This window comes from Pseudomonas sp. PSB11 (assembly GCF_014596605.1).
Taxonomy (GTDB): Bacteria; Pseudomonadota; Gammaproteobacteria; order Pseudomonadales; family Pseudomonadaceae; genus Aquipseudomonas; species Aquipseudomonas umsongensis.
The window spans coordinates 1-43,213 of the sequence record NZ_NOIO01000040.1 but is presented as its reverse complement, the minus strand read 5'-3'; the positions used below and the strand labels follow the sequence as shown (position 1 = coordinate 43,213).

Annotated in this window: 30 protein-coding genes and 6 pseudogenes; 13 read left to right on the top strand and 23 right to left on the bottom strand. The window is 60.2% G+C overall.

Annotated features, from left to right (window positions below):
* Nucleotides 1-92: 92 nt before the first annotated feature.
* The 3 genes and pseudogenes from CGA21_RS28265 to CGA21_RS28255 all read right to left on the bottom strand — a co-directional run bounded on the left by CGA21_RS28265 (nt 93) and on the right by CGA21_RS28255 (nt 2,672).
* Nucleotides 93-1,421: a recombinase family protein gene (locus tag CGA21_RS28265; protein WP_223194291.1), complete on the bottom strand. Its 1,329-nt coding sequence runs from the start codon at nt 1,419-1,421 to the stop codon at nt 93-95.
* Between the two features lie 324 nt (nt 1,422-1,745).
* Nucleotides 1,746-2,345, bottom strand: a pseudogene (locus tag CGA21_RS28260) (reverse transcriptase domain-containing protein); the annotation flags it as partial.
* A gap of 174 nt (nt 2,346-2,519) precedes the next feature.
* Entirely contained in the window at nt 2,520-2,672 is a 153-nt protein-coding gene (locus CGA21_RS28255) for a transposase (RefSeq protein WP_188265548.1), read from the bottom strand.
* Between the two features lie 98 nt (nt 2,673-2,770).
* Between CGA21_RS28255 and CGA21_RS28250 the strand changes: the two are divergent.
* Nucleotides 2,771-2,881, top strand: a pseudogene (locus tag CGA21_RS28250) (transposase domain-containing protein); the annotation flags it as partial.
* A 76-nt stretch (nt 2,882-2,957) separates the two neighbouring features.
* On the opposite strand, the gene CGA21_RS28245 reads toward CGA21_RS28250, so the two are convergent.
* The gene (locus tag CGA21_RS28245; RefSeq protein ID WP_188265547.1) at nt 2,958-3,122 is read right to left on the bottom strand and encodes a hypothetical protein; all 165 of its coding nucleotides are present in this window, start codon (nt 3,120-3,122) and stop codon (nt 2,958-2,960) included.
* A gap of 599 nt (nt 3,123-3,721) precedes the next feature.
* Complete coding sequence (locus tag CGA21_RS28240; RefSeq protein WP_188265546.1) at nt 3,722-4,246, bottom strand: hypothetical protein; 525 nt, start codon at nt 4,244-4,246, stop codon at nt 3,722-3,724.
* A gap of 365 nt (nt 4,247-4,611) precedes the next feature.
* On the opposite strand from CGA21_RS28240, the pseudogene CGA21_RS28235 reads away from it, so the two are divergent.
* Both CGA21_RS28235 and CGA21_RS28230 read left to right on the top strand, forming a co-directional pair.
* A pseudogene (locus CGA21_RS28235) lies at nt 4,612-5,070 on the top strand (IS66 family transposase); the annotation flags it as partial.
* 764 nt (nt 5,071-5,834) lie between these two features.
* On the top strand, nt 5,835-6,128 hold the full coding sequence (locus tag CGA21_RS28230; RefSeq protein ID WP_188265545.1) for a hypothetical protein: 294 nt from the start codon (nt 5,835-5,837) through the stop codon (nt 6,126-6,128).
* Nucleotides 6,129-6,174: 46 nt separating this feature from the next.
* On the opposite strand, the gene CGA21_RS28225 is transcribed toward CGA21_RS28230, so the two are convergent.
* Nucleotides 6,175-7,638, bottom strand: a complete 1,464-nt coding sequence (locus tag CGA21_RS28225) for a glyceraldehyde-3-phosphate dehydrogenase (protein ID WP_110746535.1) — start codon at nt 7,636-7,638, stop codon at nt 6,175-6,177.
* A 362-nt stretch (nt 7,639-8,000) separates the two neighbouring features.
* Here CGA21_RS28225 and mfd point away from each other — a divergent pair, with 362 nt between their 5' ends.
* From mfd to CGA21_RS28210, 3 genes are read left to right on the top strand one after another with little or no spacing between them, the layout of a single operon-like run.
* Nucleotides 8,001-11,450, top strand: coding sequence for a transcription-repair coupling factor (gene mfd, locus CGA21_RS28220; RefSeq protein ID WP_110746533.1), 3,450 nt, complete (start codon nt 8,001-8,003; stop codon nt 11,448-11,450).
* Between the two features lie 10 nt (nt 11,451-11,460).
* Nucleotides 11,461-12,027, top strand: coding sequence for a CsiV family protein (locus tag CGA21_RS28215; protein WP_188265544.1), 567 nt, complete (start codon nt 11,461-11,463; stop codon nt 12,025-12,027).
* A gap of 11 nt (nt 12,028-12,038) precedes the next feature.
* On the top strand, nt 12,039-14,732 hold the full coding sequence (locus CGA21_RS28210; RefSeq protein ID WP_020798498.1) for a DEAD/DEAH box helicase: 2,694 nt from the start codon (nt 12,039-12,041) through the stop codon (nt 14,730-14,732).
* Nucleotides 14,733-14,759: 27 nt separating this feature from the next.
* Here CGA21_RS28210 and CGA21_RS28205 read toward each other — a convergent pair.
* The 3 genes and pseudogenes from CGA21_RS28205 to CGA21_RS28195 all read right to left on the bottom strand — a co-directional run.
* Nucleotides 14,760-15,490 (bottom strand): annotated as a pseudogene (locus tag CGA21_RS28205) (S-methyl-5'-thioinosine phosphorylase); the annotation flags it as partial.
* A 12-nt stretch (nt 15,491-15,502) separates the two neighbouring features.
* Nucleotides 15,503-16,513: a beta-N-acetylhexosaminidase gene (gene nagZ / locus CGA21_RS28200; RefSeq protein WP_020798500.1), complete on the bottom strand. Its 1,011-nt coding sequence runs from the start codon at nt 16,511-16,513 to the stop codon at nt 15,503-15,505.
* A gap of 158 nt (nt 16,514-16,671) precedes the next feature.
* Nucleotides 16,672-17,379, bottom strand: a complete 708-nt coding sequence (locus CGA21_RS28195) for a TetR/AcrR family transcriptional regulator (RefSeq protein WP_110746524.1) — start codon at nt 17,377-17,379, stop codon at nt 16,672-16,674.
* Between the two features lie 229 nt (nt 17,380-17,608).
* On the opposite strand from CGA21_RS28195, the gene lexA reads away from it, so the two are divergent.
* Complete coding sequence (gene lexA / locus CGA21_RS28190) at nt 17,609-18,217, top strand: transcriptional repressor LexA (RefSeq protein WP_188265543.1); 609 nt, start codon at nt 17,609-17,611, stop codon at nt 18,215-18,217.
* 10 nt (nt 18,218-18,227) lie between these two features.
* Nucleotides 18,228-18,701 (top strand): SOS-induced cell division inhibitor SulA, encoded by a 474-nt coding sequence (gene sulA / locus CGA21_RS28185; RefSeq protein ID WP_110746523.1) that lies wholly within the window; start codon nt 18,228-18,230, stop codon nt 18,699-18,701.
* Nucleotides 18,702-18,783: 82 nt separating this feature from the next.
* Here sulA and CGA21_RS28180 read toward each other — a convergent pair whose 3' ends face one another.
* From CGA21_RS28180 to CGA21_RS28150, 7 genes are all read right to left on the bottom strand, one after another.
* Complete coding sequence (locus CGA21_RS28180; protein WP_008064452.1) at nt 18,784-19,017, bottom strand: hypothetical protein; 234 nt, start codon at nt 19,015-19,017, stop codon at nt 18,784-18,786.
* Between the two features lie 143 nt (nt 19,018-19,160).
* Nucleotides 19,161-19,685 carry a DUF6586 family protein gene (locus CGA21_RS28175; RefSeq protein ID WP_110746521.1) on the bottom strand — a complete coding sequence of 175 codons (525 nt, stop codon included), beginning with the start codon at nt 19,683-19,685 and terminating at the stop codon, nt 19,161-19,163.
* A 480-nt stretch (nt 19,686-20,165) separates the two neighbouring features.
* Nucleotides 20,166-22,793: a type I DNA topoisomerase gene (gene topA, locus CGA21_RS28170; RefSeq protein WP_020800560.1), complete on the bottom strand. Its 2,628-nt coding sequence runs from the start codon at nt 22,791-22,793 to the stop codon at nt 20,166-20,168.
* A gap of 114 nt (nt 22,794-22,907) precedes the next feature.
* Complete coding sequence (locus tag CGA21_RS28165; RefSeq protein WP_020800559.1) at nt 22,908-23,144, bottom strand: DUF1653 domain-containing protein; 237 nt, start codon at nt 23,142-23,144, stop codon at nt 22,908-22,910.
* A gap of 98 nt (nt 23,145-23,242) precedes the next feature.
* On the bottom strand, nt 23,243-24,418 hold the full coding sequence (fadA, locus tag CGA21_RS28160; RefSeq protein WP_033045454.1) for an acetyl-CoA C-acyltransferase FadA: 1,176 nt from the start codon (nt 24,416-24,418) through the stop codon (nt 23,243-23,245).
* Between the two features lie 32 nt (nt 24,419-24,450).
* Nucleotides 24,451-26,598 (bottom strand): fatty acid oxidation complex subunit alpha FadB, encoded by a 2,148-nt coding sequence (gene fadB, locus CGA21_RS28155; RefSeq protein ID WP_033045453.1) that lies wholly within the window; start codon nt 26,596-26,598, stop codon nt 24,451-24,453.
* 613 nt (nt 26,599-27,211) lie between these two features.
* Complete coding sequence (locus CGA21_RS28150) at nt 27,212-27,649, bottom strand: hypothetical protein (protein WP_033039843.1); 438 nt, start codon at nt 27,647-27,649, stop codon at nt 27,212-27,214.
* Nucleotides 27,650-27,753: 104 nt separating this feature from the next.
* Between CGA21_RS28150 and CGA21_RS28145 the strand changes: the two genes are divergently transcribed.
* Nucleotides 27,754-28,194, top strand: a complete 441-nt coding sequence (locus CGA21_RS28145; protein WP_110746518.1) for a universal stress protein — start codon at nt 27,754-27,756, stop codon at nt 28,192-28,194.
* Between the two features lie 193 nt (nt 28,195-28,387).
* Here CGA21_RS28145 and CGA21_RS28140 read toward each other — a convergent pair whose 3' ends face one another.
* Nucleotides 28,388-30,307: an ATP-binding cassette domain-containing protein gene (locus CGA21_RS28140; protein WP_110746516.1), complete on the bottom strand. Its 1,920-nt coding sequence runs from the start codon at nt 30,305-30,307 to the stop codon at nt 28,388-28,390.
* A 212-nt stretch (nt 30,308-30,519) separates the two neighbouring features.
* On the opposite strand from CGA21_RS28140, the gene CGA21_RS28135 reads away from it, so the two are divergent.
* Entirely contained in the window at nt 30,520-32,448 is a 1,929-nt protein-coding gene (locus CGA21_RS28135; RefSeq protein WP_188265542.1) for a transglycosylase SLT domain-containing protein, read from the top strand.
* A 108-nt stretch (nt 32,449-32,556) separates the two neighbouring features.
* On the opposite strand, the pseudogene CGA21_RS28130 reads toward CGA21_RS28135, so the two are convergent.
* Both CGA21_RS28130 and CGA21_RS28125 read right to left on the bottom strand, forming a co-directional pair.
* A pseudogene (locus CGA21_RS28130) lies at nt 32,557-33,015 on the bottom strand (REP-associated tyrosine transposase).
* Nucleotides 33,016-33,147: 132 nt separating this feature from the next.
* Entirely contained in the window at nt 33,148-34,914 is a 1,767-nt protein-coding gene (locus CGA21_RS28125) for an ABC transporter transmembrane domain-containing protein (RefSeq protein WP_110746510.1), read from the bottom strand.
* 259 nt (nt 34,915-35,173) lie between these two features.
* On the opposite strand from CGA21_RS28125, the gene CGA21_RS28120 reads away from it, so the two are divergent.
* A complete protein-coding gene (locus CGA21_RS28120) occupies nt 35,174-35,353 on the top strand; it encodes a PA1571 family protein (RefSeq protein ID WP_083348543.1) in 180 nt (59 codons plus the stop codon).
* A 177-nt stretch (nt 35,354-35,530) separates the two neighbouring features.
* Here CGA21_RS28120 and pdxB read toward each other — a convergent pair whose 3' ends face one another.
* Nucleotides 35,531-36,673, bottom strand: coding sequence for a 4-phosphoerythronate dehydrogenase PdxB (pdxB, locus tag CGA21_RS28115; protein ID WP_188265541.1), 1,143 nt, complete (start codon nt 36,671-36,673; stop codon nt 35,531-35,533).
* A gap of 214 nt (nt 36,674-36,887) precedes the next feature.
* Between pdxB and CGA21_RS28110 the strand changes: the two genes are divergently transcribed.
* Nucleotides 36,888-38,291: an MATE family efflux transporter gene (locus CGA21_RS28110; RefSeq protein ID WP_188265540.1), complete on the top strand. Its 1,404-nt coding sequence runs from the start codon at nt 36,888-36,890 to the stop codon at nt 38,289-38,291.
* A gap of 136 nt (nt 38,292-38,427) precedes the next feature.
* Here CGA21_RS28110 and tusA read toward each other — a convergent pair whose 3' ends face one another.
* Both tusA and rlmM read right to left on the bottom strand, forming a co-directional pair.
* Nucleotides 38,428-38,679: a sulfurtransferase TusA gene (gene tusA, locus CGA21_RS28105; RefSeq protein ID WP_033042637.1), complete on the bottom strand. Its 252-nt coding sequence runs from the start codon at nt 38,677-38,679 to the stop codon at nt 38,428-38,430.
* A 169-nt stretch (nt 38,680-38,848) separates the two neighbouring features.
* The gene (rlmM, locus tag CGA21_RS28100) at nt 38,849-39,922 is read right to left on the bottom strand and encodes a 23S rRNA (cytidine(2498)-2'-O)-methyltransferase RlmM (protein ID WP_110746507.1); all 1,074 of its coding nucleotides are present in this window, start codon (nt 39,920-39,922) and stop codon (nt 38,849-38,851) included.
* Nucleotides 39,923-40,144: 222 nt separating this feature from the next.
* Here rlmM and acnA point away from each other — a divergent pair, with 222 nt between their 5' ends.
* Nucleotides 40,145-42,886: an aconitate hydratase AcnA gene (acnA, locus tag CGA21_RS28095; protein ID WP_188265539.1), complete on the top strand. Its 2,742-nt coding sequence runs from the start codon at nt 40,145-40,147 to the stop codon at nt 42,884-42,886.
* 232 nt (nt 42,887-43,118) lie between these two features.
* Here the strand turns inward: acnA and CGA21_RS30065 are convergent.
* Nucleotides 43,119-43,213: pseudogene (locus tag CGA21_RS30065) on the bottom strand (IS110 family transposase); the annotation flags it as partial.

The window sequence follows — 43,213 nt, the reverse complement described above, 5'->3', positions numbered from 1 at the left end:
CGTGTGTAACGGGTTGGCTCGGTTCGCTCAGGCGGCCATTGCAATGATGCATTGGAAGCGCGAATACCGCTGCGCTGAGCAAACCTAGAAAATTAACTGACTGTTGCACTTGCTCCTTGAGACCGCCCTTGCCTTTCTCGAATTGCAGTCGTTGGGCGGTCCAGTGCGGCAGTATCAGGGGCTGTTTTTTCTTTTTCTTCGAGGATTCCCAGCCGACGTTCATATTCATTCTTTAGTCTTCCAGGATGGGCGAGCAGCTCAATAACCTGCTGCCACACCAGTTCATCAAGACGATCCGTTCGTATTTGCTGATTATTACAGACGCGTTCGCCACCAAATCGGTAGGCATCGGTTCCAATGCAACGATAATAGGCATAGTTCCGACATTGGCCTTTGGCCGCTGCCTTGCTGACTTTTTTACCGTAATAGGCGTAGTGACAATGGCCGCAAACGGTCAAGCCCTGAAGCAGGTAAACTGCACCATGACCGCGCTGACGAGCCGATTTGCGATTTTCGGCAAGCTGTTCCTGAACCGACTGAAATAACCCTTCGCTGACGATTGCCGGTACGGATATCTCGACCCACTGACTTGGATCCGTACGTTCGGTTGAATTCCCCTTCCTGGGCACCTCCGCACTGTGGCGTTGTGCGCGTATCCGAGGTAAACAATCACGCGCCTGTGTTTTACCGAAAGCAGCTCGTCCCATGTACGCGGGATTTTGTAATAACCCCCACACGGTACTGCGATCCCAATACGGTTTACCTGAAGCGGTGACGGTGCCAGTAGCACCAAGACGCCGCACCACTTCGCCAATGCTCAGTCGCTCCATCCCAATCCATTGAAAGATGGCTCTGACCGTCGCCGCTTGCGCCAAGTCGATAACGTACTGTGCGGGTGCGCCATCAAGTTGCTTACGAATGTAGCGATAACCGTACGGCGCAGTCGACAGCACATTGATGCTGCCGCGTCTGGCTCCATGAAGCTTGCCGCGACGATGGCGCTCCATGATTTTGGCCCGTTCATACTCCGCAATCATGCCCTGCATCTGCAGCAGCAACGACTCCTCTGGCGTGACGCCAATGGCATGATTGAGGAACACAACCTCTACGCCGCACGCCGATAGTTCTTCCATCAGCAAGGCTTGGTGAGCATATTTTCGCGACAGCCGGTCTGGGGACAGGACGTAGAGACGATCGACCAATCCAAGTGCAGCGCGGTCTCTGAGCCGTTCCAATTGTGGGCGAATCAGCGTCGCGCCGCTGACGCCTGCATCGACAAAGTGCATGTCATCAGCAACCTGGGCTCCATCAGCCACGACCCGCTCTGTCAACGCGGCAATCTGGCTTTCAATCGTGCCGCGTTTAGCCGGTTGATCAGAGGATACCCTTGCATAGAACGCCACCATCACAGCCTGGCTCATTGCTCACCTCGCTTGGCAGCACGATGTTTTTTGACAGAGGGTTGAGATTGTGGCGATTCTGAAGAAACCCGCGTTTCTGTCGGTTTTAGCTGCTCATAGACCCTCTCGAGCTGTTCACAAGAGAATCGATTTGGCTCAAAAGCCAGACGAATACACCAGATCCGCGGTTTTCGGCTCATGACTGAAGTCTCCCGTCAGTGGGGGCGATGACCTCAATGACGAGAACAATCTCGACGTCGGGGCATCCCGCATACCTCGGAGCAAAACTCTCCCTGGCGATGCGCAGCCCCCATTTTATCCGAGAGTAGTTTGCTCTATTGTTGCCGGCGCTATCACTGCGCCTTGGGGCGTCCCCTTGGTCGCAGCTATCCTACGGCCATCCTCCATAACACCTGCCTGAAGCCATTTGCAGATAAGTCCGAGCATGCGCCGGTCTGCAATCCGGTGTCCCAGAAACATCAGCATCCATTCATGGTCGATCTCATCAAAGAACGACGTGATATCCGCATCCAGTATCCAGTTCACCTTCTGGCCCTTGAGCGCGACCGTCAACGCATCCAGCGCATCGTGCTGGCTACGTTCCGGCCTAAACCCATACGAGAATCCTAGAAAGTCTTCTTCATAGATCGCATTCAAAACGGTAACGACCGCCTGCTGTACGATCTTGTCCTCAAGAGAGGCAATGCCCAGCGGACGCTGCCTGCCGTCGGCTTTGGGAATATAGACCCGCCGCGACGGCGTTGCCCGATAGGCTCCACTGTGAAGCCTTGCGTGCAAATCGCTCACCCGCTGGAGAAGACCTTTCTCATATTCTCGCCACGACATGCCGTCCACGCCCACTGCGGCATCGCAGCGCAGGGCATAAAAGCTCTGCGCCAGTACCGGCACGCATGTCCATCGGCTCGGTGGCGAGCCAGATGGAATCGATGCGGATCATTGAGCGAGTCCACGGATGAATCGGGCGCACCCTTCAGGATCAGAGGTTGGCCACTTCACCGTGAGCATTTGTGGGCCAAGCGGTAATTCAATGATCGCCAGCGCTTCGGTCTTTCGTTTTGGTTCGACTTTCAAAGGAATGAAAGCTGGCAGCGCGACGGCCTAGTGGTCACGGTAAAGCGGGATCCACCGGCGAACGACATTGGCGTTGATGCCGTGCGTCATCGCAATAGCCGCCACAGAAACACCGGGTTGTTCGCACTCTTGGACGACTTGGATTTTGAAGGACTTCGGGTAAGACTTACGTTCACGCATGGCGATCCTGACGTTAAGGGAAATTGCGTCCGCTTAAAAATACGCGGACACAATCGCCCTTATCGGCTTGGCTCGGAAGGTGTGTTCGCCGGTCCCTTACCAATGGACATGATCCGTATGATTATTTGAAGGATGTTCTTACACGCCTACCAACGCAGCGGGCGAGTGAGATTACCGAGCTGTTACCGCACAGGTGGGTGCCCGTTTAATCACGCAAGGTGTGTTGGGCGGAAGCTTACGCTCAAAAAACCAGCCAGAAGGGCGGTCCTAGAGGGGTAACGAATTTTATTGCTTCGCAGTGGGAGCCAACGGTGCTTGTCCGGCGGATTCTTCTTCAACCCTGCGAAACTCAACTTTGATTGCCTTAGCTGCACCTATCAACGGTACAAAATAGAGCCGCGGGGCTTCTTTCGCAGCACGAAGAAACTCTGAAAAAAATGTCGTTTTCATTTAAGCAATTCCTTTGTACCTGAAACCGGAAATCTCATTTTATGTATAGCAACCCTAGCCAGAACCGGCAACTGAAACCCTCACGGGGCAATTCGTGAGGCGATAATAAACCGATGCGCAATACGCACCGGCTTCGGTTGGGGCCTGTGTAGCTTTACCGTCAAACCGGGTTAAGCAAGACTTCATCTACATTGCTCCATAGGACGCGTAGGGCACTGAAACCTATAGATCTCCCAGGGTAATTCGCGCGACCTTCCTGCTTATGCCTGTCGGATTTACGTCACAGCATTCCGTGCCAGTATCGGGCTTTGAAGATATTGGCCTTCTTACCCCGCTGTGCCGCCCAATCCGCTTCCTGTTCGTCAGGCCAGCATTTTGCCTCGGGCTTCCTTCAGATTCGCAGTCACCCACGACACCTTTGCCTCTGGCTAATACTTCCCCTTGCCGAGTGTATAGAGGACTTTCACCTCCAAGTCACCAGCGAGGCCACCACAGCCACGGTGGTTGCGCTTACGCGCAACGCGCCATGCCTGGCGCACCAACAAAAAAGCCTCAACACGATTAGGTGTTGAGGCTTCCGGATTAGCTGCCTTGGGTAATTACTCCACTGCCATTTCCCCGTCGAACTTCATTTCAACTCGGTCAAGCATTCCGTTGACCAAGGCCTCAAGTTCATCAAGTTCAGCACCTCGCTTGCTGACCGCAAGAGATACGCCATGCATCAGATACCGCAGGCGATCACGCATTTGCTTGCGCAGCTCAAAGAGCTTCGTAATCCGCTCGCATAAGACCAGCATGAGTTTGTAATTGGGCTCGAACTCACGGGATCGCTTGACTCTCTTGGTCAGACCCTGATGGCTGACGTTAGTAGAGGTCCATTTTCCCTTTCCTGCCCTGAGCTTTCTGTACACTCGGATGAAGGGTTTTGACTGACCCCGGTGAAGGTTGAAATCAATCGCGATTCTGCCGGACTGGAAGGGCTGCATGACGTAGAGCAATTCACCCAGGCGCATTAGCAGGTTGTCGATTCGAATCAGGTAGTCGACGGCGGTGTCGACCGACTCTTTGGCAAGCCTCCGAAGGTCCTCGAAATCGGCGATGCTGGGGGGGTTGTGTATAGCCATTTTTTTGAGCGTTACCGTGGGGGGGTTGTGTATAGCCCCACCAAGGGGTTGCGTTCGGGGCGGATTTTCTTTGGATTCTGACTCTATTGTCAATATTTGTTAAATATCCTAAGAAATCAACCAATGCACAGTATGAAGTACGCACTACTGATTTCCCACTGGGATGGTGAGCGGTGCACATAGCTTTCCCATATTAAGTATTTGGTGTGCGCGCCGTCGATATCCCCAAACCCAAAGGCGGAACAAGACAGCTGGGAATCCCCAGCGTCGTGGATCGCCTGATCCAACAGGCACAAGCGCCAGTTTGGTTTTGTGAAAACGCGCTTTCGTGGCCTGGCCAAAAACACCGCGCAACTGGTGACGCTATCGAGCGAGATTTAAAAGAAGTCGGCGATGAACATCGCCACGAAGGTCGACAGCAAAACAGTCTGCCGGTGTTGGCGCAGTTGCACGCCTGGCTGGAGAAAACCCAGCCTCAAGTAACCACGCAGAACGCGCTGGGTAAGGCAATCAGTTATCTGAGCAACAACTGGAACAAGTTGGTGCGCTACACCGAAGCCGGTTACTTGCCGATCGACAACAACGCCGCCGAGCGTGCGATCAGACCCGTCGTTATCGGTCGCAAGAATTGGCTGTTCAGCGACACACCCAAAGGCGCGATGGCCAGCGCTCAACTTTACAGTTTGGTCGAGACAGCTAAAGCCAACGGCCAAGAGCCCTATGCGTGGCGGCGCCACGCACTTGAGCGCCTGCCACAAGCCTCGAGCGTAGAAGACTTCGAGGCCTTGCTGCCGTGGAACTGCACGCCGCAAATTCCAAGATAGCCATAGACTCCCACCTTTTAAATGTGGGGTTTATGGAGCGCTTACGATCTAGGGGGCCACGGTTTTTTGCATATCCCGTAATAATACTCCTGGTCAATTAACATAATCCGAGCAAGGACGGTTTACGGAGATTTTTCCTGTTTCGGTTGACCCGGGTTCTCCGGCGTCGCCACCGCCCGGGGGTGTTGAAATGTGCCATCGTTAGTGACCGCTCCTAAAACCCGCTGAAACCACTGATTTCCGGGGGTTGCTTGCTTCCAGATGTGCCATCGTTAATTTCCGATGGTTCGGATCGCACTTTTTGGTAAGGTCAGCGATTGTTGCACCTTCGCTAGTAACGAACCATTTACGCCGTAAAAAGAGACTTCCGGCTCTGCCCGAAATTTGCGAAATGCGGCTCCGCAAGATTGCGTATCCAACCGAGTATTTCCTGGGTGGTGATCTCTCGTAGTGCGGGTACAAACATGCACTGAAGTATCGGCCAATAGCGGTTGCGTGCAGTTGGGGTGGGCCTTGATCGTCGATCCAGATTTTGAGCTGTAGCCCTAACGATGGCACAACTCACCAAAGCTCAACTCTCCTCAGCCTTGTAGCATTCTGCCACTGCCGCAATTTCTGGAAGTTGTGCCTGAATCCAATTGGAAGTAAATCGCTGAGCTTTAGCGGTTTGACCGCATTCTATTGAACTTGGAATTCTTGGCTAACCTCAGCTCACAACTTCCAGGGGGATACTCGGGCTGGGATTGGCTGGATGTTGAGCCGTCTTGCAGCGTATTGATGATCTCGTCGCCGTTGCTGAGTACGCTGCCGACCAGCGCCACATCACTGTTGCCTTACTCGGCGCCCGTGATGATCTGCGCCTTACCGCCATCGGCATACAGGACGTGGTCGCCTTCGCCTTGTATCCGGTTCATGCCCATCGACTCGCGGTTTCGATTCGCGCTTCCTCCCCACACTCGGTCACCCTCATGCAGTTGCGCTTCACTTCGTTCGCTGTGGCCAACTTACGGCGGGACTTTCACACACAAGATTGCGCCCATGCTGGGCGCACCAAATAAAAACGCCCCGACCAAGGTCGGGGCGTTTTTATTTGCAGCTAAAGGCTTAGCGCGGGAATGCTGGCGGGTTTACACCGGCCATGTCTTCCATCACGCGAACCACCTGGCAGCTGTAACCGAATTCGTTATCGTACCAGACGTACAGTACAACGCGGTTATCCTGGGTGATGGTCGCTTCAGCGTCCACGACGCCTGCGTGGCGCGAGCCAACGAAGTCGGTGGAAACCACTTCCTGCGAATTGACGTAGTCGATCTGCTTGTGCAGGTCCGAGTGCATGGCCATCTGGCGCAGGTACTCGTTGATCTCTTCGCGGGTGGTGGCCTTTTCCAGGTTCAGGTTCAGGATGGCCATCGACACGTTTGGCGTAGGAACGCGAATCGCGTTGCCGGTCAGCTTGCCCTTGAGCACTGGCAGTGCCTTGGCGGCTGCGGTGGCGGCACCGGTCTCGGTGATTACCATGTTCAGCGGCGCGGCGCGGCCACGACGACTGCCCTTGTGGAAGTTGTCGATCAGGTTCTGGTCGTTGGTGAACGAGTGAACGGTTTCGACGTGGCCGTTGACGATGCCGAACTTGTCATTCACAGCCTTCAGCACCGGCACGATGGCGTTGGTGGTGCAGGAAGCGGCCGAGATGATCTTGTCGTCAGGGCTGATGTCGCCATGGTTGATGCCGTGCACGATGTTCTTCAGCGCGCCCTTGCCAGGTGCGGTGAGGATCACGCGGGCAGCGCCCGGGCAGGCCAGGTGCTGGCCCAGGCCGTCGGCGTCACGCCATACACCGGTGTTGTCGACGATCAGTGCGTTCTCGATGCCGTACTGGGTGTAGTCGACTTCGGTCGGGCTCTTGGCGTAGATAACCTGGATCAGGTTGCCGTTGGCGGTGATGGTGTTGTTGGCTTCATCAATGGTGATGGTGCCATCGAACGGGCCATGAACCGAGTCGCGACGCAGCAGGCTGGCACGCTTGACCAGGTCGTTCTCGGCGCCTTTGCGCACGACGATGGCGCGCAGGCGCAGGCCGTCGCCGCCACCGGTTTTTTCGATCAGGATGCGCGCCAGCAGACGGCCGATACGACCGAAGCCGTACAGGACAACGTCGGTGCCTTTGCGGGCGGAAGCGTTCTGCTGGCCAACCACGTCGGCCAGTTCTTCACGCACGAACTGCTCGGCAGAACGGCCATTGCCTTCAGCCTTGAACTTGGCTGCCAGCTTGCCCAGGTCTACCGAAGCGGCGCCGAGCTTGAGCTCGCTCATCGCCTTGAGCAGCGGGAATGTTTCGTGGACGGACAGCTCGGTATCGTCGGTTTGACGGTGACGAGCAAAGCGGTGAGCTTTGAGAATCGCAATGACTGAACGATTGATCAGGCTGCGGCCATAGATCGAGCTCACCACATTGTTATTGCGGTAAAGCTGACCGATAAGCGGAATCATCGCTTCTGCGAGTGCTTCACGGTCGATCCATTCACCAAGACACTGGTCGGGCTTCTGAGTCACGGGAACCTTCCACATGTAGGGGCAGAAAAAAGGGGCTACATTATGCCGCCGCGCGCCTCGTGTAGCAATGCGCGCTTGTCGCACCGCCAGTAACAAAATCCCTTTCAAAAAAATCGCGCACCGCTGAAACCCAATGAAACCGGGGCCTCCAGCTTCGTCAATTTTTTGGGGACAGCGCAACCTTGTCCGTAACCATCCGTAACACCGGTTGGTTTTGCCACTACATAATCGCTATTTCCCAGTAAAAAACACCGCGATTTTGTCTTTACCACTACATTTCTCCTTACCCGCGTAATAGACACATCTGCGACTGACAGCCGGCACCCGGGACCGCTACAATTACCGACTTTGTCGCAACGCTTGGAGCTCAACCTTCCGTGCCCGTTCTGCGTCTACCGCTTCTCCCTGCCGCGGCAGGTAAACAGCACTGGGGCAACCTGCCCGGTGCCGCCCTGAGCCTGGCCATCGCCGAGGCCGCCAGCGCTGCCAAGCGCTTTACCCTGCTGCTCACAGCCGACAGCCAAAGTGCCGAACGACTGGAACAGGAGCTGGGTTTCTTCGCCCCGGATTTGCCCGTGCTGCATTTCCCCGACTGGGAAACCCTGCCCTACGACCTGTTCTCGCCGCACCAGGACATCATTTCCCAGCGCATTTCGGCGCTTTATCGATTGCCGGAACTGAGTCATGGCGTGCTGGTGGTGCCGATCACCACTGCGCTGCACCGCCTGGCGCCGACCAAATTCCTGCTCGGCAGCAGCCTGGTCCTGGACGTCGGCCAGAAGCTCGATGTCGAGCAAATGCGCACCCGCCTCGAGGCCACTGGCTATCGCTACGTCGATACCGTGTACGAACATGGCGAATTCACCGTGCGCGGCTCCTTGATCGATCTGTTCCCGATGGGCAGCAAGCTGCCTTACCGGATCGACCTGTTCGACGACGAAATCGAAACCCTGCGCACCTTCGACCCGGAAAACCAGCGCTCCATCGACAAGGTCGATTCGGTCAAGCTGCTGCCGGCCAAGGAATTCCCGCTGGAGAAAGAAGCCGTCACCCGCTTCAAGGCACGGTTTCGCGAGCGCTTCGATGTCGACTTCCGGCGCTGCCCGATCTTCCAGGACCTGAACAGCGGGATTACCCCCGCCGGCATCGAGTACTACCTGCCGCTGTTCTTCGAAGAAACCTCGACGTTGTTCGATTACCTGCCTCAGGACACACAAGTGTTCTCCTTGCCAGGCATCGAGCAGGCCGCGGAAAATTTCTGGAACGACGTGCGCAACCGTTATGAAGAGCGGCGCGTCGATCCTTCGCGTCCTTTATTACCGCCTGCCGAGTTGTTCCTGCCAGTAGAAGACTGCTTCGCCCGCCTGAAAAACTGGCCGCGAGTGGTCGCCAGCCAACAGGATGTGGAGTCCGGCGCTGGCCGCGAGCGCTTCCCCGCAAGGGAATTGCCGAACCTGGCCATCGAAGCCAAGGCCACCCAGCCGCTGGCGGCGCTCTCGGGTTTCCTCGACGAGTTCCCTGGGCGCGTGCTGTTCACTGCCGAATCCGCGGGCCGTCGCGAAGTGCTGCTCGAACTGCTGGAACGCCTGAAGCTGCGGCCGAAGACCGTCGACAGCTGGCCGGACTTTGTCGCCAGCAAGGAGCGCCTGGCGATCACCATCGCGCCACTGGACGAAGGCCTGCTGCTGGATGATCCGGCCCTGGCGCTGGTCGCCGAAAGCCCGTTGTTCGGCCAGCGCGTGATGCAGCGCCGGCGCCGTGAGAAGCGCGCCGACGCCAACAACGACGCGGTCATCAAGAACCTCACCGAGCTGCGCGAAGGCGCGCCGGTGGTGCACATCGATCACGGTGTCGGTCGCTACCTGGGGCTGACAATCCTGGAAATAGACAACCAGGCCGCCGAATTCCTCACCCTTGAATACGCGGAAAACGCCAAGCTTTATGTGCCGGTGGCCAACCTGCACCTGATCGCCCGCTACACCGGCAGCGACGACGCCCTCGCCCCCTTGCATCGCCTGGGCTCCGAGACCTGGCAAAAAGCCAAGCGCAAGGCCGCCGAACAGGTGCGCGACGTCGCGGCTGAATTGCTCGATATCTACGCACGCCGCGCCGCTCGTGAAGGGTATGCCTTCGCCGACCCGAAAGCCGATTACGCCACCTTCAGCGCCGGCTTCCCGTTCGAAGAAACGCCAGACCAGCAAACCACCATCGAAGCGGTGCGCGAAGACATGCTCGCGCCCAAGCCGATGGATCGCCTGGTGTGTGGCGACGTCGGCTTCGGCAAGACCGAAGTGGCCATGCGCGCAGCGTTCATTGCGGTGCACGGCGGTCGCCAGGTGGCGATCCTGGTACCGACCACCCTGCTCGCCCAGCAGCACTACAACAGCTTCCGCGACCGCTTCGCCGACTGGCCGGTGAGCGTGGAAGTGATGAGCCGCTTCAAGTCGGCTAAAGAGGTGAACGCGGCGATCGCCGACCTGGCCGAAGGCAAGATCGACATCGTCATCGGCACGCACAAGCTGCTGTCCGACGATGTGAAAATCAAAAACCTGGGCCTGGTGATCATCGACGAAGAACACCGCTTCGGTGTCCGCCAGAAAGAACAGCTCAAGGCGCTGCGCAGCGAAGTCGACATCCTCACCCTGACCGCCACGCCGATTCCGCGCACGCTGAACATGGCCGTGTCGGGCATGCGCGACCTGTCGATCATTGCCACGCCGCCAGCCCGTCGCCTGTCGGTGCGCACCTTCGTCATGGAGCAGAACAAGAGCACGGTCAAAGAGGCCCTGCTACGTGAGCTGCTGCGTGGCGGCCAGGTCTATTACCTGCACAACGACGTCAAGACCATCGAGAAATGCGCCGCCGACCTCGCCGAGCTGGTGCCGGAAGCGCGGATCGGCATCGGCCACGGGCAAATGCGCGAGCGCGAACTCGAACAGGTGATGAGCGACTTCTACCACAAGCGCTTCAACGTGCTGATCGCCTCGACCATCATCGAGACCGGCATCGACGTGCCGAGCGCCAACACCATCATCATCGAGCGCGCTGACAAGTTCGGCCTGGCGCAGTTGCACCAGTTGCGCGGCCGGGTCGGTCGCAGTCACCACCAGGCCTACGCCTACCTGCTGACGCCGCCGCGCCAGCAGATCACCGCGGACGCGGAAAAGCGCCTGGAAGCGATCGCCAACACCCAGGACCTCGGCGCGGGCTTTGTGCTCGCCACCAACGACCTGGAAATCCGCGGCGCCGGCGAGTTGCTTGGCGACGGCCAGAGCGGGCAGATCCAGGCGGTCGGTTTCACGCTGTACATGGAAATGCTCGAGCGCGCGGTGAAGTCGATCCGCAAGGGCGAACAGCCCAACCTCGAACAACCACTGGGCGGCGGTCCGGAAGTCAACCTGCGCGTACCCGCATTGATCCCCGAAGACTATCTGCCGGACGTCCATGCCCGCCTGATTCTCTACAAGCGCATCGCTTCGGCCACCGACGAGGACGGCCTCAAGGATCTGCAGGTCGAGATGATCGACCGTTTCGGCCTGTTGCCCGAGCCGACCAAGAACCTGATGCGCATCACCGCACTGAAATTGCAGGCCGAATTGCTGGGCATCAAGAAAGTCGACGGCGGCCCGCAAGGTGGTCGAATCGAATTCGCGGCACAGACCCCGGTCGACCCGCTGACCCTGATCAAGTTGATCCAGAGCCAGCCCAAACGCTACAAATTCGAAGGCGCGACGATGTTTAAGTTCCAGGTGCCGATGGAGCGCCCGGAAGAACGCTTTAATACTGTAGAGGCGCTGTTTGAGCGTCTCATCCCGAAAACTGCTTGAAGGACGCCGCATGCGCCTGTTTCGCTCACTGACCTTGTTGATAACCCTGGTCGCCCCTTCGGTGTTTGCCGATGATCTGTATCAGATTGAAATGATTCTGGTGCGGCAGAATGCCGTGCCGGCGATTATCAGCCGTGCCGCGCCGGAAGACTGGGCCGCCGGCGCGCAAACCGTCAGCCCTGACAGCCTGCGCACGCCGAGCCTCAACAACGAAGTGGAAAAACTCACCGCCAGCAATGAATACAGCGTGCTGCTGCACAAGGCGTGGCAGCAGACGCTCGGCGAGATACCGGTCAAGGTGGCGGTCAGCGACGGCAAGGAACAATACGGCCAGTACCCGATCGAAGGCACCCTGAACCTGACGCTGGGACGCTTTACCGATGTGGATGCCGATTTCTGGGTTAACCAGTTCAACGACGACGGCCTGGTCACTGCCAGCGAACGCCTGAAACAGGAAAGCCACACCAAGAACGGCCAGCTCAATTTCCTCGACAACGGCCACCTGGGCCTGCTGATCAAGATCACCTCATTGACGGCGCCCGCTCCCCGGGAAGCCCCTGAAGTCGTCCCGGACTGATCGAGCCCCCCATGTCCGCGACCCTGAGCAAACCCCTGGCACCTTCCTGGGTCAGCCGATTCAAGGAACAGAGCCTGGAGCGCGGTCGCCGGTATGCCCTGGAGAATCGCGTCAGGATAGTCGAAGTCGGCGACGCGACGATCACCGCGGCGTGCGAAGGCTCTGGCGGTAACGTTTACCGTCAGACCATTCGCCTGCGCGAGTCGGCCAAAGGCACCTTGCTGATGGTCGATGCCACCTGCTCCTGCCCGGTGCACAGCAACTGCAAACATTGCGCGGCGGTGCTCCTGCAAATCCAGGAAACCCTCGACTACCCCGCCGCCGCCAAAGACGCCGAACTCCTGGAAAAACTCCAGGCGGTGCTGGAAAACCGCAGCCCCAAGGCACCACCGCAAGTGCTGGTGGACAACGTGCAACCGGTACCGCGCCTGTGGCTGGCGAGCATTGAGTTCAGCGCCTTCGAACCGCGCAACGGGCGAATGCAGCGTTACATCCAGCATCGCGCGGCGCTGTCTTTCGGTTACCTGGACGAGTACGTGTCAGGCCAGAAGAATGCCGACATCCTGATTCGCCAGGAGACCCAGACACTGCGGATAAAACGCCACCCGGACGTCGAACAGTCCTACCGGGAGCAGCTGCGAATCCTCGGTTTCAAGATCGCCACCCGGCAAAGCAAGGCCCTGCCGGAAAGCGCCGGCGAACTGTTCGAGATGGTCAACGACAGCGCCTGGCTGACCTTCACCCTCAATGAACTGCCAAAGTTGCGCACCCAGGGTTGGGAGCTGCAAATCAACGAAGACTTCGGCTTCGACCTGACTGCCGTGGACGACTGGTACGCCACGGTCGAACAGGTTCCGGAGCGCGACTGGTTCGACCTGGAGCTGGGGATCATCGTCAATGGCGAGCGGTTGAGCCTGTTGCCGATCCTGTTGAACCTGATGCGTTCCCACACCGAACTGCTCAATCCGGAACGCCTCGCTCGCCGGCGCGACGACGAGCTGATCCTGGTCAACATACCCAGCCGGCCGAACGCCGAGCACGGCCCGCTGCAAGTCGCCCTGCCCTTCGGCCGCCTGAAACCGGTACTGGCGACGCTTGGCGAGTTCTACCTTCAAGAACCTGGCGAAACCACGCTGCGCCTGAGCAAGGCCGACGCCACGCGCCTCAACTCACTGGAAGACCTGCCACTGCTCTGGGAAGGTGGCGAGCAGATCCGCAGCTTTGCCCAACGCCTGCGCGACATCAAGGACTACACCGCCTCGGCGCCGGACGGGCTGAACGCGACACTGCGCCCCTATCAACTCGAGGGCCTGAGCTGGATGCAGTCGTTACGCCAACTGGAAGTCGGCGGCATCCTCGCGGATGACATGGGCCTGGGCAAAACCCTGCAGACCCTGGCGCACATCCTCAGCGAGAAAAACGCCGGTCGCCTCGATCGCCCCTGCATGGTGGTGATGCCCACCAGTCTGATTCCCAACTGGCTCGACGAAGCGGCGCACTTCACTCCGCAACTCAAGGTACTGGCACTGTACGGCGCCAGTCGCAAAAAACATTTCGACAACCTCGCCGATTACGACCTGATCCTGACCACCTATGCCTTGCTGCCCAAGGACGTAGAACGCCTGGCGGCGCAGCCCTTGCACGTGCTGGTACTGGACGAAGCGCAATACATCAAGAACCCCAACAGCAAGGCCGCCCAGGCCGCCCGCGAGCTCAACGCCCGCCAGCGCCTGTGCCTGAGCGGCACGCCACTGGAAAACCACCTGGGCGAACTGTGGTCGCTGTTTCACTTCCTGCTGCCGGGCTGGCTCGGCGACGTCAAAAGCTTCAACAGTGATTACCGGGTGCCCATCGAAAAGCGCGCCAGCGAAGTCAGGCTTCAACACCTCAACAGCCGGATCAAACCCTTCCTGCTGCGTCGCACCAAGGAACAGGTGGCAACCGAGTTGCCGCCGAAAACCGAGATCATCCACTGGGTCGAACTCAACGAAACCCAGCGCGACCTGTACGAAACCATGCGCCTGGCCATGGACAAGAAAGTCCGCGACGAAATCACCCGCAAGGGCGTGGCACGCAGCCAGATCATCATCCTCGAGGCACTGCTCAAGCTGCGCCAGGTGTGTTGCGATCTGCGCCTGGTCAATGAAGCCACCCTTCCGGCGCGGGGCAGCACCTCGGGCAAGCTCGACAGCCTGATGGAAATGCTCGAAGAGCTGTTCGAGGAAGGCCGCAAGATTCTATTGTTCTCGCAGTTCACCTCGATGCTGGCATTGATCGAAGAAGAACTGAACAAGCGCGGCGTGCCCTACGCGCTTCTGACCGGACAGACCCGCGACCGTCGTACACCGGTGAAGGAATTCCAGAGCGGCAAGCGTCAGATCTTTCTCATCAGCCTGAAGGCCGGTGGTGTTGGCCTGAACCTGACGGAGGCCGATACCGTGATCCATTACGACCCTTGGTGGAACCCGGCAACGGAAAACCAGGCCACCGACCGCGCCTATCGCATCGGCCAGGAAAAGCCGGTGTTCGTCTACAAGTTGATCGCGCGCGGCACGGTGGAAGAGAAGATCCAGCATCTGCAGAAGGAAAAATCCGACCTGGCGGCGGGCGTCCTGGATGGACGACAGGCCGGGGACTGGAAGTTGCAGAGCGATGACATCGAGGCGCTGTTTGCGCCGCTGCCGGATAAGTTGGAGAAGCGCTGAAAACTGCGGCGCCGGGTAGATTGCTTTCGCGAGCACCCGCGCCAAGGTCGACCTCACCCTGACCATCCCCTCTCCTAACGCTCGCTCGATCTCTGCCATGCTGATCACCGATGCCGACTTGCCCGCCGCCGGATTCACCACCAGCGCCAGGCAGGCGTAATCCAGCTGCAGCTCGCGAGCCAGGGCCGCTTCGGGCATTGCGGTCATGCCAACGATGTCGCAACCATCGCGCTCCAGGCGCAGAATCTCGGCGGCGGTTTCCAGCCGCGGTCCCTGCATGCAGGCATAGACACCCCGATCGCTGAAACCCGCGCCTTCGGCCACCAGCGCTGCAATCAAGCGCTGGCGTAGCGATTCACTGTAGGGGTAGGTGAAATCGATGTGGGTCACCGGCTCCAGGTCATCGGCAAAGTAGCTGTGCTCGCGGCCACTGGTGTAGTCGATCAATTGATGCGGCACGCAGAAATGCCCGGTGCCATCGCCCCGTTGATGCCGCCCACTGCGTTGACTGCCAGAATGGCCCCGGCACCGGCCTGCTTCAGCGCCCAGAGATTGGCGCGATAATTCACCCGATGCGGCGCAAAACGGTGCGGGTGACCATGACGGGCGAGAAACAGCACGTCGCTGCCGGCATATTCGCCAATCTGCACTTCTGCAGACGGCGCGCCGTAGGGAGTGTCCAGCGCCAATGACTGGCGAATCTGCAGGCCTTCCAGCCGGGTCAGGCCGCTGCCGCCGATAATCGCGTAAACCGTCATGGCGCCTCCTTCTCAATCGATAAGTTGTGCATCCCTGAGCGCACCGACAGCCGCCAGCCAGCGCGGATCCTGGCGGTATTCGGTGCTCGCATGCGCCTGGCCGCGCATCCGTGCAATGCGCGCCGACGGCTTGACCTGCAAACGCTGGGCGGCACTCAAGGCCAGTTCGGCGGCTGCGCGGTCGTTGCACACCAGGCCCATGTCGCAGCCGGCGGTCAACGCCGCTTCGATACGGCTGGCGGCATCGCCCACCACGTGGGCACCGGCCATGGACAGGTCGTCGCTGAAAATCACCCCGTCGAACTGCAGTTCGCCCCGCAGGATGTCCTGCAGCCAGCGCCGCGAGAAGCCCGCCGGCTGGGTATCGACCTGGGGATAAATAACGTGGGCAGGCATGACGGCGGCCAGCTGTTTGCTCAACTTGGCAAAAGGCACCAGGTCATGGGCACGAATCTGCTCGAGGCTGCGCTCGTCATTGGGGATCGCGACGTGGGAATCCGCCTCGGCCCAGCCGTGGCCAGGGAAATGCTTGCCCGTGGCCGCCATGCCCGCGCTGTTCATGCCGCGAATGAAAGCACCGGCCAGCAGCGCGGCACGCTGCGGATCCGCTTCGAACGAACGGGTCCCGACCACGGCGCTGCGCTGGTGATCGAGATCCAGCACCGGGGCGAAGCTCAGGTCCAGGCCAACGGCCAGCACCTCGGTGGCCATGATCCAGCCGCACTGTTCGGCCAGGTATTCGGCGTTCGGATTGTCGGCAATGGCGCGCATCGCCGGCAGGCGCACAAAACCCTGGCGCAGGCGCTGGACCCGCCCGCCCTCCTGGTCCACCGCCAGCAGCAGGTCGGGACGAATGGCGCGGATCGCCGCGCTCAACTCGCGGACCTGGCGCGGATGTTCGATGTTGCGGGCGAAAATGATCAGGCCGCCCACTTCGGGCTGGCGCAACAATTGGCGATCTTCAGCCGTCAGCCAGGTACCGGCGACGTCCACCATCAACGAGCCTTGCAGGCCAGCAGTCATAACAGTTCCTTGATAACGATAAACCCGGCTCGCAACGATACGCCGCCCTGGGCTGCACCCGGGAGGTCGGCGATCATCTGTGGGAAAGGGCGCAAAACGAGAGTCGGCATGGGCGGCTAGCTTATCGGATGTCAGCTGCCGCGCCCACCCATGAACGGTTAAACCTTGGCGGCAACCGGTGTCGATTTGCTACGAGGACGCAGTTGCGCGGTGGCCATGGCCGAGTCGGTGACACCGGATTCGGCACGCATGCCGGCTGCCAGGAACGGCACCATCAGGCGCATGACCTGCTCGATGGAGGTGTTGACCCCGAAGTCGGTTTCGGCGATGGCGCGCAAGGCCTTGATACCGGACATACTGAACGCGGCCGCACCCAGCATGAAGTGCACGCGCCAGAACAGTTCGATCGGCGGGATGCGCGGGGCAGCCTCGTTGACCAGCAACATGTAGCGGCGAAACACCTTGCCGTACATATCTTCAAGATAGCGGCGCAAATGCCCCTGGCTCTGGCTGAAGGCCAGCCCGAGCAATCGCATGAAAATCGACAGGTCGTTGCCGCTGCGTGGCTGCACCACCAGGGCTTGCTCGACGAGGATTTCCAGCAATTCCTCGAGCGAAGGCTTGTTTTCCGGCTTGGCCTGGCGCCGCTCCAGCTCTTTATCGAGGCTGATGCAGAATGGCCCCAGGAAGCGCGAGAAGACGGCCTGGATCAGCGCCTTCTTGGAACCGAAGTGATAGTTCACCGCCGCCAGGTTCACACCCGCTTTGCTGGTGATCAAACGCAACGAGGTTTCGGCGAAACCTTTTTCCGCGAACAACTGCTCGGCAGCATCGAGAATGCGTTCAACGGTTTCCGACTGGGCCATGGCTACTCCGCCTGACAAACACTTGTTTGAAACATACGTTTCAGCCCGTGCATTGTCAAGTCTGGCAGTTCGTTTCGGGAATGGTCGGTCATGCATTTAACCACACAACCGCAAAGCTTCCATCAGCCGGTTGAGCGACCGTCTGGCGGCGCACAAAAAAAGGGGCATTGCCAAGACCGTTCCACTGTATATAATCCCAGTCACTGTATAAAAAGACAGAGCGATCAATATGCTAAAGCTGACGCCACGCCAAGCCGAGATTCTGGCCTTTATCAAACGCTGCCTGGAAGACAACGGCTACCCGCCGACCCGCGCGGAAATCGCTCAGGAACTGGGTTTCAAGTCGCCTAACGCGGCGGAAGAACACCTCAAGGCGCTGGCCCGCAAGGGCGCGATCGAGATGACGCCGGGAGCTTCGCGCGGTATCCGCATTCCCGGCTTCGAAGCCAAGGCCGACGACTCCAGCCTGCCAATCATTGGCCGCGTCGCGGCTGGCGCGCCGATCCTCGCCCAGCAACACGTTGAAGAGTCCTGCAACATCAACCCTGTGTTCTTCCACCCGCGCGCCGATTACCTGCTGCGCGTGCACGGCATGAGCATGAAGGATGTGGGTATCTTCGACGGCGACCTGCTGGCCGTCCACACCACCCGCGAAGCCCGCAATGGCCAGATCGTGGTTGCGCGAATCGGCGACGAAGTCACCGTCAAGCGCTTCAAGCGCGACGGTAGCAAAGTCTGGTTGCTGGCTGAAAACCCCGAGTTTGCCCCTATCGAAGTGAACCTGAAAGATCAGGAACTGGTGATCGAAGGCTTGAGCGTCGGCGTCATTCGCCGCTAAAGGAGGCTTTATGCAGTTCCCCTACACATCACAGCAAGCACAACTGCCGCTTCAGTTCGAGGCATTCATGGCACAGCCATTGGCGCCGATCCTGAAGGAAGCGGAGTCGCCCTGGAGCGCCGAACCCGAGGTGTTCAGTGAACTGTCTTTGCGTGGTGCAGCCGGGAACTGCCTGAACCTTCTGGCGCCGATCCTGCGCGAGCTCAGCCAGGACCAGGATGCTCGCTGGCTGACCCTGATCGCCCCGCCTGCCAGCCTGACCCAGGCCTGGCTGCGGGATGCCGGGCTCAATCGCGAACGCATCCTGCTGCTACAACCCCGTGGCACCCAAAGCGCCCAGCAACTGACTTGCGAAGCCCTTCGCCTTGGTCGCAGCCACACAGTGGTCAGCTGGCTCAACCCGTTGAGCAAAATCTCACGGCAACAACTGATCAGCGCCGCCCGGACCGGGGACGCTCAAAGCCTGAATATTCGACTGGGTTAACGGCACACGCTGAACGCGCGGGGCTTCTGCAAGGATAGAGAAGCCTATTAAAGGCAGTGCCGGAAAAACCGACAGGCGGAGATCAATGAAGGACCCGCGGCCCCTCTTCTTTCTCGAATTCACCTTCAACCATACGTCCCGCCATCTGCACACCGACGCTCAACATCGCCTTGGCGACTTCCACGTGCTGGCCTTGCAGGAACGCCTTGGCATCCTCGGAGAAATCCAAAGTAACCAGAGAACCCTCGTCCTCTGCCCTGCGCAGTTCGATTCGGCCGTCTGGTAACTCGACAATTTCTAGAAAGGACGTTGGCATAAAGGTCTGTTCTCCACGGAAGGCGAGCATTATATAGGCATCAGCCAAGCTTCGCTCGGGATCTTGACCAGATACCCTCGCAAAAAACGACTCGGCAGCCGAGCAAACAACCCCAAGGGTCGCCTGCTGCGCTGTTTAGTTGATCAGCACTCGTTCAAGCCTTCGCGAAAACGGATGGCCAGGCTTTTCAGGTTTTGCCGCCAGCTCTCCAGCTCCTCGCGACCCAGCTCCTGGGGCGCCTCTTCTTCATCGAGGTTTACCGCCACGATCAACGGCTGCGTTACATCACCCTTAGGCTTGTGCGGCGCTCGAGGCGGCTGGAACAACGCAGCATGGGCAGCCAGCAACTTGGCCAGCCAGGTTTCCGGGTTGTTGGCCAGCTCGACCATCTCGGCCATTTCCGGAATGGCGATACTGTCCAACACTTCGCGGGTCAGCAACGACTCGGCCCGGGAAGCATTGGCCTGGGGCAAACGATAGAAACCGGCGATTTCGTGACACAAGCCCAACAAGGCTCCGTAGAGGTGAAACAACGCCGATTCTCGCTCCGCCTGGATCAGCGCCAAGGCATTCATCGCCCGCCCCTGTTCGGCCTTGGCGAGCGCTTCCAGCGACAGGCCGGCGAAATAAATCTTCTGGTTGGTACGGGTATAGAGTTCGTGGGCCATGACGGCAGCCTCCACAACGAAATAATTGCTTCACGCAGGTCAGACAGTGTCGTGGATCAACTACTTCTCCCGCAAGTATTGTCTGATCGTGAAATAGATACCGGCTCGATAAATCACCGCACCACTCGATGCCCCGCTTGGGCACGGCATGCCCTCTCTCCGGCATTGCTCCGTGGGTCGCCGCGATGGGCCATCATGGTTCAACGTGGCACTCGCGATCAAAAGCAGAGCGAGGCGCCCTGTAGGAGCGAGCATGCTCGCGAAAAACCTGAGGGCACCACGGGGTGTCAGGCTCCCCGCGTTATCGTTGACGTTCATCGCGAGCCTGCTCGCTCCTACAGGAGATCGGGTACAGCCGCGAGAGATTGCTCGCCTGTCAGGCCACCTTCGCCGGCAAGCCGGAACCCCGCAGACATCGCAAACAAAAAAGCCGCATGAAAACCCGAAGGTTCTCATGCGGCTTTTTCGGCTTGGCGGTTTTTACGCCTTCGCAGCAGGTCGCTTGTCCTCGACCTTCCACTTGCCACCGTCGTAGAACGCCTTCCAGCCAGTCGGCTTACCGTCGACTTCGGACTGTACGTATTGCTCCTTGGTCTTGCGGCTGTAACGGATCACAGCAGGCAGGCCATCCGGATCTTTCTTTGGCGCTTCGCACAGGAAGTGGTACTTCGGATCGATCTCATCCTTGTGCGGCACGATCTCGAGCACCAGCGGTGCGCGGGTCTCGCGGTTTTTCGGGAACTGGCTGGCGGCCAGGAACAGGCCCGACGCACCGTCGCGCAGGATGTAGGTGTCGTTGACCTTTTCGCATTTCAGCTCAGGCATCTTCACCGGGTCCATCTTCGGCGGCGCCGCATCACCGCTTTTCAGCAGTTTGCGGGTGTTCTTGCAGGTCGGGTTGGTGCAACCGAAGAACTTGCCGAAACGGCCGGTCTTGAGCTGCATCTCGCTGCCGCACTTGTCGCATTCCAGGCTCGGACCTTCATAGCCCTTGATGCGATAGGTGCCCTCTTCGATTTCGTAGCCATCGCAATCCGGATTGTTACCGCAGATGTGCAACTTGCGCTTCTCGTCCAGCAGGTAGGCATCCATTGCCGTGCTGCAGATCGGGCAGCGGTGCTTGCCACGCAGCACCAGCGATTCCGATTCACCCTCGTCGTCCGCGGCGATTTCATCGCCCGGCACCAGGTTGACGGTCGCCTTGCAGCGTTCTTTCGGTGGCAGGCTGTAGCCCGAGCAACCGAGGAACACGCCGGTCGACGCGGTACGAATCTGCATCGGACGCCCGCAAGTGGTGCACGGAATATCCGTCATCACTGGCTGGTTGGCGCGCATGCCACCGTCCGGACTCTCGGCTACCTCGAGTTTCTTCTTGAAGTCGCCGTAGAACTCATCGAGCACGTTTTTCCAGTCGCGTTCGCCCTGGGCCACGTCGTCGAGGTGCTCTTCCATGCCGGCGGTGAAGCCGTAGTCCATCAGGTTGGAGAAGCTCTCGGCCAGGCGCTCGGTGACGATGTCGCCCATCTTTTCCGAATAGAAGCGACGGTTGTGCAGCGCCACGTAGCCGCGGTCCTGGATGGTCGAAATGATCGCCGCGTAGGTCGAAGGACGACCGATGCCGCGTTTTTCCATTTCCTTGACCAGGCTGGCTTCCGAGTAACGCGCCGGTGGCTTGGTGAAGTGCTGGGTCGGATCAAGCTTGATCAGCTTCATCGCGTCGCCCTGGGCCATGTCCGGCAGCACGTCGTCGTCGCCCGGCTTGGCGATTTGCGGCATGACGCGGGTGTAGCCGTCGAACTTGAGGATACGGCCCTTGGCACGCAGCTCGAAGTCGCCCGCACCGACGGTGACCGTGGTCGACAGGTATTGCGCCGGCAGCATCTGGCAGGCGAGGAACTGGCGCCAGATCAGCTCGTAGAGGCGCTCTGCATCACGCTCCATGCCCGACAGCTTGCTTGGCTCAGTGTTGGCGTCAGACGGACGAATCGCTTCGTGAGCCTCTTGTGCGCCTTCCTTGCTGCTGTAGACGTTCGGGTTTTCCGGCAGGTACTTCTTGCCGAACTCGCTTTCAATATAGGTACGCGCCATCGCCACGGCATCGGCCGAGAGGTTGGTGGAGTCAGTACGCATGTAGGTGATGTAGCCGGCTTCGTACAGACGCTGGGCCATCATCATGGTTTTCTTCACGCCAAAGCCCAGGCGGTTACTCGCGGCCTGCTGCAAGGTGGACGTGATGAACGGGGCCGACGGCTTGCTGCTGGTCGGTTTGTCTTCGCGCTTGACGATGCTGTAGCTGGAAGACTTGAGCTTCTCCAGCGCCGCCATGGCCTGGGCTTCGTTGAGCGGCTTGAAGGCTTCGCCCTTCTCCCGAGCCACGTCGAAACGCACGGTCGCGCCCTTGGCGGTGCCGAGGTCGGCGTGGACTTCCCAATATTCTTCCGGGATGAACGCGCGGATTTCACGCTCGCGCTCCACCACCAGCTTCACGGCAACCGACTGCACACGACCGGCGGACAGGCCGCGGGCGATCTTGGCCCACAGCAGCGGCGACACCATGTAACCCACCACGCGGTCGAGGAAACGACGCGCCTGCTGGGCGTTGACCCGATCGATGTCCAGCTCGCCTGGCTGGGAGAAGGCTTCCTGGATCGCCTTCTTGGTGATTTCGTTGAACACCACGCGCTTGTAGCGGCTGTCGTCACCACCAATGGCTTCGCGCAGGTGCCAGGCAATGGCTTCCCCCTCGCGATCCAAGTCGGTTGCGAGATAGATGGTGTCAGCATCCTTGGCGAGCCGGCGCAGCTCCTCGATGACTTTTTCCTTGCCCGGAAGGATCTCGTACTTGGCTTTCCAGCCGTGATCGGGATCGACACCCATGCGCGCGACCAGCTGCTTGCGCGCCTTTTCCTTCGGCGACAAGGCCGGCGCTTCGCCCGCGGCAGCCTTGCCGCGCTTGGCGGCTGGCTCTTTGCTGGCGCTAGCCGAACCGCTGGTGGGCAGGTCTCGGATATGGCCGATACTCGACTTCACCACGTATTCGTTGCCCAAATACTTGTTGATGGTCTTGGCCTTAGCCGGGGATTCCACAATGACCAGCGATTTGCCCATGGATCAGAAAATTCCTGAATTCTAGAAGTGAAAGGCGGTTGGCGCCTGACGCGGCACCGCTATATATAGTGGCTGCAAGGTGAGGTCAAGCGCAGGGTTTTGCGCGCACTCAGCTTATGGCTTGTTAAAAAGGCTTGGCTCGGCTTGCACCAAAGCAAAGCGCGGCACCTGTTCGCCGTCAACCTCGACCGACTCCAGGAACATGCTCAAGGGGCGTACCCAAAAGCCGTAATCGCCATACAGGGCTTGGTAGAAGACCACTTCTTCCTCGGTTTCCGAATGCCGCGCGACACTGAATACACGGTACTGCGGACCTTTGTAATGTTGGTAGAGCCCAGGTTGTATCGGCATGCTTCGGCCCTCACTCAAATCAGCTTGAAATAAAAAATAAAAAAATCCGCAAAAACAAAAACCGGGGCACTTGGCCCCGGCTTCCGTCAACGCAACGCTTAAACGCGTTCGAAGACGGTGGAGATGCCTTGGCCGAGACCAATGCACATGGTGGCTACCCCAAGGTTGCCGCCATTCTGCTTCATCACGTTCAGCAAAGTGCCGGAAATCCGCGCACCGGAGCAGCCAAACGGGTGACCCAGGGCGATCGCGCCGCCGTGCAGGTTAACCTTCTCGTTCATCTTGTCGAGCACTTTCAGATCTTTCAACACTGGCAAGGCCTGTGCGGCGAAAGCTTCGTTGAGCTCGAAATAGTCGATGTCGGAGATACTCAGACCCGCACGCTTCAATGCTTTGTGCGTGGCCGGTACTGGACCATAGCCCATGATCGCCGGGTCCACACCGGCCACTGCCATCGAGCGGATCACCGCCAGAGGCTGGATGCCCAGGTCCTGCGCACGCTGCGCCGACATCACGATCATGCACGAGGCACCGTCGGTGATCTGCGACGAAGTACCAGCAGTCACGGTGCCCCCCTTTGGATTGAAAGCAGGCTTGAGAGCCGCCAGGCTTTCCAGGGTAGTTTCCGGACGAATGGTTTCGTCGTAGTCGAAGGTTTTCAGGAAACCGTTCTCGTCGTAGCCCTGCATCGGGATGATTTCGTCCTTGAACTTGCCTTCCACGGTCGCCTTGTGGGCGAGTTGGTGGGAGCGCAAGCCAAAAGCGTCCTGCTGTTCGCGAGTGATGCCGTGCATCTTGCCCAGCATTTCCGCGGTCAGGCCCATCATGCCCGAAGCTTTTGCCGCGTACAGCGACATGTGCGGGTTCGGATCGACACCGTGCATCATGCTCACGTGACCCATATGCTCGACGCCGCCAACCACGAAAACGTCACCGTTGCCGGTCATGATCGCTTGCGCAGCCGTGTGCAGGGCACTCATCGAGGAGCCACACAGGCGGCTGACGGTCTGGCCGGCCGAGGTGTGCGGGATCTGGGTCATCAGCGACGCCATGCGCGCGATGTTCCAGCCCTGCTCCAGGGTCTGGTTCACACAGCCCCAGATCACGTCTTCGACTTCAGCAGGGTCGACCTTGACGTTGCGTTCCAGCAGCTTGCTGATCAGGTGCGCCGACATGTCTTCGGCGCGGGTGTTGCGGTGCATGCCGCCCTTGGAGCGGCCCATCGGAGTACGACCGAAGTCGACAATCACGACGTCTCTTGGATTCAAGCTCATAAAATTTCACTCTCGCTCAAAAGTTGGGACGCTTAACCGAAGAACCGCTGGCCGGTCTTGGCCATTTCACGCAGTTTTGCGGTCGGGTGGTACAGCGCGCCCAAATCAGCGTACTGGTCAGCCAGGGCAACGAACTCTGCAACACCGATCGAATCGATGTAGCGCAGCGCACCGCCACGGAATGGAGGGAAACCAATACCGTAGACCAGGCCCATGTCGGCTTCGGCGGCGGTTTCGACAATGCCGTCTTCCAGGCAACGCACGGTTTCCAGGCACAGTGGGATCATCATCCAGTTGATGATGTCTTCATCGGTGACTTCGCGCTGTTCAAAGACGATGGGCTTGAGCACTTCCAGTACAGACGGGTCGGCGACTTTCTTTTGCTTGCCCTTCTTGTCGGTCTCGTAGGCGTAGAAGCCCTTGCCGTTCTTCTGGCCCAGGCGCTTGGCTTCGTAGAGCACGTCCACGGCCGAGCGAGTGTCGTCCTTCATGCGGTCCGGGAAGCCTTCAGCCATCACGTCGCGACCGTGGTGGCCGGTGTCGATGCCGACCACGTCCATCAGGTACGCCGGGCCCATCGGCCAGCCGAATTTTTCCATGACCTTGTCGATACGGACGAAGTCCACACCGGCACTGACCAGCTTGGCGAAACCGCCGAAGTACGGGAACAGCACGCGGTTGACCAAAAAGCCCGGGCAATCGTTGACCACGATCGGGTTCTTGCCCATTTTCTTGGCGTAGGCAACGGTAGTGGCCACTGCCAGCTCGCTGGACTTCTCGCCACGAATCACTTCCACCAGCGGCATCATGTGCACCGGGTTGAAGAAGTGCATGCCGACGAAGTTTTCCGGACGCTTGAGGGCCTTGGCCAGCAAGGTGATGGAAATGGTCGAGGTGTTGGACGCGAGGATGGTGTCCTCCTTGACCTTGTCTTCGACTTCGGCCAGAACAGCTTGCTTGACCTTCGGGTTCTCGACGACGGCTTCAACCACCAGGTCCACGTGACCGAAGTCGCCGTAGGACAGGGTCGGACGAATGCCGTTGAGCACTTCAGCCATTTTCGCGGCGGTCATGCGGCCCTTGTCAACGCGGCCAACCAGCAGTTTGGCGGCTTCGGCCAACCCCTGCTCGATACCGTGCTCGTTGATGTCCTTCATCAGGATCGGCGTGCCTTTGGACGCCGACTGATAGGCGATGCCGCCACCCATGATGCCGGCGCCCAGTACGGCAGCCTGCTTCACGTCCTTGGCGATTTCGTCGTAGGCCTTGGCTTTTTTCTTCAGTTCCTGATCGTTCAGGAACAGGCCGATCAGGCTCTGTGCAGCGGCGGTCTTGGCCAGTTTGACGAAGCCGGCAGCTTCGATTTCCAGGGCCTTGTCACGACCGAAGTTCGCGGCTTTCTGGATGGTCTTGATCGCTTCGACCGGGGCCGGGTAGTTCGGGCCCGCTTGACCGGCCACGAAACCCTTGGCGGTTTCGAACGCCATCATTTGTTCGATTGCGTTCAGCTTGAGCTTTTCAAGCTTCGGCTGGCGCTTGGCCTTGTAGTCGAACTCGCCGGAAATGGCGCGCTTGATCATTTCCAGCGCAGCTTCCTGCAGTTTTTCAGGGGCAACCACGGCATCGACGGCACCGACTTTCAGCGCGTCTTCAGGACGGTTTTCCTTGCCGGCGGCGATCCACTCGATGGCGTTGTCGGTACCGATCAGGCGCGGCAGGCGCACGGTACCGCCGAAGCCCGGGTAGATGCCCAGCTTGACTTCCGGCAGGCCGATCTTGGCCTTGGTCGACATGACGCGGAAGTCCGCTGCCAGGCACATCTCCAGACCACCGCCCAACGCGATGCCATTGATCGCGGCGACAGTCGGGACGTTGAGGTCTTCGAAATCGCTGAAAATCTTGTTGGCTTCGAGGTTGCCAGCCACAAGCTCTGCATCCGGCAGCTTGAAGTTGTCGACGAATTCGGTGATGTCGGCGCCGACGATGAACACGTCCTTGCCACTGCTGACGATCACACCCTTGATCGAAGCATCTGCCTTGATGGCGTCCACGGCCTGACGCAGTTCGTTCAGGGTTAGACGGTTGAACTTGTTGACGGACTCACCCTTGAGGTCGAACTTCAGTTCGACGATGCCACTTTCAAGAGCCTTAACCGTGATGGCTTTACCTTCGTAAATCATCAACTGATCTCCACGATATGGAAGCTGAACAGTACACGCCGGACGCAGGCGGATGGCTGGCAGGGACGTCACTCGTCGATGCTACGCCTATCCACCCGGCACACCCGCCAACGCGATAGTCGGGATTCTGTAGGAGCTGTTTGTCGTACAAACGCTCATTTCATACGCCCGTTTGATTTGGGTACGCCACCTTCACGGAAATTCCGACAATTGTCAATCGCCCAAAGTGTGGGTTGAGAGGCGACTTGGCGGTCATTTCTGCAGGACGAAGGCCTGCAACACGAGGTTGCATGAGCAATCATTCATAGAATCAATCTTTAGAAAATTCGCCCTAATTCACTGCAGCCTGTGTTTAACAAGCTACGCTGGCGAAACCTGGGGAAAAAACTGAACGCTTTTGGCGAATGCCCAGCGTAAGATCAGCCCAAACCGAATTACCGGCCTGCCTGGCCAACCCGCCCGATGACGTTGTCGGGCTTTTTATTGCCTGCAAAAACCCACGCGCGCCCTTGTAGGAGCTGCCGCAGGCTGCGATCTTTTGATCTTGCTTTTAAAAAATCGAAAGATCGCAGCCTGCGGCAGCTCCTACAGGGGATGGGGGTGTCTGCGGGGTTTAGGCCAGCGCCTTGAGGGTAGCATCGATATTTTGCAAAACGGCCGCCTCACCCTTCTCACCCCAATACAACGTGATCATCTGCTTGTCGGCCTCGACCTTGTAGACGTTGTCTGGCAATTTTTCGAAATGATTTAGCAGTGCCCGATCCTCGCAGGGTTCCTGCCATTGGTTGACCCACAAACCCGGTGATTTTTGCCAATAACTCCAGCACGCCGGCTGGTTGCCCCGCCGTGGTCGGTGGTACTGCGCACACGGGTTTGGCGGTTCCTGGGCGAGCCAGTGCGGCCATTCCTGAGGCGCCAGCTGCATGGCCAGGCCAATGCGTCGCGCCTCCATGCGCAGGGCCATGCGACCACTCTGATGGCGCGAGGGTCGCAGCCATGCCAAGGGGCTCAACACCACCAGCAGGATTGACACCACTATCCAGACCGTCATATCTGTACTCCCGATTCTTGATGAGCGCATTGAGTCACTTTGGAAACACTGCGCTTGAAACCAGCCATACTTACCAATATTGCAACCCTCAGGAGGAGCACCTCATGCCCTACAACCACATTCTGGTCGCTGTAGACCTGACCGAAGAGTGCGACCCTGTCATCCACCGTGCTCGCGAGCTGGCGGTGAGCAACGGGGCCAAATTGTCCCTGGTGCATATCGTCGAACCCATGGCCATGGCCTTTGGTGGCGATGTGCCAATGGACCTGTCACAACTGCAACAACAGCAGTTCGACCAGGCCAAGGAGCGACTTGAGCGCCTGAAACACAAGTACAGCGAACTCGAAGGCGCCAATTGCCACCTGACCTATGGCCAGCCACGCCAGGAAATCCACCACTTCGCCAAGGAGCAGCAGTGCGACCTGGTCGTGGTTGGCAGTCACGGCCGCCATGGCCTGGCATTGCTGCTGGGCTCCACGGCGAACGACGTCCTGCACGGCGCGCCTTGCGATGTGCTTGCCGTGCGCCTGCAAAGCAAAAGCTGACAACACCGCCCTCCCTGTGGGAGCGAGCCTGCTCGCGAATGCGTTGTGATGATCGACAAATTTGTTGAATGTCAAGCCGCTTTCGCGAGCAGGCTCGCTCCCACAAGGGATCTGCAGTAATCCGCAGATCGCATTGCATAAGAAAGCCCGGCGTTCACGTGTGTGAAGCCGGGCTTTTTTATTGCCGGATCAATCAGGCATCCAGCTCGGCCCAGCGCTCGACCATGATGTCGAGTTCAGCCTGCAACTGTGCCAGCTGAGCAATCACCGCAGCGGTTTCCGCCGCCGGGCGCAGGTAGAAGCCCGCATCGGCCATCTGCCCCTCAACCGCGACGATCTGCTGTTCCATGGCTTCGATCTGCCCTGGCAACGCTTCCAGCTCTCGCTGCAACTTGTAGCTGAGCTTCTTCTTCGCCACTGGCGCCTCGACGGCGGCTGCTACAGGCGCGGGCTCGGCCTTGACCACGGCCGAGTTCAGGTCGGCCTTGCCGGACTTGCTCTCGGTCACGCCCAGCAGGCGCGGGGAACCGCCCTGGCGCAGCCAGTCCTGATAACCGCCAACATACTCGCGAACCTTGCCTTCACCTTCGAAGACCAGGGTGCTGGTGACCACGTTGTCGAGGAATGCCCGGTCGTGGCTGACCATCAACACGGTGCCGTTGAAGGTCAACAACACTTCCTCGAGCAGCTCGAGGGTTTCAACGTCGAGGTCGTTGGTCGGTTCGTCGAGCACCAGCAGGTTTGCCGGCTTGCTGAACAGCTTGGCCAGCAACAGGCGGGCACGCTCGCCACCGGACAGCGCCTTGACCGGCGTGCGGGCACGCTGCGGGCTGAACAGGAAGTCGCCGAGGTAGCTCAGCACGTGGCGGCTCTGGCCGTCGATATCGATGAAGTCGCGACCTTCGGCGACGTTATCGATCACGGTCTTTTCCAGGTCGAGCTGATGACGCAACTGGTCGAAGTAGGCGACATCGATCTTGGTGCCTTCTTCCACCTTGCCGCTGGTGGGCTGCAGGCCACTGAGCATCAGCTTCAGCAGGGTGGTCTTGCCGGTGCCGTTGGCACCGAGCAGGCCGATACGGTCGCCGCGCTGCAGCACCATGGAGAAGTCCTTGATCAGGAACGGACCGCCCGGGTGAGCGAAGCTCACGTTCTCGAGCACCATCACCTGCTTGCCGGACTTGTCGGCGGTTTCCAGCTGGATGTTGGCCTTGCCGGTGCGTTCACGACGCTCGCTGCGCTCGACGCGCAGGGCCTTCAGCGCACGTACACGGCCTTCGTTACGGGTACGACGGGCCTTGATGCCCTGGCGAATCCACACTTCTTCCTGGGCCAGGCGCTTGTCGAACAGTGCGTTGGCGGTGGCTTCGGCGGCCAGCTCGGCTTCCTTGTGCACCAGGAAACTGGCGTAGTCGCCGTTCCAGTCGATCAGGCCGCCGCGATCCAGTTCCAGGATGCGGGTCGCCAGGTTCTGCAGGAAGGAACGGTCGTGCGTGATGAACAGCACGGCGCCCTGGAAATCCTTCAGCGCCTCTTCCAGCCAGGCGATTGCACCGATGTCCAGGTGGTTGGTCGGTTCGTCGAGCAGCAGCAGGTCTGGCTCGGACACCAGGGCCTGGGCCAGCAGCACGCGACGACGCCAGCCGCCGGACAATTCGGCGAGGGTCTTGTCCGCCGGCAACTGCAGGCGACTCAGGGTGCTGTCGACCAGGGTCTGCAGACGCCAGCCGTCGCGGGCCTCGAGGTCGTGCTGGACGTGCATCAGCTTGTCCAGGTCCGCTTCGGTGACGCAGTTCTGGCTCAGGTGGTGATATTCGGCGAGCAACGCGCCGACACCGTCCAGGCCTTCGGCAACCACGTCGAACACTGTCCGCTCGTCGGCTACCGGCAATTCTTGCGGCAATTCGCCAATCTTGAGCCCGGGTGCGCGCCAAACCGAGCCGTCATCGGGCTTCTGGTCGCCCTTGACGAGCTTCATCATGCTGGACTTGCCAGTGCCGTTGCGGCCGATGATGCACACCCGCTCTCCACGGGCGATCTGCCAGGACACCTTGTCCAACAACGGCATAGCGCCGAAAGCAAGGGACACATCGCTGAATTTGAGCAGGGTCATGAGCTTCTCCAAAAACCGGGCGCGCATTCTACCTGAAACGGGGCTCCAGCAGGCCGGCAATTTCACCTTGGCAGCACTCTGCACAACAAATGTTGCGAACTGATGCAGACCGGTCGGCAAAGCTTTCGCCCGTTGCTGGCAAAAGGCTAAGCTACAGATAATCAGTGCGGGCATCGCCAGCACTTGTCATGTTTTTTCTGTCCGGACGTCTCATGCGCAGTCGCCTTCTCAATTTTTTGTCATGTTTTTTACTTTCTGCCGCTGCCGTTCAATCCGCACAGGCGGTGGACCTGTCTACCCAACGCCAATACTACGATGAAGCCAAGCGCGCCCTGGCGAAGGGCGACACCGGGCCGTATTTCCGCTACAGCCAGGCCCTGGCCGACTATCCGCTGGAGCCATACCTGGCTTACGACGAACTGACCGCGCGCTTGAAAACCGCGAGCAATGCCGAGATTGAGAAGTTCCTCGCCGAACACGGTGACCTGCCCCAGGCCAACTGGATGAAGCTGCGCTGGTTGCGCTGGCTGGCGGAACGCGGCGACTGGGCGACCTTCGTCAAGTATTACGACCCCAAGTTGAATTTCACCGAACTGGACTGCCTCAACGCGCAGTACCAGATCAGCCACAACCTCAAGACCGAAGGCTACGCCAACGCCAACAAGCTCTGGCTAAGCGGTAAAACGCAACCGGCAGCCTGTGATGCCCTGTTCGGCATGTGGGCCGCCGAAGGCCAGTTGACCGAGCAGAAACGCTGGGAACGCGCCAAGCTCGCCGCCCAGGCACGCAACTACCCACTGGCCAACAGCCTGGTCAATGGCTTGACCACCCTAGCCCCCCGTGGCCGCCTGCTGGTCGATGTGGCCCAGAATCCCGAGCTGCTCAATTCGCCGTCGCGCTTCGCCCCGGCCGACGAACCGATGTCGGACATTGTCAGCCTCGGCCTGCGCCGCTTAGCCCGCCAGGATCCGGACAGGGCCATGGCCCTGCTCGACGGTTACGCCAGCAGCATGCACTTCTCGCGCGACGAAAAAGTGGCCATCGCCCGGGAAATCGGGCTGACCCTGGCGCGACGCTTCGACAGCCGCGCGCTGGACATGATGACCAAATACGACCCTGAACTGCGCGACAACACGGTGTCTGAGTGGCGCATGCGTCTGCTGCTGCGCCTGGCGCGCTGGGACGATGCCTACCAGTTGACTCGCCGCCTGCCCCAGGACCTGGCCACCACCAACCGCTGGCGCTATTGGCAAGCCCGTAGCCTGGAACTGGCGCAGCCGCAGAACCCGGAGGCACTGAACCTCTACAAGAGCCTGGCCCGCGAGCGCGATTTCTATGGTTTCCTCGCCGCCGACCGTTCGCAGTCGCCGTATTCTTTGAACAATAAGCCGCTGATGCTCAGCCAGGCGCTGATCAACAAGGTGCGCAACACCCCTGGCATACGCCGCGCCCTGGAGTTTCACGCCCGCGGGCAGATCGTCGACGGTCGCCGCGAGTGGTATCACGTCAGCCGCCACTTCAGTCGCGATGAAATGGTTGCCCAGGCGAAACTGGCCTATGACCTGAAATGGTATTTCCCGGCGATTCGCACCATCAGCCAGGCCCAGTACTGGGACGACCTGGACATTCGCTTCCCGATGGCCCACCGCGAAACCCTGGTCCGTGAAGCCAAGGTCCGTGGCCTGCACTCCAGCTGGGTATTTGCCATCACCCGCCAGGAAAGCGCCTTCATGGACGATGCCCGCTCCAGCGTCGGTGCCAGCGGCCTGATGCAATTGATGCCTGGCACCGCCAAGGAAACCGCACGCAAGTTCAGCATTCCGCTGGCCTCGCCGCAGCAAGTGTTCAACCCGGACAAGAACATCCAGCTGGGCGCGGCTTACCTGAGCCAGGTTCACAGCCAGTTCAACGGCAACCGCGTCCTCGCCTCCGCCGCCTACAACGCCGGCCCCGGCCGCGTGCGCCAATGGCTGCGTGGCGCCGATCACCTGAGCTTCGACGTCTGGGTGGAAAGCATCCCGTTCGACGAAACCCGCCAGTACGTGCAGAACGTGCTGTCGTATTCAGTGATCTACGGCCAGAAGCTCAACTCGCCGCAACCGCTGGTGGATTGGCATGAGCGGTACTTCGACGATCAGTGAGTTTGATTGAAGCAAGGTCAGAAGATCGCAGCCTGCGGCAGCTCCTACGGGGTGTACACCGTCCCACTGTAGGAGCTGCCGCAGGCTGCGATCTTTTGATTCTGATTCTCAAATCCAAATGGCATCCCACAAGGGATATTCGCCAACCTTGGAAACCAACCCGGCCCGCAACGGATTCATGACGATATACCGCGCAGCTCCCTTGATATCCTCATCACGCCGTAACGCGCGATCGTAATACCCCCGCTGCCACAATCGCCCCTACTCACCGCGCACCAGATTGATCGAACGGCTGCTTCTGGATTTGATGCGGCACATCAACTCCGCCAGGGTCCCATGTTTCAATTCAATCAGCCAATGCAGGTGATCCGGCATTACGACCCAGGCCATGGAAGTGACCGACGCGCTTTCATCAGCGCAGCGCAGTTGATCCACCAAAAGACGACCCAAACGCCAATCAGCAAATACCGGCTGGCGCTGATGAGTGACTGCTGTCAGCAGATAGAGGCGACCCTGTTCAGCAAATCTGGACTTGCGCAGGCGACACCCATTTGCGGCGATGGGCATTCCGTTGCCCTCCCTGAATATGCGGATTGCACAAGATTAGCCCACTGAGATGAGACCGCTGATATGCGCAATTTCTGCATATTTCAGAGCGCCGTTACCGGGTCGGTTACTGGATCGCTCAACGAATCCATCTCACGAAACCTCGCGTTCATCACTGAACTGCAAAGCCGCCAACCGCGCATACAGCGCATTGTTCGCAATCAGCGACTGGTGCGTCCCCACCGCCACCAGTTTCCCCTGGTCCATCACCGCAATGCGATCGGCGTTTTTGACCGTGGCCAGGCGGTGGGCGATGACCAGGGTGGTGCGGTTTTTCATCAGGCTCGGCAATGCCTGTTGGATCAAGTACTCGCTTTGCGCGTCGAGGGCGCTAGTGGCTTCGTCCAGCAGCAGGATGGGCGCATCCACCAGCAACGCGCGGGCGATGGCGAGGCGCTGGCGCTGGCCGCCGGACAAGCCGAGGCCACCGTCGCCCAGGTGCGTCTGGTAACCGTTGGGCATGGCTTCGATGAAGTCATGGGCATAGGCGATTTTTGCCGCCTCGCGGACCTCCTCCGAGGTCGCCGTCGGGTTGCCGTAGCGCAGGTTGTCTTCGATGCTGCCGAAAAACAGCGCCGGGGTTTGCGACACCAGTGCAAAGCAGCGCCGCAGATCCAGCGGATCGAGTTGGGTCAGGGGCACGCCATCGAGCAGGATGCGTCCTTCGGCGGGGTCGTAAAAACGCAGCAGCAGGTCATACACAGTCGATTTGCCCGCTCCGGAGGGCCCGACCAACGCCAGGGTCTCCCCAGCCTGGATGGTCAGGCTCAGGCCGTCGACGGCGTAGCTTTCAGGACGTGATGGATAGCTAAAGCGCACATCCTGCAACACCAGGTCACCCTTCACCCGCTCGGGCAAGGTCACCAGGCCAGTGGACGGCGGCTGGATGATGTTCTGCGCCCGCAGCAATTCGGCGATCCGTTCTGCCGCGCCCGCTGCGCGCTGCAACTCGCCGATTACCTCACTCAAGGTGCCGAACGCACTGCCGACGATCAAGCTGTAGAAGACAAACGCCGCCAGCTCACCCGCGGAAATCCGCCCGGCAATCACGTCCATGCCGCCAACCCAGAGCATCACCCCGACGGCGCCCAACACCAGCACGATCACTAGGGTAATCAGCCAGGCGCGCTGGAAAATGCGCTTGCGCGCGGTGTCGAACGCCTCTTCCACAGTGACGGCGAACCGCTGTTCGTCCTGGGCCTGGTGGTTGTAGGCCTGCACGGTCTTGATCTGGCCCAGGGTCTCGGACACGTAACTGCCGATGTCGGCAATCCGGTCCTGGCTCAGGCGCGACAGGCTGCGCACCCGCCGGCCAAAAATCAGGATCGGCGCGATCACCAATGGCAAGGCGACCACCACGATGCTGGTGAGTTTTGGATTGGTGACAAACAGCAGGACAATCCCGCCGATCACCATCAGCAAGTTGCGCAGGAACAATGACAGCGAGGAGCCGATCACCGATTGCAGCAGCGTGGTATCGGCGGTCAGGCGCGACTGGATCTCGGAACTGCGGTTGTCCTCGTAGAACCCCGGGTGCAGGTATACCAGATGGTTGAACACCCGGCGACGGATGTCGGCGACGCAACGCTCGCCGATCCACGACACCAGGTAAAACCTGGCAAAGGTGCCGACCGCCAGGCCGATCACCAGCAACATGAACAACGCGATGGACTGGTTGAGCAAATGCGGCGACTGGGTCATGAACCCCTGGTCCACCAGCAAGCGAATGCCCTGCCCCATGGACAAGGTTATGCCCGCGGTGACGACCAGCGCGAACAGGGCACCCAGTGCCTGCCAGCGGTAAGGTGCGATGAAACGACCGGCCAGGCGGAGCGCACGACGGTGACGAACAGTGAGCATTGGCATCATCCAGAAAGGAGCCATAAACAGGACCAGCGTACACCGACCAACAAGGTGCAATGGCTGAATCAGAATGAGTCAGGTTAATTATGACCATGCAGTCTAGTGCCTAGACAGTATTGGTCTAAAGTTCGGGTAGCCATGTCGGGTTATTTCTGGTCGACTGGCGATGCCGTTCAGGAGCGATCGCAGGGAGTTGTCACAGCCTGGTCACCTGACGGTTTTAATCTAGGCACACAACCTGATGAGGAGACAGGCCATGTCCTTGCAACAACGCAGCGATGACAAGATTCAAGTGATCCGCACGCAGCCAGACCAGTCTCTGGGGTGCTCGATAATCGATGAACAGGGCCGCGAAGTACCGATCACTGAAAAGATGATCCAGAAAGCGTGCAAAGAACTGGAGAAGCGATTGGTCAAGCCTGCCGAAGAGAAGTGATGTAGCCACCGTCTTCATTGACCCGGCCCTTCGAGGGCCGGGTTTTTTATGGGTTTTTCTGCAAGATTTGCGGTGTGGCCCTTCGCGAGCAAGCCCGCTCCCACATTGACCGAGTTGTTCAGGCAGGCGCGGTTTAATGTGGGAGCGGGCTTGCTCGCGAAGGGGCCAACTCGGTCTTTAGACAGCCGTCGCGCCCAGCGCCGCCACGATCTGCTGCAACGCTGGCGCATCCCCGTCGATGCGCACCTGCAACCCGTCGATCTCCCGTCGTGACGGGTAGTTCTTGCGCAACACATCGAACGCCGCACGCTGTTCGCTCACGCTACCGACCAGGCTGCGGCGAAAATCCGCATCGTCACGGCGCGGGTCGTACACGCCACGGCACAACATTGCCAGGGCCCACGCCGGGTCGGTATCCCCGCTCAAGGTCACCTGCGACAGCCACGGGGCTGGCAGCAAGTCACTGAGGCTGACCTGGGGCGCTTGCCCGAGGAACTCGCAGTACGCCTGATAGATCTGCGCCGTGCCGCGCTGCTTGCCATCGAGGCTGTACCCGGCAATGTGCGGCGTGGCCAGCACGCAGAGTTCGGCCAGGGCCACATCGACTTCGGGCTCGCCCTCCCAGACATCGAGCACCGCCTGCAGGTCTTCGCGCTGCAGCAGCACCTCTCGCAAGGCGTTGTTGTCCACTACCGGGCCACGGCTGGCGTTGATCAGCCAGGTGCCGGGCTGGAGCTGGTTCAGGCGGCGTTGATCGAACAGGTGCCAGGTGGGCTGGGCGCCCTTGCGGGTCAGCGGGGTGTGCAGGCTGATGACATCGCACTGCTCGATGATCTGTTCAAGGCTGGCGTAGTCGCCACCCTCGGCGGCCTGGCGTGGCGGATCGCAAACCAGCACCTTCCAGCCCAACCCCTGCAGGACCTTGACCAGTCGCCCACCGACCTCACCAGCACCCACCACGCCGTAGGTGCGCTGGGTCAGGTCGGCGCCTTCGATTTCAGCCAGGGTCAGCAGGCTGCCGAGCACGTAGTCGACCACGCCCCGGGCGTTGCAGCCCGGCGCGCTGGACCAGGTGATGCCGGCCTGTTGAAAGTATTCCAGGTCCAGGTGATCGGTGCCGATGGTGCAGGTGCCGACAAAACGCACCTTGCTGCCTTCGAGCAACGCACGGTCGACGCGGGTGACCGAACGCACCAGCAGTACATCGGCCTGTTCGACGGTGGCGCGGTCGATGGAACGCCCCGGCACCCGGCGGATTTCACCGAATGTCTGGAAGAAGGCGTCGAGCAGGGGGATATTTTCGTCGGCAACGATCAGCATGTCAGGCTCCTTTGGCGGACCGGCAGTGTAGGCGTAGTTCACCTCTTGCGCCTAGCGCCGATGCCCCCCCCGCGATCACCGCTCACCGATCCCCGCTCCTACAGGGGGGGTGGGAGGGTTGGGATTACAAATCCCCAACACAGTCTTTTCCTGACCGTTGCGTCAACGCGTAGAATGCGCACCCGCGCATGAACAATCTTTGGACGCTTTGCCCTTGAATTCCGTGACTTCCCACACCGCCAGCCCTTCCCTCTCCCGCCCCGCCCGGGTCCGCCTGGAGCTGAAAAACCTGCTCGGCCTGGCCTTGCCGATCATGATCGCGCAACTGGCCACCACGGCGATGGGTTTTGTCGACGCGGTGATGGCTGGCCGGGTCGGGCCGCGCGACCTGGCGGCAGTGGCGCTGGGCAACTCGATCTGGGTGCCGGTGTTCCTGTTGATGACTGGCACGTTGCTGGCCACCACGCCGAAGGTCGCCCAGCGCTTTGGTGCCGGGACCCACAGCGAGATCGGCCCGATCGTGCGTCAGGCGCTGTGGCTGGCGTTGGTGGTGGGCCTGATCGCGACCGGCCTGCTGCTGGGCGCTGAGCCGGTCCTGCGCGTGATGAAGGTCGATCCCGAACTGATCGGCCCCTGCATGCAGTACCTGCACGGCATCGCCAGCGGCCTGCCTGCGGTCGCGATCTACCATGTGCTGCGCTGCTTCAGTGATGGCCTGGGCCGCACTCGCCCGGCGATGGTCCTGGGCCTGTGCGGCCTGGCGCTGAACATTCCGCTGAATTACGTGTTCATCTATGGCCACTTGGGCGTGCCGGCCATGGGCGGTGTCGGCTGCGGCTGGGCCACGGCGATCGTGATGTGGGTGATGGCCCTGGGCATGGCCGGCTGGGAGCGCTGGGCGCCGGCCTATCAATCGAGCCAGCTGTTCAGCCGTTTCGATTGGCCACAATGGTCGGTGATCAAGCGCCTGCTGGGCATCGGCCTGCCTATCGGCATTGCCGTGTTCGCCGAGTCGAGCATCTTCGCCGTAATCGCCCTGTTGATTGGCAGCCTCGGCGCCACCGTGGTCGCCGGGCACCAGATCGCCCTCAACTTCAGCTCGCTGGTGTTCATGATCCCCTACTCCCTGGGCATGGCCGTGACCGTGCGGGTCGGCCAGGCGCTGGGGCGCGAGCAACCCCGCGAAGCGCGTTTCGCCGCAGGCGTCGGCATGGGCACGGCGTTGGCGTATGCCTGCCTGTCGGCGAGCATGATGCTATTGCTGCGTGAGCACATCGCAACCATCTACACAGCCGACCCGACGGTGATCAAGGTGGCGGCGATGTTGATCGTGTATTCGGCGCTGTTTCAGTTTTCCGATGCGATCCAGGTCACGGCGGCTGGCGCGTTGCGCGGCTATCAGGACACCCGGGTGACGATGATCCTGACCCTGTTCGCCTACTGGGGCATCGGCCTGCCGGTGGGTTATGCCCTCGGCCTGACCGACTGGCTGGGCACGCCAAGCGGCCCTAGCGGCCTGTGGCAGGGCCTGATTGTCGGCCTGAGCTGCGCGGCGCTGATGCTGTCGATCCGCCTGACGCGCAGTGCACGCAAGCGGATTCGCATCAGCCTGAATTGACCCTGTACTTTGTAGGAGCGAGCATGCTCCGGGCGGCGTTCCGACGATGGTCGTGAACGATTACGCGGGAAGCCTGACACCCCACGGCGCGCTCAGGTTTTTCGCGAGCATGCTCGCTCCTACAAGGGTTTTGTGGTCAGCTGGATTTTTTGCGGATCCAGTAGAGGTAGGTGCCCGCGTCTTCATGCTGCCCCACCAGTTCATGGTCGAGAAACACACAGAACTTGGGGATATCGCGGCGGGTCGACGGATCGGTGGCGATCACCTTGAGCAGGCCGCCGGGCACCAGGTCACGGATGTGCTGGTGCAACATCATCACCGGCTCAGGGCAGTTGAGGCCGGTGGCGTCGAGGGTGCCGTCTACCGGCTTATCAAGCATTTCACTCATGATTAACTCCTGAAACTTGCCGGCATTGTACACCGCTGATCGTTCCCACGGCTCTGCGTGGGAATGCCGCCAGGGACGCTCCGCGTTCCAGCTCTGGATGTGACGCAGAGCGTCACGGGATGCATTCCCACGCGGAGCGTGGGAACGATCGGTACAGGGAGCCGGGTTGCTAGCGGGATTTCGGTTTCTTCACGTCCAGCCGGCGCAAATGGCAGGTCACTTCCTCACGGTCGTGGTACAGCTGCTTGCAGCCGATCTCCACGCGAATCCCGCGGGCCTTGAAACCTTCGGCGATACGCTCGAGCAAGCGCTTCACCTCGGCGTAACGCTGCTTCATCGGCAGCTTGAGGTTGACCACCGCCTCGCGGCAATGCCCCTCGCCGATCCACTCCTCGAGCATCGCCGCATTACGCGCCGGCTTCTCGACGATGTCGCAGACCATCCAGTCCACCGGCTGCTTGGGCTTGAAGGTGAAACCGTCGGCCATCAAATGCTGCACCAGGCCGGTGTCCATCAAGCTTTCAGCCATCGGGCCATTGTCGATGGCGGTTACCAGCATGCCACGGTTGACCAACTGCCAAGTCCAGCCGCCAGGCGCAGCACCCAGGTCGACCCCGGTCATGTCGCTGTGCAGACGCTCGTCCCACTGGTCGCGCGGAATGAAGTGATGCCAGGCCTCTTCGAGCTTCAAGGTCGAACGGCTCGGCGCCTCGCGCGGGAATTTCAAACGCGGAATGCCCATCGGCCACATCGCCGAGTTGTTCGACTCCGCCAGGCCGACGAACACTTCACGGCCGCTCTTGAACGTCAGCAACAAGCGCGGCTTGCTCGCATCGTCCACCAGCTTGCCGGCGCCAATCAGCGCCTTGCGCAACGGGCCTTCGAATTTCTTGCAGAAGTTCGACAGCTCCTTGCCATCATTGGTATCGACCACTTCCAGCCACAGGCTGCCGCAGGTCGGAAAATCCGCCAGGTGCGCGAGAATCACACTGATGCGATCACTCTCCGGCAGGTCGATGAAAATCCCCCGGGCCCACTGGCGCGGGAAAATCAGGTTGGCAAAACGCTGCCCGCGCATCAGGCGCTCGGCGCCGTCTTCTTCGGTGCAGACAAACTCGGCGCAGGCGCTGGCGGCCTTGGCCTTGGCATAACCGGCAACGTTCAGTTGTGCGGCGAGGTCGGAAATCTCGGAACAGACTTCACCTTCGAAGCCCGGCCGGCAATGCATGAAAAGGGTGTTCATTCTTACTCCTGGGCAGAGGGCGAGACATTCAACCCCTGCGCGATGCCCAGACTTGCGCTAACGCAATGTCTGTCACGAAAACCGGCGCATGATAGCTGACTTCGGAACCTCGGACTTGCCCATAGAGTCCAGTTATTAGCCAGCTACGTAAAACAGGGCTAGGTTTAATGCTCTGCCCGTCCCCTCAGTCCGCCGCCGTGCGGACTTAAAGGAGTGATCGCAATGCCGTCCCTCGATAGCCTGAACACCCTCAAAACCCTGCAAGTCGACGACAAGCTCTATCACTATTACAGCCTGCCGGAGGCCGCCCGAAGCCTCGGCGACCTGGACGCGCTGCCCATGTCGCTCAAAGTGCTGCTGGAAAACCTGCTGCGCTGGGAAGACGCCAAGACCGTCTCCAAAGCCGACCTCAAGGCCATCGCCGCCTGGCTCAAGGAGCGCCGCTCCGACCGTGAAATCCAGTACCGCCCGGCCCGGGTGCTGATGCAAGACTTCACCGGCGTGCCCGCCGTGGTCGACCTCGCGGCCATGCGCGCGGCGATGGCCAAGGCCGGCGGCGACCCGCAGCGGATCAACCCGCTGTCGCCGGTAGACCTGGTGATCGACCACTCGGTGATGGTCGACAAGTTCGCCACCAGCAGCGCCTTCGAACAGAACGTCGACATCGAAATGCAGCGCAACGGCGAGCGTTACGCCTTCCTGCGCTGGGGCCAGAGCGCCTTCGACAACTTCAGCGTGGTGCCGCCGGGCACCGGCATCTGCCACCAGGTCAACCTCGAATACCTGGGTCGCACCGTCTGGACCAAGGACGAAGACGGTCGCACCTACGCGTTCCCCGACACCCTGGTCGGCACCGACTCCCACACCACCATGATCAACGGCCTCGGCGTACTCGGCTGGGGCGTCGGCGGCATCGAAGCCGAAGCGGCGATGCTCGGCCAACCGGTGTCGATGCTGATTCCGGAAGTGATCGGCTTCAAGCTCACCGGCAAACTCAAGGAAGGCATCACCGCCACCGACCTGGTGCTGACCGTCACCCAGATGCTGCGCAAGAAAGGCGTGGTCGGCAAATTCGTCGAGTTCTACGGCGACGGCCTGGCTGACCTGCCGCTGGCAGACCGCGCGACCATCGCCAACATGGCGCCGGAGTATGGCGCCACCTGCGGCTTCTTCCCGGTGGACGACGTCACCCTCAACTACCTGCGCCTGTCTGGCCGCCCCGACGCCACCGTGAAACTGGTCGAGGCCTACAGCAAGGCCCAGGGCCTGTGGCGCCTGCCAGGCCAGGAACCGCAATTCACCGACAGCCTGGCCCTGGACATGACCAGCGTCGAAGCCAGCCTGGCCGGCCCCAAGCGCCCGCAAGACCGAGTGTCGCTGCCGAACGTCGCGCAAGCCTTCAGCGACTTCGTCGGCCTGCATCTCAAACCCACCAGCAAGGAAGAAGGCCGCCTGGAAAGCGAAGGCGGTGGCGGCGTGGCCGTGGGCAACGCGGACATGGCCGGTGAAGTGGACTACGAGTACGAAGGCCAGACCCTTCGCCTGAAAAACGGTGCGGTGGTGATCGCCGCTATCACCTCCTGCACCAACACCTCCAACCCGAGCGTGATGATGGCTGCCGGGCTGGTGGCGAAAAAAGCCGTGGAAAAAGGCCTGCGCCGCAAACCCTGGGTAAAAAGCTCCCTGGCCCCGGGCTCGAAAGTGGTCACCGATTATTACAAGGCGGCCGGCTTGACGCAGTACCTCGACACCCTGGGCTTTGCCTTGGTCGGCTACGGCTGCACCACCTGCATCGGCAACTCCGGGCCGCTGGCGGAGCCCATCGAACAAGCCATCCAGAAGGCCGACCTGACCGTGGCCTCGGTGCTGTCGGGCAACCGCAACTTCGAGGGCAGGGTCCATCCGCTGGTGAAAACCAACTGGCTGGCCTCGCCGCCACTGGTGGTCGCCTATGCCCTGGCCGGCACCGTGCGCATCGACCTCAGCCGAGAGCCTCTGGGCGAAGACCAGAACGGCAACCCGGTGTACCTGCGCGACATCTGGCCCAGCAGCCAGGAAATCGCCGAAGCGGTCGAACGGGTCAACACCGCCATGTTCCACAAGGAATACGCCGAAGTGTTCGCCGGCGACGAGCAATGGCAAGCCATCGAGGTACCGCAAGCGGCCACCTACGTCTGGCAGGACGACTCGACCTACATCCAGCACCCGCCCTTCTTCGACGACATCGGCGGCCCGCCACCGGTGGTCAAGGACATCAGCGGCGCCCGCATCCTCGCCCTGCTCGGCGACTCGGTGACCACCGACCACATCTCCCCCGCCGGCAACATCAAGGCCGACAGCCCGGCAGGCCACTACCTGCGCGAAAAAGGCGTGGAACCGCGCGACTTCAACTCCTACGGCTCACGCCGCGGCAACCACCAGGTGATGATGCGCGGCACCTTCGCCAACATCCGCATCCGCAACGAAATGCTCCACGGCGAAGAAGGCGGCAACACCTACTACATCCCCACTGGCGAGAAACTGCCGATCTACGACGCCGCCATGCGCTACCAAGCTACCGGCACCCCACTGGTGGTCATCGCCGGCCAGGAATACGGCACCGGCTCCAGCCGCGACTGGGCAGCCAAGGGCACCAACCTGCTGGGGATCAAGGCGGTCATCGCCGAAAGCTTCGAACGCATCCACCGCTCCAACCTGGTGGGCATGGGCGTACTGCCGCTGCAGTTCAAGCTCGACCAGAACCGCAAGAGCCTCAACCTCACCGGCCGCGAAACCCTGGACATCCTCGGCCTGACCGGTGTCGAACTGACCCCGCGCATGAACCTGACCCTGGTCATCACCCGCGAAAACGGCAGCCAGGAAAAAATCGAAGTGCTGTGTCGGATTGATACGCTTAATGAGGTGGAATACTTCAAGTCGGGGGGGATCTTGCATTACGTGTTGCGGCAATTGATTGCGTCGTAATCGCGTGGCTATAGGTGTTGATGCTTTAGGTGCCGTTTCTTCGTAAGCGGCGCCTGACGCCCCCCTTACAACCTGCCCACCATGCGGAGCCATCACAGCCAACCAATCTCTCCCGGCCCTACCCGAACAACTGTGGGAGCGAGCCTGCTCGCGAAGGCGGCCTTACAGCCAACCCATCTCCCGCGGCCCTACCCAATCAACTGTGGGAGATTCTATGGTTGAGGTGAAGCCCTCAACTTGTTTTCGGTTGGTATTCGCTCTGTCCCTTTAGCAGAGCGAATACGATCCGAGCGAGCTTGCGAGCCAACATCACCAGGGCTTGAGTGG

Bases quoted from the DNA above. Each gene is read 5' to 3' on its own strand.
- pdxB (WP_188265541.1), bottom strand. From the start codon at position 36,673: ATGCTGATCGTTGCCGACGAAAATATCCCCCTGCTCGACGCCTTCTTC.
- CGA21_RS28150 (WP_033039843.1), bottom strand. From the start codon at position 27,649: ATGACGGTCTGGATAGTGGTGTCAATCCTGCTGGTGGTGTTGAGCCCC.
- CGA21_RS28135 (WP_188265542.1), top strand. From the start codon at position 30,520: ATGCGCAGTCGCCTTCTCAATTTTTTGTCATGTTTTTTACTTTCTGCC.
- fadA (WP_033045454.1), bottom strand. From the start codon at position 24,418: ATGAGCTTGAATCCAAGAGACGTCGTGATTGTCGACTTCGGTCGTACT.
- nagZ (WP_020798500.1), bottom strand. From the start codon at position 16,513: ATGACTGCTGGCCTGCAAGGCTCGTTGATGGTGGACGTCGCCGGTACC.
- rlmM (WP_110746507.1), bottom strand. From the start codon at position 39,922: ATGAACACCCTTTTCATGCATTGCCGGCCGGGCTTCGAAGGTGAAGTC.
- CGA21_RS28165 (WP_020800559.1), bottom strand. From the start codon at position 23,144: ATGCCGATACAACCTGGGCTCTACCAACATTACAAAGGTCCGCAGTAC.
- CGA21_RS28125 (WP_110746510.1), bottom strand. From the start codon at position 34,914: ATGCTCACTGTTCGTCACCGTCGTGCGCTCCGCCTGGCCGGTCGTTTC.
- CGA21_RS28210 (WP_020798498.1), top strand. From the start codon at position 12,039: ATGTCCGCGACCCTGAGCAAACCCCTGGCACCTTCCTGGGTCAGCCGA.
- CGA21_RS28265 (WP_223194291.1), bottom strand. From the start codon at position 1,421: ATGAGCCAGGCTGTGATGGTGGCGTTCTATGCAAGGGTATCCTCTGAT.
- tusA (WP_033042637.1), bottom strand. From the start codon at position 38,679: ATGAGTGAAATGCTTGATAAGCCGGTAGACGGCACCCTCGACGCCACC.
- CGA21_RS28195 (WP_110746524.1), bottom strand. From the start codon at position 17,379: ATGGCCCAGTCGGAAACCGTTGAACGCATTCTCGATGCTGCCGAGCAG.
- CGA21_RS28255 (WP_188265548.1), bottom strand. From the start codon at position 2,672: ATGCGTGAACGTAAGTCTTACCCGAAGTCCTTCAAAATCCAAGTCGTC.
- CGA21_RS28140 (WP_110746516.1), bottom strand. From the start codon at position 30,307: ATGACCCTGCTCAAATTCAGCGATGTGTCCCTTGCTTTCGGCGCTATG.
- CGA21_RS28225 (WP_110746535.1), bottom strand. From the start codon at position 7,638: ATGTGGAAGGTTCCCGTGACTCAGAAGCCCGACCAGTGTCTTGGTGAA.
- CGA21_RS28145 (WP_110746518.1), top strand. From the start codon at position 27,754: ATGCCCTACAACCACATTCTGGTCGCTGTAGACCTGACCGAAGAGTGC.
- acnA (WP_188265539.1), top strand. From the start codon at position 40,145: ATGCCGTCCCTCGATAGCCTGAACACCCTCAAAACCCTGCAAGTCGAC.
- fadB (WP_033045453.1), bottom strand. From the start codon at position 26,598: ATGATTTACGAAGGTAAAGCCATCACGGTTAAGGCTCTTGAAAGTGGC.
- CGA21_RS28240 (WP_188265546.1), bottom strand. From the start codon at position 4,246: ATGGCTATACACAACCCCCCCAGCATCGCCGATTTCGAGGACCTTCGG.
- CGA21_RS28215 (WP_188265544.1), top strand. From the start codon at position 11,461: ATGCGCCTGTTTCGCTCACTGACCTTGTTGATAACCCTGGTCGCCCCT.
- CGA21_RS28175 (WP_110746521.1), bottom strand. From the start codon at position 19,685: ATGGCCCACGAACTCTATACCCGTACCAACCAGAAGATTTATTTCGCC.
- topA (WP_020800560.1), bottom strand. From the start codon at position 22,793: ATGGGCAAATCGCTGGTCATTGTGGAATCCCCGGCTAAGGCCAAGACC.
- CGA21_RS28180 (WP_008064452.1), bottom strand. From the start codon at position 19,017: ATGCCAACGTCCTTTCTAGAAATTGTCGAGTTACCAGACGGCCGAATC.
- CGA21_RS28245 (WP_188265547.1), bottom strand. From the start codon at position 3,122: ATGAAAACGACATTTTTTTCAGAGTTTCTTCGTGCTGCGAAAGAAGCC.
- sulA (WP_110746523.1), top strand. From the start codon at position 18,228: ATGCAGTTCCCCTACACATCACAGCAAGCACAACTGCCGCTTCAGTTC.
- CGA21_RS28120 (WP_083348543.1), top strand. From the start codon at position 35,174: ATGTCCTTGCAACAACGCAGCGATGACAAGATTCAAGTGATCCGCACG.
- lexA (WP_188265543.1), top strand. From the start codon at position 17,609: ATGCTAAAGCTGACGCCACGCCAAGCCGAGATTCTGGCCTTTATCAAA.